Source organism: Ruegeria sp. ANG-R (assembly GCF_000813985.1).
Classification (GTDB): Bacteria; Pseudomonadota; Alphaproteobacteria; order Rhodobacterales; family Rhodobacteraceae; genus Ruegeria.
This window is the reverse complement of the sequence record NZ_JWLJ01000001.1, coordinates 927,324-982,883: the sequence shown is the minus strand read 5'-3', so window position 1 is coordinate 982,883 and position 55,560 is coordinate 927,324. Positions and strand designations below refer to the sequence as shown.

Genomic DNA, 55,560 nt, shown 5'->3' with positions numbered 1-55,560 from the left:
TACAAATGAACGCACCCGAGCGATTGAATGCGCTCAGCGACGAAATGCTGGCGGCCCTGCAGTCAGAGTTCGATGCGTTACGTGAAGACAGATCGATTCGCGTTGTCGTTCTTTCCGGCGCTGGCAAAGCCTTCTGTGCAGGGCATGATTTGAAACAGATGACACAGGGCCGACAGGCCAGCGACGGCGGACTCTCCTATTTTCAGGACCTTTTCGACCGATGCGCCAAAATGATGATGTCTATTCAGTCCCTGCCCCAGCCCGTAATCGCCCAAACACACGGCATTGCGACAGCCGCCGGGTGTCAGCTGGTAGCAACCTGTGATCTGGCTATCGCCGCCGAAGGGACACGGTTCGGAGTCAACGGCGTCAATATTGGCCTGTTTTGCTCAACTCCAATGGTGGCGCTCAGTCGGAATATTCCTCGAAAACAAGCGTTTGAGATGCTAACCACCGGCGATTTTATTTCAGCTGAGCGCGCTGCTGAGCTGGGTTTGATCAATCGCGCTGTACCGGAACACATGCTGGAAGAAGAAACAAACGCGCTGGCCGAGAAGCTCGCGACTAAGTTGAACAGCGCGGTAAAAGTTGGTAAAACTGCTTTTTATCAACAGCTTACAATGCGAACCGATCAGGCTTATGACTATACTGCCGAGGTAATGGCACAGAATATGATGGACCGGGATACCGAAGAAGGAATTAGTGCATTTATTGAAAAACGCCCGCCCGATTGGCATCAGTGACGCAATTATTTCATACATTTTTGCCTACTGTTCGCATTTTTGCACTTTTCAAAAGGGCGACACTGTGGCAAAGCTGGGTCAAGGCCAAGGCCTGAATATACTTTTGGGTCGCCGTGGGCGGAAGGTCCCTCCAAGCTGGTTTCTCTCACCGGCGCAGACATTCCCGCAGCGGCGACCCCAAGACTTTCTCTCCGAACCGATCAGAATACTGCGCATTGCGCATGTGCGCGCTCTGCCCTATTTGGCAGCACATGACTGACAAATTGCATATCGTGGGCGGCGGCATGGCCGGGTCCGAAGCCGCCTGGCAGGCAGCGGAGATGGGCGTGGATGTTGTGATCCACGAAATGCGGCCTCAGGTGGGCACCTTCGCGCATCAGACCGGTAATCTGGCCGAGATGGTCTGCTCGAATTCATTCCGCTCTGATGATGATGAGCAGAATGCAGTTGGCTTGTTGCATTGGGAGATGCGTGCGGCAAACGGGTTAATCATGACCACCGCGGACTCTCATCGCCTACCGGCTGGTGGAGCGCTTGCCGTTGACCGTGATCCATTTGCCGAGGCTGTAACGGCCAAGCTGAAATCACATCCACGTGTCTCGGTCACTGGTGAAGAGGTCACCGCCCTGCCGAAAGACGGCCACTGGGTTTTTGCAACCGGCCCGCTGACCTCGCCCGCGCTGGGTCAGGCCATCCGAACCGAAACGGGTGCCGAGGCACTTGCCTTCTTCGACGCGATCGCCCCGATCGTTTATGCCGACAGTATCGACATGAGCAAAGCCTGGATGCAGTCCCGCTACGACAAAGGCGAGACCGAGGAAGAGCGGACGGCCTACCTCAACTGCCCCATGGATCGTGATCAGTATGAGGCGTTCATTGATGCCCTGCTGGCAGCCGACAAAACAGAGTTCCACGAGGGTGAGACGGCCGGCTATTTTGATGGCTGCCTGCCGATCGAGGTCATGGCCGAGCGCGGCCGCGAAACCCTGCGCCATGGCCCGATGAAACCGGTTGGGCTGACCAACCCGCATCAGCCGGACGTGAAGCCCTATGCGGTTGTTCAATTGCGCCGCGACAATGCTCTGGGCACGTTGTTCAATATCGTTGGTTTTCAGACCAAGATGAAATATGGCGCGCAGACCCAGGTGTTTCGTATGATACCGGGGCTGGAAAACGCCAGCTTCGCGCGTTTGGGCGGCATTCACCGCAATACCTTCATCAACTCTCCGACCTTGCTGGATGCGCAGATGCGGCTGAAATCGCAGTCAAATATTCGTTTCGCCGGGCAAATCACCGGGGTTGAAGGTTATGTGGAAAGTGCTGCGATGGGGCTGTTGGCCGGACGTCTGGCCGCCGCCGAGATTTTGGGCCGCGCCCTGCCCGATGTACCGCAGGACAGTGCGATGGGCGCCTTGATCCATCACATCACCGGAGGCGCCGAGGCGAAGACGTTCCAGCCGATGAATGTGAACTTTGGTCTGTTCCGCCCCGTCGATGGGCTGAAAGGCGGTCGTCGGGGCCGCAAGGACCGATACAAAGCTTATACTGATCGGGCCAAAGCAGTCTGGAGCGACTGGCTAAAGCAGTGTTGACTGGACGCCGCGCCCGACCTGCGCCTAAAATGTAAGGTATGAGCGATAAGTTTCTGAAAGACACATACAATCTGAATTCCGCACAGGAAACGCATGACCACTATCAAAGATGGGCGGCCTCCTACGATGATGAAGTCGGAGAGCATGGGTATGTAACCCCAGATCGCGTTGCGGCGGCGCTAAGGTCGTTTGTTTCCAATGCGGATACTCCGGTGCTGGACTATGGCTGTGGTACGGGCTTGTCAGGAATTGCACTCCATAAGGCCGGATTTCGTATCATCGACGGGATGGACCCAACGCCGAAAATGCTGGAGGGCGCGGCAGCAAAAAATGTCTATCGCAAGCTGATCAGTTTTGAAGTCACTGACCCCGAACCCATTGAAACCGGGGCATATACTGCGATCACATCTATCGGCGTCATCGGCGTCGGCGCGGCGCCGCCCGAAACCTTCGATCTGCTCATGAATGCATTGCCCCGAGGGGGATATCTGGCGTTTTCCTTCAACGATCATACCTTATCCGAACGCGCTTATACCGGTCGCCTGAATGACTGGTTGGACATGGGACATGCGCGGTTGCTATTTCGCGAATACGGTCCGCACCTGCCCGGAATGGATATGAAATCTGACGTTTACGTTGTTGAAAAAGCGTGACTTTCAGGACTCGTTTTGCACCATCTCCGACCGGTCCGCTGCACCTGGGTCACGCGTACTCAGCGCTTCTGGCGTATAAGTTTGCGCAGGCCGAAGCAGGTGAATTCCTATTGCGGATTGAGGATATCGACCAGTCTCGATCCCGGCCCGATTGGGAAACCCAGATTTACGATGATTTAGGCTGGCTTGGTTTAAGCTGGCCGCAACCTGTCGTTCGTCAATCGGAGCGGTTACCGCGATATCGCCAGGCTTTGGAAACCCTGATGAATATGGGGCTTGTTTACCCCTGCAAATGCAAGCGCGCCGATATCGAGATTGCGGCCGGGGCACCGCAGGAGGGCGTGTCCCAGTTTGGACCGGACGGGCGCATCTATCCAGGTACCTGCCGCAATCGCCCGCTATCGGATGCAGGTCCCGAGGATGTTCTGCGCTTGGATATGCAAAAAGCCATAAGCGCATCCATACTCCGCACTTTCAGCGAAACCGGTGCCGCGTATTCCGGAACACACCGGCTTGATGCCGATACCCTGCTGAACGCTGTCGGCGATATCATTCTCGTCCGGCGCAATATGGGCAGTTCTTACCATTTGTCCGTCGTGGTCGATGATGCAGACCAGAACATCACGCACGTCGTCCGGGGCGAAGATCTGTTCGAGGCCACGCAGATACATGTCCTGCTTCAGGGACTGCTGGGTCTGCCGACGCCGATTTACCATCACCACAGGCTGATACGGGATTCGGCGGGCAAACGATTGGCGAAACGTGACGACGCGCGTGCCGTCTCGCTTTACCGCCAACAGGGCGCCTCACCCGCCGAGATCAGGGCGATGATCGGGCTTTGATCGATCAAAGCTCATTGCCGCGGATGGCATTCACTCCATCGGAGACATGAGCTCGACTTCGTTCCCCTCACGCACAGCCGTGTAAAAGCAACTCCGCCGATTGGTATGACAGGCGGGTCCGGTTTGGTTCACCACCACCAGCAGGCAATCCCGATCACAGTCGACGCGAAAATCCACCAGAGCCTGCACGTGGCCCGAGCTTTCGCCCTTAACCCAGAACGCCTGCCGTGACCGCGACCAATAGGTGACGCGACCGGTTTCCAACGTGCGCTCGATGGCCTGCGCATTCATCCAGGCCATCATCAGAACCTCGCCGGTGCCCTCTTCCTGCGCAATAGCGGGAATCAATCCTGCTTCGTTGAATTTCAGTGTCGACGGATCGAACAAGACTGCGTCAGCCATCGCAAAAACCTTTTGCATCCCAGAATCCCGCCATTATGTATGGGGAACAGACAACGAGGGAAAGCCATGAGCGGCGAAACCGATCTGATCAAGCTCTATTCCGGGCGTATTCTGGCCCTGGCTGCGGATATTCCGCATCTCGACCGCCTGGATAATCCCGATGCGACCGTCAAAAAACGGGCTCCTTTGTGTGGGTCGACGGTAACGGTCGACGTCAAAGTCGAAGATGGGCGGATTACGGGTTTCGGGCAGGATGTCAAAGCCTGCGCGCTTGGTCAGGCTTCGGCTTCCGTCGTGGGAAGCTCTGTGATCGGAGCGACACGGGCGCAGGTCGAAACCGCACGCGATCAGCTTTCGGCAATGTTGAAGAAGAACGGCCCCGCGCCCGAGGCTCCCTTTGACGGGCTCGAAGTTCTGATGCCCGCGCGAGACTACAAGAACCGCCATGCCTCAATCCTGTTGGCGCTTGATGCGACCGCAGAAGCGATGGAACAGGCAGAGCAAGCCAATTGCGCCTGAGCGTGGCTTTTCCCGACGAAGCCGTATAGTGTTCCCCCAACAATCTGGGGGTTAACGTGAACAATTTGCTGGAACATTTCGTGACGCTCTGGGTTGTTATCGACCCGATCGGCACCATCCCCGTCTTTATCGCCGTCACCGCCGGGATCAGCGTCGGAGCGCGCCGAAAAACCGCTTTGTTGGCCGCGCTGGTCAGTGCGGGTATCCTGTTGTTCTTTCTTGTCTTCGGTCAATTGGTGATCGAAGCACTGGATATCGGCCTGAACTCGTTTCAGGTTGCGGGCGGTATTATTCTGTTCCTCTTCGCGCTGACCATGATTTTTGGCGAAAGCAAACAAGATATCGAGCAACGCCAGGCCGAAGAAGATCTGGATGACAAAATGCACAAAACCAATCCGGCGATATTCCCGCTGGCGGTCCCCTCGCTGGCTTCTCCCGGTGCAATGCTCGCAATTGTTGTTCTGACGGATAACCATCGTTTCAGCGCCGCTGATCAGAGCATAACGGCATTGGTCATGCTGGTTGTCATCGCCATAGCGTTTGTTCTCATGCTTCTGGCCGAACCGATCATACGCCTGATCGGGCATTCTGGTGCGGCCATTATCAGCAGAGTGATGGGCATGATTTTAGCATCTGTCGCGGTGAATTCAGTTCTGTCCGCAACGATCGAAATTATCAAAACCGGTCAGCTATAAAAGAACCGCCGCACCTTCCGGGCGGAAAGGGCGGCGGCAAGTCATGCGTTTCTCATGTAGGGTCCGGATCACCGCACGGGGCCGAGGCAGGCCCCTTCAAGGGAAATGGGACAGGCAGGTCACCCTTGACTATGACGGGGAGACAAGCGCGGTGTGATCGGCACGAGATCGCAGGCAGAAAGACTTAGAACCCGGTCGGCAGGTGGAGGGCAACCACCAGCATCACAATCAGCGAGACAGCGCCCGCTGCATCCTGCAAAATCGTCGATTGCGAACGGGCAAATGCAGTCTTGATCTGGGTCAGCATGGTCTCACCTCCGGTCAGATTTAATCCTTTGTTGACCTTTTGTTCTCATATTTCGGCGAGTCGGTAAAGAACTTTTTAAGAACATTTGTGAACTTTCTGGAACTTCCTGCTCAACCTACTGAAATCAAACGGATTGCCTGATCCTGCTTCATGAGCCACAGAAGAACACGAGCAGCCTGCCCGCGGTCTGAGGTCAGTTTCGGGTCAGCAGACAGGAGGGCGCGTGCATCTGATTGCGCTACGGCCATCAGACCGGCTTGCCTTTCGAGGTCAGCAATACGGAACTTTGGCAGACCCGATTGTGCGGTTCCGATCAGGTCTCCTGCCCCACGCATTTGCAAATCGGTCTCGGCAATGCGGAATCCATCTTCGGTTTCACGCAAAACCTCTAGACGTTTGCGGCCACCTTCGCTGAGCGGGGCCTGATACATGAGCAGGCAGGTTGAGGCATCTTCCCCACGCCCGACCCGTCCCCGCAACTGGTGCAACTGAGCCAGCCCAAAGATCTCAGCCCGCTCAATCACCATGATCGTCGCGTTGGGGACATTTACGCCAACCTCGATCACCGTGGTGGCGACCAGGACCTTGGTTTGACCGGCCTGAAACGCAGCCATGGCCGCATCTTTTTCGGCGGGTGGCATCTGGCCATGTACCAAGCCAACGACATCATCCCCCAAAATCGCGCGCAGCCGTTTGAACCGTTCCTCGGCCGCAGTCAGATCAGAGACTTCGGATTCGTCGACCAACGGACAAACCCAGTAGCATTGTTTTCCCGCACCGATCGCATCGCGCAGATGGGCCACAACCTCATCCATTCGCTGAGTGCTGACGATCGCCGTCTTGACAGGTTTACGACCGGGTGGCTTTTCGTCCAGAACCGAGACATCCATGTCGCCGTATTGCGCAAGCGCCAAACTGCGTGGGATGGGGGTCGCGGTCATCACAAGAACATCCGCGCGCTGACCTTTCTCAGACAGCTCCATGCGCTGGCGGACGCCAAACCGATGCTGTTCATCGACAATGGCCAGTCTCAAGGCTTTGAATTCGACATCCTCCTGAAATACCGCATGGGTACCGACCAATATCTGAATGTCACCCTGTTTCAACGCGGCCAGCTTGGCCCGGCGTTCCGCGCCCTTGTCGCGTCCGGTCAGAATCTCCAGGACAACCCCGGATTCCTCTGCCAGCGGGCGCAACCCTTCAAGGTGCTGCCTCGCGAGAATTTCGGTAGGGGCCATCATGACGCCCTGCCCGCCTGCTTCGACCGCAATCAGCAGCGCCATGAACGCCACCAATGTCTTACCCGCCCCGACGTCGCCCTGAAGCAAACGGTTCATGCGCGTTTCCGAAGCCATATCCGCCGAGATTTCCTCGACCGCACGGGTTTGAGCCCCGGTCGGACGGTATGGCAGTTTGGACAAGACTTTAGACTGCAACACCCCAGTTCCGACGCTGATGATCCCGCGTACCTTTCGCTCTCGTTGCCGCGCCAACGCCAATGTCAGCTGATGCGCCAGCAATTCGTCATAGGCCAGACGCTCGCGTGCGGGGGCGAAAGGCGCAACGTCGTCTGCACCTTGCGGATGATGTGCGGCCTGAATGGCTGAAGCCCAGTCTGGCCAGTTTTGCTGGGCCACTTGTGCCGGATCTGCCCATTCTGCCAAGGCTGGCACCCGCGCCAGTGCGCTTTGCGCCGCCTTGTACGCGGTTTTCTGCGTCACACCCTGCGTTAGATGATAGACGGGTTCGAACTCGGGCAACTCACCCGCATTTTCAGGAGCAACCATGTGATCGGGGTGCACCATCTGGGCCATGCCATCGAACAGCTCAAGCTTCCCCGAAACCACACGACGCGCGCCTTGCGGCAGGATTTTTTTCAGGTAATCCCCGCGCGCGTGAAAGAACACCAGTTGAAAATCCGCCTGACTGTCTTCCACATGAACACGATAGGCTCCGCCCTTATTGCGCGGCGGCCGGTGGGTGCCGATCGTCACCTCAACCGTCAGAGTAGTCGGAAGGTCAGCCCCTTGTATGGTGTCGCGCCGCCGCCGGTCGATCACGGCATAGGGCAGTGAAAACAGCACATCCCGCGGCGTCTCGATGCCCAATTGCCCGAAAAGCAATGCCGTTTTCGGCCCGACACCTTCCAGTGTCTCAAGGCCCGCAAACAGCGGGAAAAGTTGTTCAGGTCTGCCGCTCATAGATCGCCAATTAGCTCAAGCCAGCCGTCTTCATCCAAGGTTTCAATGCCCAGATCAGCCGCTTTCTTTGCTTTAGAGCCCGCGCCCGGGCCCGCCACCAACAGATCGGTTTTCTGGCTGACCGAGCCAGATACCTTGGCCCCCAAAGCTTCGGCACGGGCCTTGGCCTCGGCTCGGGTCATTTTCTCGAGCGTTCCGGTGAACACGACAGTTTTCCCAGCGACCGGGCTGTCCGAAGCAGGTGCATCCGGCGGAACAATAGTCAGGCGCTTGCGCAGATCATTAAATGCGTGGCGTTCTTCAGGGTTGGCAAACGCGTCAGACAATGACAACCCGAGCGTGGCACCAATTCCGTCGATACCAATCAGATCGGCCCAGGCGCCGGCGGCGTCACTCGAAACATCCAAACGGGCAAATGCCGCATCCCGCGCCTCCTTAATCCGCGCGCGCCGCCCCTCATCCGTGGCTAACTTCCTCTCCGCGTCTTCCGCCTCATCAGCTGCACGTTGCGCAAGCGCGGCAGGACGGGCCGTAACTATGGATGCGGCCATGACATCCCAGTCTCTGTAAAACAACGCCAGATCCCGCGCGCCAACTTCGCCGACATGTCGAATCCCAAGCGCAAACAGCAACCGGGCAAAAGGTATCGTTCGTTTGTCATCAATCGCAGCAAACAGGTTGGCCGCCGACGTCTCGCCCCATCCGTCGCGGTTTTTCAGCCGGGCGAGGTTTTTTGTGTCCCGATCCCGCAAGGTGAAGATGTCGGCTGGCGTATTGATTGGCAAAACCGGATCGCCATAGAACATTTCGATCTGTTTTGCGCCGAGCCCCTCAATGTCGAACGCTTTGCGCGATACGAAGTGTTTCAACTTTTCCACCGCTTGCGCAGGACAGATCAGCCCGCCAGTGCAGCGACGCACAGCGTCGCCTTCTTCGCGGATCGCATCGCTGCCGCATTCCGGACATTTCGTCGGAAACACATAGGGCTGTGCATCATCCGGTCGCTTCGACAGATCGACGTCCGAGAGCTTCGGGATGACATCCCCTGCCCTATAGACCTGCACCCAATCGCCGATTCGTATATCTTTGCCGCCACGAATGACCCCACCTTTGGCGTCCCGTCCTGCGATGTAATCCTCGTTATGCAGAGTAGCATTTGAAACGACCACCCCGCCGACGGTCACCGGATGCAGTCGTGCAACCGGGCTGAGCGCGCCGGTGCGCCCCACTTGGATGTCGATCGCTTCAAGCCGGGTCCAGGCCAGCTCGGCCGGGAACTTATGTGCAATCGCCCAGCGGGGCGTGGTCGATCGGAAACCGAGCCGAGCTTGCAGCCCCAGGTCGTCAACCTTGTAGACGACCCCGTCGATATCATAGCCCAAGGTCGCACGCTGAGCTTCAATTTCGCGGTAATGCTCCAGCATTTGCGCCGTTGTAGCACATCGACGTGTCAGCGCATTGACCTGGAAACCCAGAGTCCTGAGGCGCTCAATCGCCCCCATCTGCGTCTCGGCGAGTGGCTCAGACAGCTCACCCCAGGCGTAGGCGAAGAATTTCAGAGGACGTGATCGCGTGATTTCAGAGTCCAACTGGCGCAATGAGCCAGCAGCGGCGTTGCGCGGGTTTGCAAAGGTCTTGCCGCCGATTTCGACCTGCCTTGTGTTCAGAGCGTCGAAATCCTCATGGGACATATACACCTCGCCCCGGACTTCGAGAACATCAGGTGCGTCTTCAATCCGGTGCGGGATGTCCGAAACCGTGCGCGCATTCGCCGTTACATTTTCGCCGACCTCACCATCACCGCGTGTCGCGGCCTGAACCAGTTCACCGTGTTCATATCGCAACGACAACGATAGACCATCGATTTTGGGTTCGGCTGTATAGGCGAGTGGCGCATCGCCACCCAGCCCGAGATACTTGCGAATCGAGCGGTCGAAATCAGCAACGTCCGCATCGTCAAAGGCATTGCCCAGTGACATCATACGTACTGCATGAGACACCTTGGAAAATCCGTCCGAGACCCGCGCACCGACCTGGTCCGAGGGGCTGTCTGCACGTTTCAGACCGGGAAACCGCGCTTCGATCTCGGAGTTTCGACGCTTGAGCGCATCGTAATCCGCATCCGATAATTCAGGAGCGTCTTCAGTATGATAAAGTTGATTTGCCCGCAGCAATTCCCTGGCAAGCCGGGCCAGTTCTTCCCGTGCTTCGTCTTCCGTCAAATCTGCTATCGCAGTATCGCTCATGGCCCCGCCCTGTCACGTCGTCTTGAACCTCAGTGATAGGGCGAGGCCATGGTCAGGTCCAGTGCTGTGCTGAGCCGCGAGTGGGATTACCGCCCCGGACCATCGACGGCAGTTAACAGTTCAACTCAGGCGCCAACGGCAATGCGGGTTTCGCCCATGCTGCTCGATTGTGGATCACGCAGTACATATCCACGCCCCCACACCGTTTCGATATAGTTCTCACCACCGGTGGCATTGCTGAGTTTCTTGCGCAGTTTGCAGATGAACACGTCGATGATCTTGAGTTCAGGCTCATCCATACCGCCATACAGGTGGTTCAGGAACATCTCTTTGGTCAGCGTGGTACCTTTTCGGAGGCTCAGAAGCTCCAGCATCTGATATTCCTTGCCGGTCAGGTGTACGGTCTTGCCGTCAACCTCAACGGTTTTGGCATCCAGATTCACGGCGACCTGACCTGTATGGATCACGGATTGAGAATGACCTTTGGAGCGGCGGATGATCGCATGGATGCGCGCCACCAATTCTTCGCGATGGAAAGGTTTGGTCAAATAATCATCCGCGCCGAATCCAAAGCCTTTGATCTTGCTTTCGGTGTCGTCCGCGCCGGACAGGATCAGGATCGGTGTCTCTACCCGCGCGATACGTAGTTGGCGCAACACCTCATGGCCGTTCATATCCGGCAGGTTCAGGTCCAGCAGAATAAGATCATAATCATAGAGCTTGGCCAGATCGATGCCTTCTTCACCCAGATCCGTCGCATACACGTTAAGATTGGCATGTGTCAGCATCAGTTCGATGCTTTTGGATGTGGTTGGATCATCCTCGACAAGAAGTATACGCATTCAACTGCTCCATTTCGGTTAAATTCCTTCAGTTCAAAAACGAGACTGGGGAAAAATGGTTAACCTGCCGTTACCGTTGATTCATTTATTCACTTTCCCCTTTAGGTTGTCGATATTTTTTTAGAGCAGTCACTTTCAGCGCGTCGATACCGTGCTCGGCAACAGCAGAGACCCAGGAGTTGAACTCTTCATCGCTGATGCCGTAGCGCTTCTTTGCTTCCGACAGCGAGATCAGCCCGTAGAGCACGCCACGCACGACAATGACCTTGCGCGAAGCCACCCAACGTCGCGTATCTGATGGGGGTAAATCGGCGCGTGTCAGTACGCTTCCATCCGGCAGGTTTACCGACCGCGGACCTTCCACTTTGTGCAAATACATCTTTCATACCTTCTTCTGTCGCGACAAAGCTGCCCTCAGCCTACTTAAAAGGGCGTGAAACCGCCCCTTGAGAGTGTGTAGAATTTTCTTATATTCTGCCGGTCTTTCTTAACCCGGACTGGAACCGCAAATGGCACTCGATACCGAGACCCCGCTGAACTCGCTTGGCTTTGCCAAACCGCCCTCGGAAACGCGGGTGGTTGTGGCCATGTCTGGCGGCGTGGACAGTTCCGTTGTGGCGGCCTATCTGGCCGATCAGGGCTATGACGTGGTGGGCGTGACGCTGCAGCTTTACGACCACGGAGCTGCACTGGCCAAGAAAGGCGCCTGCTGTGCGGGCATCGATATCCACGATGCACGCCGTGTCGCCGAGGAGCGTGGATTCCCCCACTACGTTCTGGATTATGAGAACATTTTCAAAGACGCGGTGATCGACGAATTCGCCGACAGCTATCTGGCCGGCGCAACCCCGGTGCCCTGCATCCGCTGCAATGAGCGCGTAAAGTTCAAGGACTTGCTGGAAACCGCCAAGGACCTTGAGGCCGATTGCATGGCTACAGGCCATTACATTCAGCGCAAGATGGGACCCAACGGGGCCGAACTTCATAGCGCTGAGGATGCCAATCGCGATCAGTCCTATTTCCTGTTTTCGACCACGCCCGAGCAGTTGGATTTCCTGCGCTTTCCTCTGGGCCACCTACCGTCCAAAGACGCCACGCGTGAGATGGCAGCACAATACGGACTGGCCGTTGCGGACAAGCCGGATAGTCAGGACATCTGCTTTGTGCCCAATGGCAACTATGCCAGCGTGATCGAAAAGCTGCGCCCCGGTGCGGCAGAACCGGGTGAAATCGTGCATGTGGACGGTCGCGTGCTGGCGCAGCATGACGGGGTGATCCATTATACGATCGGCCAGCGTCGTGGGCTTGGAATCGGGGGGCTCAGCGAACCGTTGTATGTGGTCAAGCTGGACGTGGACAAAAAGCAGGTCGTTGTCGGCCCCAAAGAGATGCTGGCCACCCGGACCGTACCCGTGCGTGAAATCAACTGGCTTGGCGACGAGCCCTTCACGTCGAAAGACGAATGGCATGTTTCGGTCAAGGTCCGCTCGACCCGCCCCCCGCGCGAGGCGATTGTCCGACCGCTTTCAGACACAACGGCGGAAGTCGAACTGCTGACACCCGAAGAAGGCATCTCACCCGGGCAGGCTTGCGTTTTTTACGAAACAGAGGGCAGCCGCATCTTTGGCGGTGGCTGGATCTGGCGCGGTTACTAGATCGCGTCAGTCCACGAGTTGCTGAGAATATAGATCCCGGCACAGATCATCACGTAAGGCACAAGCTTTTCCAACCGACGCGCCAACCCGCCGGTCATGATCGGAGAGCGAGCGCCCAGCAATCCGAGAGTGGTAAGGGCCAGTGCCGCCGCTATCGCGCCCAGGACCCCTGCAATCCGATAGCTTGGCGCAGAATCAGCCAGCAACGGTGCCAAGACCGCGAATGTGTCCATCGACAAGCTTATGAACAGCATCATGGTGACCAGCGTAGGCGCGCCGGAAGATACGCGTGGGGCCTCCTCAGCCTCGGTACCCCGGAATTGCCGGATGACTCCGATCAGTCCCAGCCCAAGCGGGATTACCCCCAGATACCCTGCCCAATGGGGCACGACATCGTCGACACCCAAAGCCAGTAAAAGCGCGGCGGCAATTATCATGATCTGCGCCAGCAGAAATCCCGCTACGGTACGGCGCGGGCCGGAAACCATCATCAGCGCAACAAGCGCTGCCAGGTTATCCAGATTCGTCAGCACCTGCGCCATAAAGGCCGATGCGGCAAAAACCACATGATCCAGCATCAGCGGGGCATCCGATCCAGTACCGCCTTCGCAGCCCTCAAGCCGGGTGCCTCACCACCCTGTCCAAGCCGCTCCATCGTTATCGCCATCGCCTGATGCTGGGCGTCCGGCGTAGCGGCCACCCGCTCCAGCACAGCCGCGATCTTTTGGGGCTGACACTCATCCAGCAGGCATTCGGGAACTGCGCGGGTATCTGAAACCAGATTTACCAGCGTCACGGTATCGAGCTGAACCATACGCTTCGCGATCAGGGTGGTCAGCCAGTTCAGATTATAGGCTATCACCATCGGCGTTGCCTGCGCGGCCAGTTCCAAAGAGACCGTGCCGGATGCCGCCAATGCCAGATCGGCGGCGGCAAATGCCGCTCTCTTCTGCAACTGGGCTTCGTCCGAAGCCAATTCCCGTGGATCGACAACAACCGATCGTCCCGGCCAGTCCCGGACATGTTCAGCGACCGCATCCACCATATGCGCGACTGCCGGAACCACCACGCGCGTCTCGGGGCGGTCCTCAAGAAACTCTTGCAGCGCCGCACCAAAAACAGGCGCCAGCCGTTCGACCTCACCCCGGCGCGAACCGGGTAGTGCAAGGATAATGGGGGCGTCACCCAGATCATGATCCGCGCGGAATTTCCTGATGTCCTGATCGGACGCAATCGGTTCATTCACCACCGGATGGCCGACAAAGTCGCACTCCATCCCTGCCCGCTCCATGTAAGGAGGCTCAAACGGCAACAGCGCAAGTACGTGGTCAATCACTTTCGCCATCTTGTCGGCGCGCCCCGGCCTCCAGGCCCAGACGCTGGGCGCGACGTAGTGAACGGTGCGAATATTGCTGGATGCCTTCACCAGTTTGGCCACGCGGAGCGAGAAATCCGGGCTGTCGATGGTGATCAGCACGTCGGGCTGGGTGTCAAGAACGGCCTCAGCCGTCTCGGCAATGCGGCGCTTCAGCTGAAAGAACTTGGGCAGAACCTCAACCAGCCCCATGACGCTGAGTTCGGACATGGGAAACCGGCTGGTCAATCCCTGCGCCTGCATCAGTGGCCCGCCGACCCCATCGAACTGCACCTCTGGCACGAGGGCTTTGAGGCCCTCCATCAACGCGGCCCCCAATCGGTCGCCCGAGGGTTCGCCGGCGACCAGAAATACACGCATCAGACCGTGCGCTCGCGGACGTATAGGAACAGACCGAGGCGATTGCACTCTTCAATCACACGGTCGCGCTCAAGAACGATGACCCCGCCTTTTTCGATAACAATGCCTGACAGGCCCGCTGCAACGGCGCCTGATACAGTATCCGGCCCGATTACAGGCATGTCTGCACGTCGATCCTGATCCGGCTTGGGGCCTTTGAACAGGACGCCGCCCCCCGCATCCGGGCGTTGCGTCAATGATTGAAGCATCCAGGCGGTGCCATAGATGCCTTCAATTGCCAGCGCCTGACCTTTCAGAATCACACAAGCCTGACCGATATCAGCCGCCCCCATGGTGCGCAGGATACCAGCCGCACGGTCGGCATCCACGTGATCGGATTCTGAGGGCTGTGCGTCAGTCAATGTGCCCAGTGGCGGTAGCAAATCGGGTGCAATTTCATGCGCCGCACGGACAGAGAGCCCCGCCTCTTCGAAGATGCCAATGACCGCGCGCAATGCGCTGTCATCACCGGACATAATGGCCTTTTGCAGTATTGGAACCAACGGCATTGTGGCGGCATCAATACGCGCGGGATTGACATTGGGCCGGCGTACGGCCCCGGCCATGCATAGTTCGGTCACCCCGCGCGCCTTGAGGTCAGCGATAAAGCTGCCCAACTGCTCAAGCGGGAAAACCACTTCTGGAGTCAGCGTATCCGGTTCGAATCCCTCCAGCGCGCAGATCAGAGGTCGCGTTGGCAAATACGCGACCACCTCGTCCGGTAAGGTTCCAGTTCCCGCGATCAGCGCCAGCATGGTCTTACTTCCTCGGGGTCAGGAAGGAACGGTCTGTTTGCCCCGTCACAAATTCAACGATCTGGCGCACATATTCATTGTCGGCGTCCTCGCCCAAGCGATTGGCGCGATCCATGAATGTGCCATCGCCTTCGGACAACTCCCTGAATGCTGCGCGCAGCGCCGAGATATCCTCGCGCGTTACGCCGCGCCGTTTCAGCCCGACCAGATTGAGGCCATCCAACTCGCCGCGCGGGGCCTGTACCAGACCGTATGGGATCACGTCGTTCGGAACCATTGTCAGCGCACCGATTATTGCACCGCGCCCGACGCGCACAAACTGATGCAGGCCCGAGATACCGCCGACGATGACGTCATCCTCGATGATGCAGTGGCCTGCCGCACCCGCGTGATTGACCAGTATGACCCGGTTGCCGATCTGCACATCATGAGCCACGTGGACACCCGCCATCAGCAGACAGTCGTCGCCGATGCGGGTTACACCGCCGCCGCCATCCGTGCCGGTATTGATGGTTACATGCTCGCGAATGCGGTTGCGCTCACCGATCTCAAGGCGCGTGTTTTCGCCTCCGAACTTCTTGTCCTGCGGTATTTCTCCGACTACGGCGAAACTGAAAACAACCGTATCGTCGCCAATCGAGGTATCCCCGGTGACAACGACATGAGACTTCAACTCGACCCGGTCGCCCAATCGAACCTGAGGGCCAACATGGCAGAAGGGTCCGATGGTACAATCCTGACCGATCTGCGCACCGTCTTCGATGATCGCGCTGGGGTGAATACCGCTCATGTCGTTTTTTCCATGTCCCAGTCTACATAGGCCGAAAACTCAGCCTCGGCGGCAACCTCACCCTCAACTGTCGCGCGTCCGCTGAACTTGAATATCTTGCCGCCTTTCTTGCCGCGTACGGTTTCGACATGCATCTCCAGCACGTCGCCGGGCACCACTTTGCGGCGGAATTTGCATTTGTCGATGTTCATGAAATAGATCAGCAATTCACTGTCGATCACGTCCATGCCGACACCCAGCATGACACCTGCAGTCTGCGCCATCGCCTCGACAATGGTCACTCCCGGCATGATCGGCGTGCCGGGAAAATGACCCTGAAAATGCGGCTCGTTCATAGTGACATTCTTGATGCCAACTGCAGATTGATAGCCGTCAATATCCACGACCTTGTCGACCAGCAAAAACGGATAGCGATGCGGCAATATACGCTGAATCAGCTGAATGTCGGCGCTCTGGGTTTCCGTGGTCATGGTGCGGATGTCCTGTTTTGGATGTCTCTTTCAAGCGTGGTTAGCAATACCCGTACCCGAGGGCAAGCCAGCCTAGTCGTCGTTACTGTTTTCAAGCGTCGAGCCGTCGCCGATCGCAGTGTCGATCCGGGCAATTGCGGCATCGGTGATATCTGAGGCGTCCGTGCTCAGCACCACATTCGCCCGTTCGATCACGATGGACGCCCCGAAATCGCGCAGCAACTCGATCAAGACCGGTTGCGCCATCTCGAAAAACTGGTCACGTGACTCTTCACCACGCCGCGCCAACGCGTCCAGTTTGGCGCGCTGACCCTCGCGGTGTGATTGAACTTTCTTATCGAAAGCCTCGGCTAAGGGGCGGAATTCTTCGGCGGACAAAGCCGCCCGCCTTTCAGTCAGATCTTTCTCTTCTTTGCTAAGCTGCGCCACGATCCGTTCGTTTTCTTCGGCCAAAAGTGCGCTTTCGGCCTCGATCTCGCGAAAGACCCGTTGGCCAAACGCAGAATCGGCAAACAATCGTTCACTGGAGATGGTCAAAACGTCGGTTTGCGGCACGCCCAACTGTTGCGCGGCGACGGGCATCGCCGTCGCCAGCAAAGCCAAAACACACAGGGCCCTGAACGGGCCCTGCAGAATTTTCGTAACTGCGATGATCATCCGCAATCAGAACCGAGCCTGAATGGTCAGGTCAAAACTCTGTTCCTTGTCGAATTCCTCTTTCTTGAGGGCGTTCGAGAAGTTGAAGCGAAGCGGACCAAACGGTGTTTCCCACAGCACGGAGACCCCGATCACATGACGGATCGAACCGCTGGCGCCAACGATGTCGGCCCCGGAGGTGTCAACGTTGTTGACGTTGTAAAGGTTGCCAACATCATAGAACACACCACCGCGCAGGCCCAGTTCCTCGGGCAGCCCCAGGGGGAAGTCCGATTCGAAACGCGCGACCCAGTAATAGTTACCCCCGATGGCATCATCCTGTCCGTTCGATAGGTCACGCGGACCGATACCGGCGGGTTCAAATCCGCGGAACGTGCTGGGACCCAGAACAAAACGGTCGAGCGTCCGGCTGAAATCGTCTCCGGTCCAGTTCAGCGCTCCGAGTTCCAGAGTGGCGCGCAGCACGACTTCTTCGTTAAGAACACGTTGCTGAGCGATCGCGCGGGCAGTGGTCTTGAAGTATTCGTTGTCGCCCCCGAGACCGGCCGCGTCCACGCCCACTTCGAACAGTACACCCGCAGTCGGGTTCAGGCCACCCAAGCGGCTGTCATAGACATAGGACACACCCATCGAACTGGTTGTCCGCTTTCCTTGTGCGATTTCCGAGGCGATGACCGCACCGTTCGTCTCGTTGCTCTGCTGGGTCATTTCGCTGCGGTTCCAGCCATAGCGAAGCCGCAACGATGACAATTCACCGATCGCATAGCTGAGCTGCGGCCTGAAGAACACGGTTTTTGTGTCATAGCTGGCAAAGCTCGAGTTGGTGCTGGAAAGCCCCAGACCCAGATCAAAGCGCAGCTTTCGACCCAGCAGGTAGGGCTCGGTGAAGTTGATTGTGTATTGCTCTGCATCCTGCGCGGTCGCCAGCGTAAGTCCGAGGTTCTGACCTCGACCAAGAAAGTTCGCTTCGTTCAATCCAATCGCGATCCCGAAACCATCGGAAACCGAGTAGCTACCGCCGAGGCTCAGCGAACCCGTGGGCTGCTCTTCAACATCCACGTCCACAATGACCTGGCTGGGTGACGATCCTTCACGGGTTTCCACATCGGCAACTGCGAAGAAACCAAGCGCGCGGATACGCTCTGCACTCTGACGGATTTCACGAGGGTTGAAGGGATCACCTTCGACTGTATCGAACTGGCGGCGGATCACACGGTCCAGTGTGGTGGTGTTGCCTTCGATGTCGATGCGTTCAACGAAGATACGCGGTCCACGGGTCAGAACGAACTGAACATCCAGCGTCAGGTCACGCGGATTTCGCGTGACGCGCGGCTCGACCCGCAAAAAGTCAACACCCTGCTTCAGCCCGAGGCGTTCCAGCCGCGCAATCGAATTCTCGATCACGGTTGGCGAATAGATAACGCCGGGTTTGACTTTCAGCGCGGCCTGATAAGCGGCCGCGTCGACGCCGGGGATCTCACTGACTGTCGAGATTTTACCGAATGAGAACCGCTGCCCTTCGGTGACGTTCATCACCAGAAAGAACGCATCGCGTTCGCGGGTGAATTCGACATTGGCGCTGTTGACGCGAAAATCGATATAGCCACGTGACAGGTAGAAATCGCGGATCACCTGTTTGTCGAACTCGATCCGGTCTGCGATGAACGTGTCGCCGCGCAGGAAGGTCCGCAGGATGTTGGCCTGCTTGGTTTCAAGCACGCGGCGCAGACGGCGGTCCGAAAAGGCGCGGTTGCCGACAAAGCTGACACGCTCGACTTCAATCGTTGTGCCCTCGGCGACTTCGAATACCAGATCGACACGGTTCTCGCTGCGGCGAATGATGCGCGGGATCACGGTGGCGGACACCCTGCCCTGCGCCGAATACACTTCGGCAATCAAATCCGCGTCTGTTTCTGCCAGTTGAGGTGTAAAAACACGGCGGGGCTGGGATGAGATCACCTGGAGCAGGACTTCATCCTTGACGCGGCGGTTCCCCTCAATGCTGATCTGGTTGATGGTCGGATATTCCTCGACGTCGATGACCAGGGTACTGCCCCGCGGAGTCAGTTCGACTGTCTCAAAAACACCACTGTCAAGCAAACGCTGAAAGGCATCATTCAACTGTCCGGCAGTCACTGTCTGCCCAGGTTCGATTCCCGTCCGCGCAATAATCGTCGAGGTTTCGATCCGCCGATTACCCTCAACTTCGAAGCTGTTGATCGTGTAAGATTGCGCCTGCGCGGGCTGCGGCAAAACCAGCAAACCCGGTGTAGCAAAGAGGAAAAAGAACGTTAGTGCCTGCCACAAAATGTTGCCTTGCCGCCCCTGTGAGCCGCAGTATGTGCCCGTGCCCCTGCTGTCAGTCATTTTTATCACTACCCAGAATTTTCAGACTTTAGCTGCTGAGTAGCCCGATTGCGGAGCCATGTCAAAAGACGAAATAGCAAAAACGGCCCACCGGGCCGTTGCAAATCAGTCAGACATGTTCGGAAGAATCACAGACCGACGAGATAACCGCCAACTGCCAACGCCAACGCGGTCACGCCAAAGCTCAACAATACATCCCAGTTCAGCAGGAACAGTACACTGACACTCTGATAGGATTTTTGAAACGTCTTGGTCATCGCCCTCAAGCCCACTCATATGGCACACCCAAAGATCGTAATCCTGAATTGCGGCAATTTTGCGTCCGAATGGTGCCGCGACTGCCTCAATCAGCAGAACAGATCATTGCTGACGGAAAAGATCATCAACGACAGGATCAGTGTCACGCCGATCCCCATCAGCAACCGGAAGGCTTTGTCGCTGGGCGGTTTGCCGGACACCGCCTCGTACGCATAGAACAGCAGATGCCCGCCATCCAGCGCCGGGATCGGAAACAGGTTCAGCAGCCCCACCGCCGTGGACAGAACAGCAATGAAGAAGATAAAGTTCTGCGCCCCCTGGCTGGCCATCGCACCTGACGTTTCGGCAATTCCAATCGGCCCCGAGATATTGCAGGTGCTGATCGCGCCGGTGATCATATGCCACATCCCCGACAGAGACCCTTCGATGATGCGCCCGGTTTGAATCATGCCGCCTCGCGCAGACTCCCAGATGCCGGCCGGAACGGTTTCAGGCTCGATCATCATGCCGCCCACGATGCCGATGCGCCAATGCGTGACAAACCCACCATCTGCCTGAGGTTCATCTGTGCGTCGGGGCGCGAGTGCAAACTCCAGATCCGCCCCGTCGCGCCATACATTCAAAAGCAATGCGCGCCCGTCAGAGCCCTCGACATGCTCCTTGAGCTGCTCGAAGGCAAAGACCGGGTCGCCATCGACGGCGGTGATCACGTCGCCCTGCTGCAACTGAATATCCATGGCTGCGCTGCGCGGTGTGACTTGTTGGATCAGCGGCGGAAACAGCCATGGCGCAACGACGTCGATAGTGTCCCCATCACGGACGACCGTATAATCCAACTCCGGCTCTACCGGTAGCGCACCGATAAAATCCGACCAGTTGGCCGCGTCATCGAAGTCCGGGGTCGGCAGGCCCGCGATGGCAATGATCTCATCCCCCTCCTGCAGGCCCTGAACTGTACCCGGCAACGGCTGCAACGCCGCGACGGTCAGTGGTTCGCGCGAAACACCCTGCGACCAGAACACGAGGCCGAATACCAGTATCGACATTACAAAATTGAAGGCCGGTCCCGCTGCGACGGTGGCGGCGCGTGCCCACAATGGTGCGCCATGCATTGTCCGGCGCAGTTCCTCAGGGCTTTGCTCGGCGATTTCATTCATCGTGTCTTCGTCTTTGCCCGAGGCAGCGTTGGAATCGCCAAGAAACTTGACGTAGCCGCCAAACGGCAGCAGCGCGACCTGCCAGCGGGTTCCGCGTTTGTCGACGCGGCTCCACAAAACCGGCCCGAACCCGATCGAGAACACCTCGGCATGGATGCCAGACCAGCGGCCCACGATGTAATGGCCGTACTCATGCACCGCGACAATCACTGAAAGCGCAACGACAAAGGCAATGACCGTATAGAGCAGATTGCCGAATTGCGGGATCAAAGAGAGTATGTCCAAAGGTTTTATCCTGCTCGTTCAAGTACGGTTTCATCGACCCACTGCCGTGCGAGATGGTCCGTTTGCTGTACATTATCAAGGGTCAATGGTGCATCAATCAGGCCATCCGCGGCCTCAAATCGCTCCAACACCGCCGAGACCGCGTCGGCCATATCCAGAAACCGGATTCGGCGGGCTATAAAGTGGTCCAACGCCCGCTCTTTGGCGCCGTTGAAGATCGCCCCCGACAGGCCGCCGCGTTGCATCACTTCGCGCGCCAGACGCAAGGCGGGATAACGGGCCTCGTCCGGTGCGTGAAAGCGCAATTGCCCCATCCGGGCCAGATCCAGTCGGGCGACCGGCAGATCACGTCGGTCGGGCCAATGCAACGCATAACCGATAGCATGGCGCATATCCGGCGCCCCCAGATGTGCCATCAATGCACCGTCTCGAAATCCGACAAGTGCATGAACGATGGATTCGGGGTGCACCAGAACTTCGATATCCGACGGTCTTACGCCAAAGTATTCTTTGGTTTCTATAACTTCGAGGGCTTTATTGAACATGGATGCGCTGTCGATCGTGATCCGTTGCCCCATGTCCCAGTTTGGATGACTCGAAGCCTGTTCAACCGTCGCCGTCGCCAGATCGCTCAGCGGCCAATCGCGGAAGGCCCCGCCGCTTGCGGTGATGATGATCCGCTCGACGCTTGTCATATCTTCGCCCACCAGGGCCTGAAACACAGCCGAATGTTCGCTGTCAACGGGAAGCAGTCTGGCGTTATGAGCCCGCGCCGTGTTCAACACCAGGGGCCCCGCGCATACCAGCGTTTCCTTGTTGGCCAGCGCCAGCGTTACACCCTGTTTCAGAGCTTCGATGCCTGGCGCAAGTCCGGCGGCGCCGACAATCGCCGACATGACCCAATCGGCGGGGCGCGCGGCAGCCTCGATCAAAGCCGCCTGCCCCGCAGCCGCCTGAACACCACTGCCCGCCAACGCGGTACGCAGATCATCCAGTTTGTCATCAAACGCCGTCACCGCCACGTCTGCGCCAACGCGCACGGCGTCTTGCGCGAGTTGCGCAATATTACCGCCGCCGGTCAGTGCGACGACGTCGTAGGCATCGGGGCTCCGCGAGATCAGGTCGAGCGTATTCTGACCAATTGATCCGGTCGCACCGAAAATGGACACCTTTCGCATCACATACCTCCGGGCGCGTAAATCAGACCTGCGATCAGAACAAAGACTGATGCGCCCATCATTCCGTCGAACCGGTCCAGAAACCCGCCATGGCCCGGTATGAGGTTCGAACTGTCTTTCACGCCGAAACCGCGCTTGGTAGCGCTCTCGACGATATCGCCGGCCTGGCTGGCCATTGAGGCCAGCACCGAGACAACAACGAACGCCACACCAAACCCTGCATGGACCGCAAAAACGGTGCCGACCAGAGCAGCGGCGACCCACCCCCCAACAGTACCGGACCACGTCTTCTTTGGGCTGACCTTGGGCCAGAACTTAGGCCCGCCCAGCGTCTTGCCCACAAAATACCCGGCAACATCGGTTGCGATGACGACCATGATCAACCAGACCATCCAGCCAAAACCCAAATTCTCTCGAATCGAGATGAACCCCAGCCCTGAGGTTGCGATCCAGATCGCAAACAAGACGTATGTAACGCGGGCCCGGCGAATCTGCCCGGCCCCCACCAGCGCGGGCGCCAAAAGAAACGGCAGCTTATAGAGCGGTGGCAGGTGATAACTCAGAACGACCGCGATGCCGGTCAGGATCGCTAGTTGAATAGCGACTCCACGCCGCTGAGGATCGATCATCCGAACCAGTTCCCAGGTCATCAGACCGCAGGCCGTTGCGATAAACGACTCGAACCAAAGACCGCCCAGCCAAACTTCGATGGCGGCAATGATCACCAGAACCGCCGCCGACAAAACCCGGGCAGTCAGATCAGACCATCGGCCGTCACTCATGCCGGAACCGCTCCAAACCGCCGTTCGCGAGAGCCATAGCTGCGGCACAAACGCTCCAGTTCGGCAGCGGTAAAGTCAGGCCAAAGCGTATCAATGAACTCGTACTCGGAATAGGCCGACTGCCAAAGCAAGAAATTCGAAATACGCGCTTCCCCACTGGTGCGGATCACCAGATCCGGATCGGGCAGAACGCGGGTGTCCAGGTATTTGGGCAGCGTTTCTTCGTCGACGTCCTCGGGGCGCAACGCGCCATCGGCCACATCACGCGCCAGTCGCTTGGTCGCCCGCGCCACCTCGTCACGACCACCATAGTTCAGAGCGACGGTCAGGTGGACCAGATCATTGTCCTGCGTCTCGCGTTCGAGCGTATCCATCAACTCGGTCAACTTGGCATCCAGCCGCACACGATCACCTATGAACCGCACCCGAATACCGTTGTTTTTAAGCGTTTTGGTTTCTTTGACAATGTAGCGGCGAAACAGGCTCATCAAGCCGGCCACTTCAACCTGAGTGCGCTTCCAGTTTTCGGTAGAGAACGCGAATATTGTCAGATACTTGACCCCCAACCCCGGACAGGCCTCAACCACTTCACGGACGCGGCGCGCACCCGCGTGATGGCCAAACAGCCGGGGTCGCCCGCGTGCCTGCGCCCAGCGACCGTTTCCGTCCATGATGATCGCCACATGGCGTGGTCCGGCAAGCGACGCGTTATCGGGATCTTTTGGCATAACCGAAACTCAGACCTGCATGATCTCGGTTTGCTTGGTGTCGAGCGCCTCGTCAACGGATTTGATCATTGCATCCGTCAATTCCTGCACCTCGGTTTCCCAGAACTTCTGATCATCCTCGGACATGCCGTCAGCTTTGGCCTTCTTGATCTGATCCATGCCATCGCGCCGCACATTGCGGATCGAAACACGCGCGCTCTCTGCATATTGGCCCGCGACCTTGCCCAGCTCGCGGCGGCGTTCCTCGTTCAGTTCGGGAATTGGCAGCATGATGATCGTGCCGTTCAACTGCGGATTGATCCCAAGACCGCTTTCGCGGATCGCCTTTTCCACCTTGCCCACAAGACCCTTGTCCCAGACATTCACGGTCACCATACGCGGCTCGGGGACGTTGACGGTGCCGACCTGATTGATCGGAGTCATCGCGCCATAGGCATCGACCATTACCGGTTCAAGCATCGAGGCCGAAGCACGTCCGGTCCGCAGCGAGGCGAATTCGGTTCTGAGGTTGGCCATCGCGCCGTCCATACGGCGTTTGAGATCATCGGTATCGAGTTCGAAATCATCAGACATGCTGCTCACTCCCCGTCTTCAGGTGATGTTCGGATGGGTCTTAAGCCATCACAATTGGGATGTATAGCAATCATGGTCACGAATTGTACCAATGACCAGAACTGTTTCCGGCAAAGAGGCCGGCCGGATACATAATCCGACCGGTTTTTCATGTGAGGTCCCGGATCAGGCGTTCACATCGACCACGACACGGCCCTTGACCTGGCCCTGCAGGATATCCGCGCCAAGTTGCGGCAGGTCCGACAGGGTTGCGGGGTGAACCATCGCCTCGAGCTTGTCCATGGGCAGATCGGTTGCGACACGCTGCCAGGCGCGGACCCGGTTTTCATAAGGTTGCATGACACTGTCGATGCCCAACAGGTTCACTCCGCGCAGCAGGAATGGGATCACCGTTGCAGGCAAGGCTGCACCTCCGGCCAGACCAACCGCAGCCACGGATGCCCCATATTTCATCTGACCCAGCACACGGGCGAGCATGGCTCCTCCCACGGCATCGACACAACCCGCCCAGGTTTCGCTTTCCAGTGGTCGCTTGGTCGTTTCGTTCAACTCGTCACGCGGAACAATTGTGTCTGCTCCCAGAGATTTAAGGTAATCAGCGGTTTCCGGACGTCCTGTTACTGCCGCAACTTCATAGCCCAGATGAGCCAGAATGGCGGTCGCAACCGAGCCAACCCCGCCGGCTGCGCCGGTCACCAGTACCGGACCATGCCCCGGCTTCAAGCCGTGATCCTCCAGCGCCATAACGGCCAGCATGGCGGTGAACCCGGCGGTCCCGACAGCCATTGCCTGCCGCGTGTCCAACCCATCCGGCAAGGGCACCAGCCAATCAGCACGCGCATTGGCCTTCTGGGAATATCCGCCCCAATGTGCCTCACCCACGCGCCAGCCGGTCAAAACCACCTTGTCCCCGGGCTGGTAGCGGTCGTCCGATGATTGCTCGATCGTGCCCGCATAGTCGACGCCCGGGATATGAGGGTAACTGCGGACCAGACCGCCGCCTTTTGGAGACATGCACAGCCCGTCCTTGTAGTTCACGGTCGAATACTCAACAGCAACCGTCACTTCTCCGTCCGGCAACGCATCCTGCGATATTTGCTTCACCGCAGCGCTGGCGAGGCCACTTCCTTCATCTTTTTCAACAACAAGTGCGTTAAACATAAACTTACTCCTTTTGCCGCCTCAAAGGGCTATGTTCCTGAACTCAGGGCTCAGCGCCAAAATTTCTCCTGCACCACAGCCCATCGCATTCCGTGTTCGGTCATCAGCTCGATCCGCGTTCCCGGTGCCCAATGCGATCGGTTCACCATCCCGATGGCGACGTTCACGCCGAATTCGGGCGAATACACGGCCGAGGCCACTCGCCCGACCTGCTTGCCTTCGGCCAACAACGGCCAGGACCCCGTGCACGGGCCAATCTCTCCTTCGATAACAAGCGGTCGGATTTGTCGGGACGGACCATTTTCCGCCTGATCCGCCAACGCGGCCTTGCCGATGTAGTCGAGCCGAGAGTTACAAAAACGCGCCAGCCCGCATTCATAGGGCGTATTCTCGCGCCTCATATCCGAGCCAAAGCTCAGCAAACCGCTCTCAACCCGTTCGATGCTATTGGGGCAGCCGGCCCGAACATTCAGGTCTCGCCCGTTTGCAAACAGGGCGTCCCATAGCGGCATTCCATAATCCGCACCTTCGACATAAATCTCGAACCCGCCCTGTTTCGACCAGCCTGACCGGGCGATGATGAAAGAGGTATCTTCGAACGCCAACCGTTTGTACCGGAAGAATTTTATTTCTCTGACATCGTCGCCGAAAACACGCGACATCAGTGCGTCGGCTTTGGGTCCCTGCACCGCCAATGGCGAGACGTCCGGCTCGGATACATCTACATCCAACCCCAGAGCGATCACGACGCCCAAGGCGAATTGCCACAAATCGCCGTCAGCGACCGATAACCAATAATGATCATCCGCCAGTTTGATCGCGACCGGGTCGTTCAGCATACCGCCATTATGATCCACGATCGGAACATAGTAGCACTGATCGGCCTGCATCCGGTCCATATCCCGCGGACTGAGCATCTTCATAAGCCGCAGAGCATCGGGCCCTTTGATCTGAACCTGCCTCTCACACGAGACATCCCAGACCTGTACATGTTCTTTCAGATGAGCCGCATCCGCCTCCACGCTTTCAAAGACAGTCGGCAACAGCATGTGGTTGTAGACCGTATAGGCTTTGACCCCTTCGGCCTCGACCCCCGGGGTGAAAGGCGTTTTGCGTACGCGTCGGTTTGGCGTGATGACTGCCATGTCAGAAATCCTCTGGCAGAAAGACAAGATCACTGACGGGGGCCTGCGATCCGGCTTCGGTCAGCATTTGGTGCAATTGTCCACGATGATGCGTCTGATGGTTGAACATGTGGATCACACATTGCGCATAAGGTTTCGTCACATCGGCCTCTTTGGCCGCCGAATACCAGGTGAACGGGCCGTTGAGTTCTTGGTCGCCAAGCGTTTCGGCCCATCTGGTGATCCGGGCATCTATCGTATCGCGCAAAGGCAGCCAGTCCGACATCCCTGCGCAGACCGAGACACTGTCGGGGATGCCGCCGCCCGGCCCCGGTCCTTTGTCAAACCGGGAAATCCAGATCCAGTCTCCCCAAAGCAGATGATTGGCCGTCCCCATGATCGATCCGAAGAAGGCACCGCGATCCCGTGTGAGCTCTTGATCTGGCAGCGCCTGAAGAAACCCATTCAACTGATTGTTTTGCCAACAGTTGTAGCGCGCCATTTCACGGACATAGGCACCAGTAATCATTACTTTGGACCGTGCCAGTTGATGGGACATATCTCGGCGGACTTGCCGCCAAAGTCCCAGACGCGGCCATAATCGCGAACCCTGGACTTTGTGCCTCTGGCGACGATGACATCCGGGCCCATCCAGTATTTCGAATTCGATACCATCACCGGATGCTCAGGGTCCTTACCCGCCAGCATCTCGATCTCACCCTGAATCTTACGCCCGATCATGATACGGCGCTTGGTGCCATCTCTTTCGATCTGAACCGGCGCACGCTCGGCCCCGATGATTTCGCTGACCAACATGGTGAACAGCCCGGTTGTGCCCCCGGCCTGGCCGCTGAAAATCTGCAGCAGACCGTTATAGGCCTTGCCGCTGGCACGTTCGTCCACATACGCCGCGACTTTCCATTGCCCCTCGCCCATACGACCGGGGATATCGACCAGCAGGCCGACGTTCAGACCGGACAGGTCTTCACCCTCATAGTGACCCTCATCGATGATGATCCCCATCCAGGCATGGCAATGCCCTTCGGTCGGAGGGTGCGCGCCCAAAGAAACCACGCAAGGACAAAATACGTCGCATGAACAGTTCAGGATCAACTCACCCTTGACCGCCCAGTCCGTCGGGCTCATCTCGCGCCGTTTGGGGTTCGGCATCCGGCTGTCAATCCTCTGACTGACCGGCAGCTTATCCGCATCCGGTTTTCTGTTTTTAGCCATCCACTTATCCTCCGTAAGCAATGTGATGTGCGAGCAAAGCTAAACCACCCGCTATCAAAACGAATCCCATGGGACGGGTGATCGCGTGCCCGATCTGGGGCAGCTTCTCCAAAACCATGAACAGGGTCGCGAGACCCATCCACAACAGGCTCATGACGCCACCAACAAAGCCCAGTGCCATGAAGCCCCAGCAACATCCGACGCAAAACGCACCGAGACCCAGCCCCATGCGCAGGCCGCCGGAAAACCCTGTTCTCCAATGGCCCAGGAAATAGGTCATCGGCGCGTGGCAAACGCCGTGGCAGACCTCTTTCGCGCGAGAAAACTGAAACGCGCCAACCGCGATCAACAGGCCAGCCGCCAGATAGGGAGACTTGGCAATTCCCAGCATATCAACCGCGCCGCCAAACAACAGAGCCAGTTGCAGGCCAGTGATGAGCGCCGCGAAACCGACCCATACGATAAAGTAACCGGACAGAACGCCCAGCCACCCTGCCCGTGTGCCATTGGCGCTGCGGATCAGATCATCGTAGCTGCGCAACGTCGGCACCAAGGTCGGTAACATCATCGCAGCCATCATGATCGCCCACATCCAGAACAAGGGGCCGAACTCGGCCATTGGCATGTACATGTCCATGCGCGGGTCCATGGCCGCCATGGCCTGCCCCATCGGGCCAGGGCGCCCGATCCAGTCCAGATCCATATCGCGGCTCATCGAGACCATCATCCACCACGACCAGAGGATCGCGATGTAGAAGCCCAACCAAAGCGCACTGCGGAAAATCGAGCGACTCACTTGCCCCCCCCGACTCAACTCTCTTGCTTTTCAAATGTCAGACTTTTAAATGTCAGACAAATAAAAATTCACGAAAGCGGACAAAGACCATGAAAATCGACCCGCGAAGCCCCGCTGATCTGTCAGCCCAAATTGCCCAGGCGATCCGGGATGCGATTGTATCGGGCCGGTTGATCGTGGATGAGAGGCTGCCTTCGGAAGCGGAGCTTGCCGATCAGTTTCAGGTCTCGCGCCCGACGGTGCGCGAAGCGCTGAAACGGCTTGCGGCGCAATCCCTGATCCGAACACAACGCGGCGCGTCCGGCGGGGCTTTTGTGAACCGGTTGAACTTTGAGGACGCCTATTCCCAGCAGATTACGACCTCAACCCTGCTGCTGTCGATGAACGCGGTCAGCTTTGATACAGCCTGCGAGGCCCGCTATGCGCTGGAACGCGCCTGTGCATCGCTCTCGGCGCAGCGTCGCACCCCAGATCAGCTGGCCACGATGCGGGCCGAGATCTTTCGGCAGGCACAGCCCGGCTTGACCGACGAAGCATTCTGCGCCTCGGATGTGGCCTTTCACCGTGCGCTGGTCGACGGCGCAGGCAACCCTGTGCTTTCCTACCAACTTGCAGGTGCGGTCGAAGCGATGCAGCCGCTGATGAACATGATCACCTTTACGGCGCGCTCTCGTGAAGAGATCATCGCCCTTCACACCGATATCGCCGACGCGCTCGAGGCAGGCGATGCATCGAGCGTGGACGCGGCGCTGGTCAAACTGGAACTCTATACCCGCAAACTGGCGCAAGATGTCGCTGAGCAGCGACGCAAACCCGCATAAGAAAGAAGACTGGAATCAAGAAGGACCCCGAGCAGGCAGCATGACATCCGGCGACAAGACCGGAACTCTCACTATGAATTGAAGATCAATGACTTACGGGAGGACGTTATGAACCAAAGACCGGACCCAACCTTTTACCCTTCGGCCAGACTGGCGATGGAAGGACCAGCCGAGACGCTGGCCTTCACGTTGATGCTCAGCCCCGATTTTTCGCAACCCGATGGATTGGCGGTCGTGAATGTCGATCCGACATCGGAAGACTACGGCAAGATCGTTCATCAGGTGATCATGCCGGAAAAAGGCGATGAGTTTCATCACTTTGGCTGGAACGCTTGTTCCTCGTCGCTGTCGCCTCTTAGCGGTCATGCTTTTCTGGAGCGACGCTACCTGATCGTTCCGGGTATCCGGTCCAGCCGGATCTACATCATCGATGTCAAAAACCCGCTGGAAGCCAAGATTCACAAGATCATTGAACCCGAAGAAGTCTTTGCCAAGACAGGATATTCCCGTCCGCATACCATTCATTGCGGCCCCGAAGGAATATACGTCAGCACCCTGGGCGGCGCAGGTGAGGACGGGACGGATGGCCCTCCCGGCATCTTCATCATGGATTGCGAGAGCTTCGAGATCATCGGTCGATACGAGATCGAACGCGGTGTGCAGGACAAACACTATGATTTCTGGTGGAACCTGCCGCGCGATTACATGGTCAGCTCGGAATGGGGCCTGCCCCCGCAATTCGAAAACGGGATCGTGGCCGAGGATCTGCTGTCCAACAAGTATGGGCACAGAATCCATTTCTGGAACCTTCGCAGCCGGACCAATATCCAGACCATTGACCTGGGCGAAAATCACCAGATGGCGCTGGAAATCCGGCCTGCGCATGATCCTGTCAAGCAATATGGCTTCTGTGGCGTTGTGGTCGACACAACCAATCTGCAGGGTGCGATCTTTACCTGGTGGCGCAACGATGACGGCACTTTCGAGGCGAAGAAAACCATCACGATTGATCCGCAGCCGGCTGACCCGGACGACCTGCCCGACTTGCTGAAGGGGTTTTCCGCCGTTCCGCCGCTGGTCACGGATATCGACCTCAGCCTTGATGACAAATACCTCTATGTGGCCTGCTGGGGCACGGGTGAAATGCATCAATACGATGTCTCTGATCCGATGAACCCGACCCTTGCCGGCAAGGTCGAGATCGGAGGGATCGTAAAGAAAACCAAACACCCCAATGGGCAGGCTTTTGGTTACGGCCCTCAGATGGTCGAGATAAGCCGGGATGGGAAACGGGTCTACTGGACCAATTCTCTCTATTCCACGTGGGATGATCAGTTCTATCCCGGAGAACGCGGCGCGGCGATGGTCAAAGCGGATGTCGGAGAGACCGGAGGTCTGACGCTGGACCCGAAATTCTGGGTAGATTTCCCTGACGGGTACCGCGCCCATCAGATCCGCCTGGAAGGTGGCGACTGTTCGACAGACAGCTTCTGCTATCCATCGGTCTGAGTTGGACGCCTTGCTGACATCGACGGCCGGCCTCTGGCTGGCCGTTCTTCTAAGCGGTGCATACCATGGCCTGAACCCGGGCATGGGCTGGCCGCTTGCCGTGTCGTCTGCGCTTATGGAACAGCGCCAATCCGCCCTCTGGCGCGCTCTGGCAGCGCTGGCAAGCGGACATTTCGTGGCAATGCTTGGTGTCTTGCTGCCTTTCGCCCTGATGGCAGCTCTGATCGAGTATCAGCGCGAGATACGTATCGGTGCGGCCCTGATCGTGATCGTGATGGGTATTTACATCGCGATAACGCGTCGCCACCCTCGAGTGCTTTCGCGGATACCTCCGGGTAGACTGGCTCTGTGGTCATTCCTCGTGGCATTGGCCCATGGCGCTGCGTTGATGCTGGTCCCGATCTATCTGGGCCTGTGCGGGCTGGATGAACTGGACGCCGGGCACCGGGCGGTGTCGGAAATCATGGCGACCAACGGTATTCTGGTCCTGGCCGTCGCCGCACTTCATAGTGCCGCAATGATCCTCGGAGGGGGCATCCTTGCATTCGCGGTCTACCGCTGGCTAGGACTGCAATTTCTGTCTCGCAGCTGGTTTAATCTTGAACTTGTCTGGGCCCTGAGCCTGATTTTGGTCGGCGTTTTGGGCCTTTGGTCAGCGCTTTAGGTGCTTTTCATTGCATGACAATGGGCTAGTTTGAACATGCAGATCAAAAGGGACCGGGATAGATGACAACAGCCCTCAACGTGATAGCCGCTTTGCTTACGATTGGCTTCGGTCTCTTCGGTTTTCTGGCCCCCGCGTTTACGGCCAACGCGTTGGATCTGGCCCCGACCAAGAGCACCATGGGCCTCAGTGAGATGCGCGCCTCGGTGGGTGGACTGTTTGTGGTGACTGGTGCAGCGGTGCTTTGGCTGAACACTCCGATGGCCTATGCGATGCTGGGCGTTGTTTATGCCGGGACGGCGCTGGGGCGGCTCATTTCTGTTGCGCTGGACAGTCCTCCGCTGCTCAAGGCACTGACTTTTGGAGGAATCGAGCTGGCTCTGGCCCTGTGGTTGATCCTTGTTAACATCAACAAGGCACCGTAAGGCACTGGTTTTATTACAGGCGGTGATTTTCAATCTGAGTTTGCATCGCCCCCGATCCTCACCTATATAAGGGATGTCCTTCGGGACTATGGACATAAACGCGCTCGTAATAAGCGGATCGGACCCGGGGGCGGTACCCGGCGGCTCCACCAACCATCCTTCGTTTGAGGATCATGGGGCCGAAACAGGATCGACGAACGTCTAAAGGGGTTAGCTTTGTCTCGGCTGTCTGCCACCGTTATCGGCGAAAATAGTACAATTGCAAACGACAATCGTGCTCCGGTTGCAGTTGCTGCGTAAGCAGTAGCAAGACCGAAACTTAAGCCCTTGCGCCTAGCCGCGTAAGGCGGGGTTCGCAGGTACCTGGCAACAGAAACCTGCATTTCCCGTTTCATGTCTGCGTTAAACCCATAACTTACCTGAGATTTAGGGTTTATTCACTTCTTTCGACCATTTTCCCGGTTATGCGACAGGAGGGTTGAGATGACGAACTCTGACAGATTAAGGGCGTGGTATTCGGAAGTCTGGGAAAAGGGCAATACCGATGCGATCGATCAGTTTTTCGCCCCGGATACCATGGCCGAAGGGTTGATTCCCGAAATGCAGGTCGGCGCTGAGGACTTTCGTGATCTGGTCATGGCATTCCGTCATGTGCTGGGCGACATCACAGTCGAGTTACCCAAGATCATCGAGAATGGGGATTGGGTGTCCGGTATTCTTCACGTCCGCACGTTTCGAGCGGACAACGGCGCCCCGCTGGAGGTGACCGGACAGGTCATGGCCCGGTTCAAGGGTGACAAGATGGTAGAAGCCTATAATCAGTTCGACTTCATTTCATTCTTCGAACAGCTGGGGCAGTTTCCGCAGGACACCCTGCCCGTTTGCATGACCGGCCAGAGGTTGGACTGGGCCGGATAATCGTCACCGCAAGCTTGACCCATGCCGCGTTTGCACGCTAGCAGAGGAACAAGGGGTAGGCTTGCGAACACCCCGTGAGGCGGCAGCCCAAGTTCGCATGTATCCAAAGCAACAAGGAAACATGCTATGGCTGCCCCCAATGCTATTACGACCCGGCAACTCTTACGCCTGATTGGTACGCCTCAGGCGCCCGTGCTTGTCGACGTGCGCACGGACGCCGATTTCAACGATGATCCCTGTCTCATCCCGGCTGCGGTTCGTCATTCCTATGACGATATCGACGGCATCCGAAAACTGATCGCTGATCGGCCATGCGTGGTGATTTGCCAGAAGGGCAAGAAACTGAGTCAGGGCGTCGTTTCCTGGCTGCAGACAGGTGGAGCGCGGGCCGAGTATCTGGAAGGCGGAACTCTCGCTTGGCGCGCCACGCCGGGTGCGCCAAGCGTTCCGGTTTCGGCCCTGCCCGCGATCATCGACGGCGGTACGCTCTGGGTTACCCGGCACCGCCCCAAGATCGACCGTATCGCGTGCCCCTGGCTGATCCGCAGGTTTGTCGACGCCCGCGCACAGTTTCTTTTTGTCGCACCAACCGAAGTTCCGGGTGTTGCCGGGCACTTTGGTGCCACAGCTTTTGATGTCGAAGGCACTGACTGGAGCCATCGCGGCGACAGATGCACCTTTGATACGATGCTGGACGAATTCAACCTGCATTCCGAGCCGCTGGATCGCGTGGCCACCATCGTTCGTGCGGCGGATACAAATCGACATGACCTGTCACCGGAAGCCGCTGGGTTGCTGGCCCTGTCGGTTGGGTTGTCACGCCAGTATCGGGATGATCAGCAACAATTGAAGGCCGGTCTGCACCTTTACGACGCGCTCTATCGCTGGGCACGGGATGGGGCGGGTGAAACGCATGACTGGCCGGCAGGTCACGGTCAATGACGCCTTCTTTCCGCGAGCTTATCAGGGTCTTTGGGCGCATTGGCCTGCTGTCATTCGGCGGGCCCGCCGCACAGATTTCACTGATGCATCAGGAACTGGTCGAAAAGCGCCCCTGGCTGGACGAGCAAACCTATCTGCGTGCGCTTTCATTGTGCATGTTGCTGCCAGGTCCCGAGGCCATGCAACTCGCCACCTACGCGGGTTGGAGGTTGCGCGGCGTGACCGGCGGGCTGATTGCCGGAGCCCTGTTTGTTCTGCCGGGCGCGCTGGTGATCGCCCTTCTTGTCGCGCTTTATGCCGCGTACGGCGAACTGCCTCTGGTTCAGGCGGGATTTCTAGGCATCAAGGCAACCGTTATCATCATCGTCCTGCAAGCTCTGCGGAACCTGTCGCGGAAAGCGTTGACGGATGTCGAACATCGGGTGATCGCCGGCCTCGCCTTTTTGGGCATCTTTGTATTCAACCTGCCCTTCCCGCTGATCATCCTCTGCGCCGCACTCTGGGGATATGCAACGTCGAAAAACCTCACGCCGACAGCCGTCCAACCAAGCCCAACTCTCAGCAAGCCTATCCGAACCGCGGCCTTCTGGTTGGTCCTTTGGCTGGGGCCGCTGGTTCTTTTGCATGTCACGGGTCAGGAACTGCTAAGCGATCTGGGGTGGTTCTTCGCCCGTCTGGCCGTCGTCACCTTCGGTGGTGCATACGCGGTGCTGGCCTATATGACACAAACCGTCGTCGATACCTATCAATGGATCAGCACGCACCAGATGATTGATGCGCTGGGGCTTGCCGAAACCACACCCGGGCCCCTTATTCTGGTGACTCAGTTTGTTGCCATGCTCAGCGGACAGATTGCCGGAGGTCCCTCGCTTGCGCTGGCGGCAGGGCTGGTTGCGCTATGGGCGACGTTCGTGCCCTGTTTCCTGTGGATTTTTCTTGCCGCCCCCCATTTGGACAGAATCGCCGCTCGTCCGCGTCTGGGCGCCGCAATGCATGGAATCACTGCGGCTGTGGTCGGGGTGATTCTCAACCTGTCCGTGTGGTTCGGCCTGAATGTCCTGTTCGGTAGCCTTCCGGGATGGCGCTGGGGCCCTGTGTCCTTGCCCCTGCCCGACCTGATGACTCTGGATATCAGGGCTTTGAGCCTTACCCTTGTTGCAGGCCTGTTGATTTTCCGTATGAAATCCGGTTTAGCGACCACATTAGCTGTCATGGTTCTGGCCGGAATCGGGTTACAGGTTTTGTAATCAATACAGCTCAGCACGGCCTTTCGTTTCCGTTCGAATGCCTTATGCTGGGCTTAACCACTTTCGAGGATCAATCATGTCGCAAGACATCGACTACGGGAATCTGATGCACACGGCCATGCGTGGCCTGATTAAGACCGTCCTGACCGGCGTGTCTGAAACCGGTCTGCCCGGTGCGCATCATTTCTTCATTACTTTTGATACGCGACATGAGGGTGTCGAACTGGCCGATTGGCTGAGGCAGCGATATCCCGGCGAGATGACGATTGTCATGCAGCATTGGTTCGAAAACCTCGAAGTCGGAGATGAGGGATTTTCGATTACCCTGAACTTCGGCGACGCACCCGAGCCGCTCTATATCCCTTATCTGGCGATCAAAACCTTCGTAGACCCCTCGGTCGAGTTCGGATTGCGGTTTGAAAGCCCCGAGGATGAGGAGGATGAAGATCAACTGGCCGAAGAAGCCCCGATTGAGCTCGAAGTCGAAGAACCAGAACCCCATCATGATGCGGACGTTGTTTCGCTGGATAGCTTCCGCAAATAACAGGTTCCAACCCCGCGCAACGCGGGGTTTACTTCTTCTTCAGGAAGGTCTCGACTGATCTGGATTTGTCGCCGTTGCGGAATCGAGAGAAGGACAGTTCCAACCCGCCCTTGGCCAGCGTCCGGTCGAACTGCTGTAACTCATATCCCCCGTTTTCCGCGATAAACAGCGAAAAGACCGTTAACGTCTTTCCCTCGATCCGTCCCCAGACGAACGGTTCGCCTTTCATCGGATCAAGTTGCACTTCGTGGCCGAACACATTGCGTTTCATCGCGGCCGAATAAACATCGGGTCGATCCGATTGCTGGAAATCGACCGAGTATTTTTCATCCTTGACGCGCCCGTCACCCTTGTAAGTTGTTGTTGTCCAGCTGACATTGAAACCGCCTTTGATTTCGTGGATCGAAACACTCATATCCCGGGGGGTCGCGGTTCCGTCCACGTCAACAACGTCAGCCGATCCGGTATAGTCCCCAACAAAGGGCTGAATACCGGACGCCGTTGCATTCCCTGCAAACGTTGCCAACCAAATGCTTGCGGCGAACGCAAACGCGATCGCACACAAGGGTCTTTTCAGAATCGTCATGCGCATGGCTGCCTCCGTCACCGTTGTTCCTTCATCTTAACTTTAGCCCGCCGACGTACAATGGCACTGTTTTCGCTAACGGAAATTATTTACGGCGGCGCATCGTCTATACCTTTGACTGGCCCCCGTTTAAGGTGCGCGCAACTGGCCGATTGCGCCACAGCCTTGCTGCGGGTAAACGGCATACGACTGCATACCAGACGGAGTGACCGATGTCCCGAACCCGCACCGAATCCGACAGCTTTGGCCCGCTTGAGGTGCCCGCCGACAAGTATTGGGGCGCACAAACGCAACGCTCGATCATGAACTTTCCCATCGGCTGGGAAAAACAGCCAGTCGCCATCGTACGTGCGCTGGGCGTGATCAAGAAAGCCTGTGCGATGGAAAACAAGGCGGTCGGCAAGTTGGACGCCAAGATCGCGGATGCCATCATTCAGGCGGCTGGTGAAGTCATTGAGGGTAAGTTCGATGACAACTTCCCTCTGGTCGTCTGGCAGACCGGATCTGGTACCCAGTCGAACATGAACTCGAACGAAGTGATCGCGAACCGCGCCATCGAGATTCTGGGTGGTGTGATCGGCTCGAAAGACCCGGTGCATCCGAACGATCATTGTAACATGGGCCAGTCGTCAAACGATACATTCCCCACCGCGATGCACATTGCCACTGCGATCAGTGTTCGCGACGTGCTGCTGCCCGGCTTGAACAAGCTGGCCGACGCGTTAGAACAGAAAGCGGCAGAATTTGCTGGCATCATCAAGATCGGCCGCACCCATACGCAGGATGCAACACCCCTGACGCTGGAACAGGAATTCGGGGCCTACGCGCACCAAATCCGTCAGGGTATCGCACGGGTCGAAGCCTCGATGCCCGGTATTTATGAACTGGCTCAGGGCGGCACCGCCGTCGGCACCGGGCTGAACACGCATCACGGCTGGGATAAGGCCGTCGCCGCCAACATGGCCGAGATCACTGGCCTTCCGTTTGTCACGGCCCCCAATAAGTTCGAGGCGCTGGCTGCCCATGACGCAATGGTCTTCCTGTCCGGCGCGCTCGCTACGATTGCCGGATCATGTTACAAAATTGCCAACGATATCCGCCTGCTAGGCTCTGGTCCACGCTCTGGCCTTGGTGAGCTTATTCTTCCTGAGAACGAACCTGGTTCGTCGATCATGCCCGGCAAGGTGAACCCGACACAGGCCGAAGCTTTGACTCAGGTTGCGGCTCATGTGATGGGCAACGATGCGGCAATCAAGTTTGCTGGGTCTCAGGGGCATTTTCAGTTGAACGTCTACAACCCGATGATGTCCTACAATCTGCTGCAGTCGATACAGTTGCTGGGCGATGCGACCGACAGCTTTACCGAACGTATGCTTCTGGGAATCAAGGCCAACGAGCCGCGTATCGAAAAGCTGATGATGGAATCGCTGATGCTTGTGACCGCACTGGCGCCGACCATCGGGTATGACAATGCTACCACTGTCGCCAAAACAGCGCATAAGAACGGCACGACCCTGAAAGAAGAAGCGATCGCGCTCGGTTTCGTGGATGAAGAAACGTTCGACGCCGTCGTGCGGCCGGACCATATGATCGGGCCAAAGGCGCGATAATGGGTAAACCGGTCAATCTGAACCGGTTCCGAAAGGACAAAGCGCGGGCTGAGAAAAAAGCCCGCGCTGATGCTAACGCTGCTAAATTTGGGCAGTCGAAGGCTCACAAAACAGTTGTTAAGCTAAAACAAGACAAACAGAGCCGCGATCTTGACGGTCACAAGGTCGAAGAATGACGGGTCGGCCGATCAAACGCTCTTTGACTTTGCAGGGACATCGGACTTCCGTTTCTCTGGAAGATGAATTCTGGCAGGCCTTCCGCGAAATCGCGCGACTAAAAAGCCTTCCGATCAATGTGTTGGCGGCGCAGATTGATGCAGATCGTGATCCGGAAACCGGGCTGGCTTCGGCCATTCGTGTGTTTATTCTGGATTGGTATCGTCACGCAGATTGATCCCTTGATTCAAGCTGATCGCGTCGCTTATGCTAAACTGGAACAAAAGGTGTACATTTATGAGCGATACTGTATCAGGCCCGGATGGGCAGCCGCGCTGCGCATGGTGTAAAGCGGCTCCGGAATTCTTTGAATATCATGACAATGAATGGGGATATCCTGTTGCAGATGATCGCCGTCTTTTTGAGAAACTGTGCCTCGAAAGCTTTCAGTCAGGTCTGAGTTGGCGAACCATCTTATCCAAACGCGAGAATTTCAGGAGTGCGTTTTGTGATTTTGATTTCAACAAGGTGGCAGAGTTTTCTGATGTCGATATAGAACGGCTTATGGGAGACCAGGGGATCGTCCGCCACCGCGGCAAAATCGAGGCTGTAGTCAACAACGCGCGTCGTATGCAGGAATTGGTCGCCGCCGAAGGATCTCTGGCCGCCTATGTCTGGAGATATGAGGCAGAACCGCCTGCAGCCCCTCAAACCGCATCCACCTCAGCACAATCCATAGCGATGTCAAAGGACCTGAAGAAACGGGGCTGGAAATTTGTTGGCCCCACGACGGTCTTTGCGTTCATGCAGGCCATGGGTCTGATCAATGATCACGCCAAAGGATGTGTCATGCGCGAAAAAGCGGCGCAGTTGCGCCGCGATTTCATCAAACCCGAATAAGGTCGCTGCGATCAGATCGAGGCGCGGTAAATATTGTCGATATTGCTGCCGAGCGCCGCGTTGAAGTCCGCATCGGATTGCTGCTTGGACAGCCCCTCGGTCAAAGCGCGTGAGAAAGACGCGATCATCTTGCCGTTCTGACCCAGCAGATCACAAGCCTGCTCGGTCGAGTACCCGCCGGACAGCGCGACCACGCGAAGTACACGCGGATGATCAGCCAGTTCGTCATACAGGTTGGCCTGGCTCGGGATCGTCAGCTTCAGCATGATTTCCTGACCCTCGGAGAGTTGATCGAGGTTTTTCAGGATTTCTGTTTTCAGAATATCTTCGGCTTCGGCTTTGGTTTCCGAATGGATATTCACCTCGGGCTCAACGATCGGCACCATGCCCGCATCGGTGACCACACGCGCGACGTCAAACTGTTGCGCGACAACGTCAGCGATACCCTGCGCGTTGGCTTCGTGAATGACCGAACGCTCCTTAGTTCCGAAAACGCCATCTGCTTTGGACAGCGTTTCAGCCAATCCCGGGATCGGTTTCATCATCTGAACGCCGTTAGACTGATCCTCAAGCCCTTTGTCGATCTTCAGAAACGGAACGATCCCTTTGACGGACCAGAGGTAATCCGCAACCTTCTTGCCGTCGATGTCCTCACCAAGTGTCCGTTCAAACAGGATCGCGCCAATCACCTTCTCCTTGGTGAAATCATCGGCCAGAATAATCCGGGCACGCATCTTCTGGATTTCGCCGAACATCTCTTCGTCGGAAGCGTAATCCGAAGCTTCAACGCCATACAAAGCCAGCGCTTTAGGGGTTGAACCGCCGCTTTGGTCCAGTGCTGCGATAAATCCTGCGCCTTCGGACATCTGCGCGCGCTGTTCTGTTTTCGACATAACTCAGTCCCGTTCAATATGATTCCGCATTTTCCAACCGCATACAGCAAGCCGCCGAGCGATGGTAGTTTGTTAGCGCTCAACCAAGCGCAACCATATTCCGTCTTTTGATCTGACCGTCAGATGTGCGACCGGTACCGGGGTTTTTCCCTCGATTGTTTCGAAACGATATCGGCACAGCAACATCGACAGGATCAGAGGCCCCTCAACCATCGCGAACCCCGCACCCGTGCAGACCCGAGGGCCCGCCGAGAATGGAATATAAGCCTCGCGCTGGCATTTCTTACCGTTCTCGGTAGACCACCGCGTGGGATCGAAATCGTCCGGATTGTCCCAAAGCCGTTCGTGGCGATGCAAGTGCCATGGACTGACAACGATTTGAGAGCCCTGAGAAACATTTCTGTCGCGGAACCGTTCGGGGCACGTCGCTTCACGCACCATCATCGGAACCGGAGGATACAGGCGCAGCGCTTCACGAAAAACGTCGCGGCTGAGCTTCAATCGGGGCATGGACGAGAAATCGGAAACGTCCAGAGGCCGAGCCTCTTCCGCCAGTTTCTCCTGCCAGTCCGGATACAAAGCCATCAGGTACAGTGTCCAAGCCAGGGCTGATGCGCTGGTCTCGTGCCCTGCCAGAAAGAAAATAGCGACCTGATCCACCATTTCCTGTGTATCGAAGCATTCTCCGGTTTCCGGGTCCGGCGTGGTCATGATCTTGGTGGCCAGATCATCGGGTGCTGTCCCGGTTTTGATTGCCGCGGCGCGCTCTGCTGTCAGTCGGCCGATCAGGCGTCTGATCTGGCGGGCGGTTTGGCGTGTTTTGCGGGAATGAAAGCGCGGCACCCAGTTTGGAACCGGCACAAAGGCGGCCAAGTTCAGCAACGGCTGTTCACGTTGATAGGCGCGGAATTTATCGAATACCTGCGCCGCGACCTCATGTTCAATCGGGACCGAAAACAAGGTCCTGAAGATAACATCTGCCGCGGCGTGACTGGTGACTTCTTCACATTCCAGCTCTTGTCCGACCCGCGCCCCAAGCCGATCCACACAGGCCTGAGCTGCGTCAACCATCGCCGGGAATGTATCCCTCAGCCGTCCGCCTTCAAAGGCCGGGTCGATGATCCGCCGCTGCCGTTTCCAGACCGCACCATTGGTCAGAAACACCGACTGGCCAAGCAATGGCCGTAGGCCTTCGCTGATGCGGCCCGATTTGGGGAATGCATCGGGGCGCTCTTTCAGAACCGTGCGGATCAAATCGGGTTGGTTGATCAGATACGACCGAAAGAACGGTGTTCGGAATTCGGCCATCCACGCCCGGTACAGGCGCTGCGGTTGTGCCGATAACAGATCCTGCCGAAACAGACGTAAATACCGCCTCAGAGAAACCTTGTCGGGGCGTGCCACTGGTTTCGGCGGTCTCATGCGGCCACCGTAATGTATTTCGATACAGCCCGTTCAATACGTGAACGCGAAGGCGTGCGATCCCCAAATCGTTGCATCAACGTTTCGGGGCCCGCTGTGATGCGAAAATAATCGTATTCGCCGGGTTGATCGAAAGCGCAAAGATACTGGAAATGCAGACGAAAGAACCGCCACCTCAATTGCTTCCATCGTTCGGATGAGAGGGTCTGGGTAAAAGCCGCAGAAAGAACCAGAGGCCAGCGTTTTTCGGGGCTTGCAACACCACTGACCGCGACCGGGTCGCACAGCGCAAACGCGCAGCCATCGCCCGGCGCCGAGACATCGACCCAGGTAATGTCCGCGCACTCCGATAGATACTTGAGATCCGCGCGTAAACCATGCGCCTGCGGCAGGAACGACACCATGGGAACCACCTGCCCCAGTGTCAGAAAAGACAGGACAGGCCGTTGCATGTCGCCCTGCCTGCGTCGCAGCAGCTCTGCCAGAACGGACACACCCAGATGGGCACCAGAGCTGTGGCCGACGACCAGCACCTCATCGGCATCTGGTTCCAGTGCTTCGTCAATCAGGTTGGCAAACTGCTTCAGCCTGGCTTTCAGGTCAGGCGAGTACTCACCCTTCAGCCGTGCAGAATGGGCATAATCGTGCATCAGGTAATAAGCGAACAACCGGTTATCCAGCTTTCGGAAGCAGTGCATCAGTGCATAAGCCAGCCCCGCTGCGGGTAGCAGCACCCACCACCCGGCAAACGGTTGCAACAAGGCGACCAAACCCCAGGCGAACAGCAGTGATACCGCAAGTTGCAACAGCAACATGCCAACCGGGTACAGCGCCGCAATCACCGGCCCTTTGCGCAACTGCGTCAGCCGCCAGAGCGTACCTGTAGCGACATAGGTCCAGGCCGTTCGGGCCAGTTGCAGATACGTCGCTGGAATCGATTGAGCCATACTGTCGCGCACGATGTCGGACCAGACCAGTACCTCGATATCCGTCTCAACATCCGCACCATCCTGCTGAGAGGCCACGTGCCAGCCATACGGCCCCTCGCCTGACTTGGCACTGATATCAATCTTATACCCTGAGATCGCCGACTGAACACGCCCTTCCTTGCGGTAGAGTTCACGATAACGGCGTGGATGAATCGGGTCATAGCCGGGGATATAGAACACCCGGCGCCTGCGCACCTGCGGATGAGATTGCTGACTGCTCATTGTCCGACCCTCTGCCCCACAGATTAGCGTAGCGAAACGGCCAAGGTAAGACCCGCCGTTCGCTCATCCATGTTTAATGCCAGAGGGTTAACCCAGGTTTGCCAGAGCCGGGAACGTCTCGAGCAGCCACCAGCTGAATTCGGTGAACAACCCGGTGACGAGCATGATACCGACAAATAACAGCAGCCCGCCCATCACCTTTTCGATCATGCCCATATGTGGCTTGATCCGGTTCATCACCGCCATCGACCGGTTCAGGAACATCGCGGCCAGCAAGAATGGGATACCCAGCCCTGCAGCATAGACGCCCAACAGCAAGGTCCCCCGTGCGACCGAAGCCTCGGACGCTGCCAGCGACAGGATCGCCCCCAGTTGCGGCCCGATACACGGGGTCCAGCCGAAGGCAAATGCCAGTCCAAGTATATAGGCCCCGAATACAGATCCACTGGATTCGCCCGCATCAACACGCGCCTCTCGGTCCAGCAGAGGGATGCGGAATACGTTCAGGAAATGCAGACCAAATACGATAACGACAGCGCCAGACAGTTTGGCGAAAAGTTCCTGATTCTTCAGGACAAAAGCCCCAAACGCCGATGCTGTGAAACCCAGCAGCAGGAACACGGTCGACAGCCCCAGAACGAAGAACAGAGCGGACAGGGTCGCCTTGCGCCGTGCTTGCGCTTCGTCCTGCATCTCGTTGATGGTCACACCGCTCATATACGCGAGATATGGTGGCACAATTGGCAACACGCAGGGTGACAGAAAGCTGATCAGCCCCCCAAGCATGGCGACAAACATGGCGGGCAGCAGCCCTGCGTCGATGATCTCAATTCCGAACATGAGACAGCACATATGATATCGCGTGGCCTTCGTCACGGGGCCATTCGGTCACATCCTCGTGGTTGCACGCTGGACAGCATCGCTTGTTGGAAATATCTCAACCGGATGACAGACGACACAGAAACACTGGACGCGCTGGGATTGCTGTGCCCCCTGCCAGTCCTGAAAGCGCGCAAACGGCTGAAATCCATACCCGCGGGTGGTTTGCTGCGCGTATTGGCCGACGATCCGGCCGCGATTATCGACGTGCCACATTTCTGTACCGAAGCCGGTCACACGCTGGTGTCGCAGGGCAGCGTCGATGATTATCAGGTGTATCTGATCCGCAAATCCGGTTAGCGATACTGCTGATCCAAGCAAAAAAAGGCGGACCAGATGGCCCGCCTCTTTATCACTGTCCCAATGACCACCAACCTCGCCGCTTTGGCTTGGCGGGTGCCGGCTCCGGTTCTTCCGCGACGGCTTCCAGAACGGGTTCAGGCGCTTCAACCGCCTCCGGTTCGGGTTTTGCGTCCTCCGGCGGCTCCTCCACGATCGGCGCTTCTGCTTCCACGACCACAGCCTCTTCCGCAGCTTCCGCTGTCTCAGGCTCTGGCGTCGCTTCAGGCGCCTGAGGCTCAGCGGCCTGCTCAGATTCATCTGTCACGGTGTCGGCATCGACCGACTCGGCATTGACCGTTTCTTCGGCAGGCTTTTCGTCTTCCGCAGGTGTCTCGGCCTCGACATCTTTCTTACGACGACGCGGTGCCCGACGTTTCTTAGGTTTGGCCGCTTTCTCGGCCTCCTCGGCGTCAGGTTCGGCTTCTGTTTGCTCGGCTTCGCCAGTATCGGCTTCGGCAGCCTCGACGGCGGTCGGAGCATCTGCCTCGTCCACATTCGCATCAGGCGCATCACCGTTGCCCGAACCCTTCTTACGCCGGCGCCGACGCCGCTTGCGCTTGGGCTTGGTCTCTTCCTCGGCCTGAACCGGAGCGTCTTCTTCGCTCTCATCCTCATCCGTGGCGTCAATCATATCCATCAAGGATGCATCCACCGACACCACCGGTGCGGTTGCCTCGGGAACAACACGGCTGGCGGTCTTGAACTTCTCCATCGAGAAATCGGGGCTGACCAGATGCACATCGCCTTCGATGCGGACCGAAAGGCCATACCGCGCCTCGATCTGGGCAATATGTTCGCGCTTCTGGTTCATCAGGAAGTTGGCAATACTGACCGGGCAGCGCACCAGAACCTCGCGCGAACGGCGGCGGGTGCCTTCCTCTTCGATCTGGCGCAGGATCGACAGCGCCATGTTGTCATCCGATCGTATCAGACCGGTGCCATGACAGGCCGGACATGGCTGGGTCGTCGCTTCGATCATGCCTGGGCGCAGGCGCTGGCGACTCATCTCCAACAGGCCAAAACCCGAAATACGACCCACCTGAATACGGGCGCGATCCGTTTTCAACTTATCTTTCAGTCGTTTTTCAACAGCCGAATTGTTCTTGCGCTCGTCCATATCGATGAAGTCGATCACGATCAGACCAGCCAAATCGCGCAATCGCAACTGACGTGCCACCTCTTCGGCGGCCTCCAAGTTGGTCTTCAGAGCCGTTTCTTCGATCGAGCCTTCTTTGGTCGCCCGACCTGAGTTCACGTCGATCGCCACAAGGGCTTCGGTCACACCGATCACGATGTACCCGCCAGACTTCAACTGCACCGTCGGGTTGAACATCCCCGCCAGATAGCTCTCGACCTGATAACGCGCGAACAGTGGCAGCGCGTCTTCATACCGTTTCACGTTTTTGGCGTGGGACGGCATGATCATCTTCATGAAATCCTTGGCGATGCGGTATCCGCCTTCGCCTTCAACCAGAACCTCGTCGATATCGCGATTGTACAAGTCACGGATCGAGCGTTTGATCAGGTCGCCTTCTTCATAGATCTTGGCGGGTGCGATGGATTGCAGAGTTAGCTCGCGAATTTGCTCCCACAGGCGTTGCAGGTATTCGTAGTCTCGCTTGATCTCGGATTTGGTGCGTTTGGCCCCCGCCGTGCGCACGATTAGTCCAGCGCCAGTCGGCACATCGATTTCAGAGGCGATGTCTTTCAGCTTTTTCCGATCTGCCGCATTGGTGATCTTACGGCTGATACCACCGCCACGCGCTGTGTTGGGCATTAGTACACAATAGCGACCGGCCAGCGACAGATAGGTTGTCAGAGCAGCGCCCTTGTTGCCACGCTCTTCCTTGACGACTTGGACCAGCAGAACCTGGCGAACCTTGATGACTTCCTGAATTTTGTACCGGCGCGGACGCGGCTTGCGTGGCGGGCGAATATCTTCGCTGTCGTCTTCATCCGCCACAGATTCGATGGAATCATCTTTTGCGGTTGCATCGGCTTTCTCGTCACCGTTTTCGGTGTCGTCGCCATCAACCTCTGCATCTGGTTCAGCCTCAACCTCGGGGTTTTCCTGCTCTGGGCTGTCCTCTGCTGCTTCAGCGGGTGCATCTGCAGGGCTTTGCTCGGCCGCTTCTTCGGTGCTTGCGCTTTCTTCCGATTCTACGGTTTCAACAACCGGCTCTTCAGCTTGATCGGTTGCGCTTACCTCGTCCGGCTCTACGGCCTCCTCAGAAGCGTTCTTGTCTTCCGGTTCTTCAACGGGTGTATCCGCCACCGTCTCCATCGGAGAGGTGCCTTCAGGCACCGACATATCGACGGCTTCATCGCCATCATCCAAGTCGATGGTTTCCATGCCGGTAGGTTCGGATGAGACATCCAGTGTTTCAACCGGATCATCCGTTTTTACATCTGCAGCTTTACTGCGCGACCGTGAACGCCGTTTCTTCGGTTTTGCTTCATCCGCTTCATCGCGCGCGCGCATAGCTTCGGCATAGGCGCGCTCCTCTTCCATCAGCGCCTCGCGGTCGGCGACGGGGATCTGATAATAGTCGGGATGAATCTCAGAAAACGCCAGAAACCCGTGCCGGTTTCCGCCATAGTCCACAAACGCCGCCTGCAGCGAGGGCTCGACCCGTGTTACTTTTGCCAGATAGATGTTGCCAGCAAGCTGGCGTTTGTTTTCGGATTCAAAGTCAAATTCCTCAACCTTGTTTCCGTCGACCACCACAACGCGGGTTTCCTCCGCGTGGGTGGCATCGATAAGCATTTTCTTAGCCATGTGTCCTTGGTGCACCGCGCCAAACGCGTTGTCCTGACCCGTCCGGGCGGACAGGCGCTTTTGGGATGGTGTCTTGTCAGGGCGATATCTGACGGCGCGCGGCAGGGTCCGGCGCTGTGGCCCCCTGCCCGTTCACTCAATCGTTGCGCGCGCGTCATCGCGGTTCTTCTCCGACAGGCGCGGGATAGGGCCGCCACCTGCCCATTTATTCCTTTCACCCGTCAGAACGGGTTCAGGTGCTCAGTTGCCCCAGTCGAGGCATAATCGGTCTGCTGAACCGCATGGGGATGATCCTCAGCATCAGATCAGCAGCGAAACTCAAAGATTCGGGACTTCTGGGCTTGAAAATGCCCGGCCCGTTCGAACACAATAAAAGCAGTCCTGTGGAAAAGACAATGGGCAAACTGCATTCCGGTCCCCGAGATGGGCCAATCAGCTTCTTCTGTTCAAAAATACCTCGGGGGTGAATTGAGCCAACGGCTCAAGAGGGGGCTGACCCCCTCACGCTCCTCATAAATAGTCCGACCGCTGCAGGCCATATTTCGCCATCTTCTCATTCAGCGTCCGGCGCGGCAGGCACAGCTCGTCCATCACCGAGGCGATTGATCCCTTGTGACGGCGCATCGTGTTGTCGATCAGCATCCGTTCGAACGCCTCGACATATTCTTTCAACGGCTTGCCCTCGGTGGTCATGACAGGCTGCATCTCTTCGTGGTCCGACATGAGCAGCGACGCAATCGTCCCCGAGCCCCGCCGCGATTGCAGCACTGCACGCTCGGCGATATTGATCAGTTGCCGCACGTTGCCGGGCCAAGGCGCTTGCAACAGTTGTGCTGCTTCTTGCGCGCTGACCTGAGGCGCATCGCAGCCGTATTCCTCGGCAAACTGCTCGCTGAGGCGTGTGAACAGCGTCAAAATGTCTTCGCCTCTCTGACGCAGCGGCGGCATGGTGATACGCAACGCCGCCAATCGATAGAACAGATCGGGCCGCAGAACGTCTTCCGAGGTCTTCCCCGCCTCCTGCAGGTTCGAAATCGCGACGATCCGCGTTTCCGCCGGAGTGCCCTGTTCATTCATCACGCTCAGAAGGCGGGCCTGTAGCGTGTCGCTCAGAGCTTCGACATCCTCCAAAACCAGCGTCCCGCCGCGCGCCTCTTCAATCGCGGGCAGTTGTGTATCTTCCGGCAGCATTGGTCCAAACAACCGCTTGGACAGTGTTTCTTCCTCGAGCGCGGCGCAGGAGACCAAAACAAATTTCTTGCCCGCCCGACTGCCAACAGCGTGCAATGCATGAGCGACGAGTGTCTTGCCGGTGCCGGTCTCACCATCGATCAGTACATGGCCATCCGCCTGCCCCAGATCCAGAATATCCTCACGCAAACGCTCCATAACGGGGCTTGCACCGATCAGTTTGTTCATGATCTGGGTGCCACCCGAAAGCTCGCGGCGCAAAGCACGGTTGTCCAACGTCAGCCGACGCGCATTGCTTGCGCGCTTGGCGAGTTCGGACATCCGATCCGGATTGAAAGGCTTTTCGAGGAAATCAAACGCACCAACCCGCATGGCCTCAACCGCCATGGGCACATCTCCATGTCCGGTGATCATGATCACGGGCAACGTGCTGTCGGCCCCCATCAGCTTTTTCAACAACTGAATTCCGTCCATACCCGGCATTTTGATGTCAGAGATAACAATGCCCGGATAATCCGGCCCAAGCACCTTGAGCGCATCCTCGGCGCTCGAAAAGGTCTCGGTATCGTAGCCGGACAGCGCAAGCCATTGGCTGATCGACTGGCGCATATCCTGTTCGTCGTCCACGATGGCGATCTTCATGGCCTGTGCCATAGTCTTCCCTTTTACTCTGCGGCCTCAAGGCCGTCGCTTCCCAAAATGGGCAATTGCATCTCGAACACCGCACCACCTTGCTGGCCGTTGCGCGCGGTAAGCCGTCCGCCATGGTCGTTCACGATCCCGGACGAGATGGCAAGCCCCAGACCAACACCATCCCCCGGGCGCTTGGTCGTGTAGAACGGCTCAAACAGGTTTTCGATATCCTCAATCCCATGGCCATTGTCCCGCACGGTAAGAACTGCCGTATCGCCGGCGGCCAGGATGATTTCGACATCGGGCTCGTCCACAGATTTGGTGGCATCCAGCGCATTGCGCAAGAGATTGACCATAACCTGTTCAATTCGCATCCGATCTCCCATCACTATAACAGGTTCTTCGGGCAGAATCTGCGTAATTTTGACATGACGTTGACGAAGCTGAGGTTCCATCATCGACAAGGATGAGGCCAACGCTTCGCCAAGATTTACAGGGGAAAACGCGTCTGCGCCCTTGCGGGCATACGATTTCAGCTGACGCGTGATCGCGCCCATACGCTCGATCAGGCCATCGATACGACCAAAGCTCGCCAAAGCTTCTTCCGGCCGGTTGCGGCGCAGCAGAAGACGTGCACCGGCGAGGTAGGTTTTCATCGCCGCCAGCGGCTGGTTCAACTCGTGACTGACGGCGGCAGACATCTCTCCGAGCGCCGCCAGTTTCGAGCTTTGCGCAAGGGTCTGCTCGGCAACTTCCAGCGTCTTTTCAACCCGTTCCCGCTCAGCAATTTCCCGCTGCAGCCTTGCGTTCAATGCGCGAAGCTCCGCCGACTCGCGCTGGAACAATGTCATGCGCGACGTGGCCCTGCGGCTGAGCGCATAGAACGCCAGCGCCAGAAGAATCGCAAACGCCATGATCTCAAGCGCAAGTACGCTGTTCACTTTCTCCCGGATCGAAGAATAGGTGGTAAACGACGTCATTTGCCAGCCGCGGAAAGGTATGCGCGTTTCCATCCGCATCACCGCCTCGCCCTGCAGGTAGGCATCGGGGGGAAGCGCGTTCCAGTCCGTTGTAGCGCGGATGGCACGCTGGATCGCGCCCTGAGGCGGCTGGCGCAGGATCGCACTGCTTTCGTCCAGTCCAAGCCATCGCGGCTCGGTCGAAAGGATTATCGTACCTGTGCTGTCCGTCACCATCACCGCGTCCGAGATTCCGGCCCAGGCGCGTTCAAACTTCTGCAGATCGACCTCGACCACAATAACCCCGAGAATCTCGGCATTGGCCTCGATCCGTCGCGAGTAAACAAAGCTGTAACCGCCCGATTCTCGTGGAATCACGGAAAAAATCGTCGCGTTCGAACGCATCGCGTCGATGAAGTAGGGCGTGCTTCGATGGCCCTCGCCCAGCCGGTTACGATCAGTTGCAGCAACTGTTCGTCCGTCACGATCCAAAAGGACCAGTGAGGCGGCGCCGATCTCTTCGACAAACGAGATCAACCGCTGAGTTGAAAGCGTGTAATCGCTGGATTGCAATGCCGAAATCAGCGTGGGATCGCGCGCGAGCAACTGCGGGACAATGGCATTCCGACGCAACTCACTCAGTAGGTTGCCTGAATACAGAGCTAAGCGCAGCTCGGCCCGGTTTCTCGTGGACTCGGTAAACCGGCTGGTCAGCAGGCTGTTGGTTATCCAAACCGTCGCGACGGTCGCAATCAGCAGCAGAAATATAGCCAGACGCAGGCGCCAACCCATCGGCGCCCCGCGCAATCGGCTCAGAAACCCGTTGCTGTCTGATTGATCTTCCGCACTCATGCCCCGACGCTACGCGTCCGGGCTGATGACCTCAAGTCACGCTGGCGCCAGCACCCCGGCCAATGCGCGGAAGAGCGCCGTCCCATCAGTGCCTCCGTGGCCTGAATCCGCCGCCCGCTCGGGGTGGGGCATCATGCCTAACACGCGGCGGTTGTGTGATAAAATGCCAGCGATATCGTCGCGCGAACCGTTGGGATTCTCGGCGTAGGTGAAGGCAACGCGATCCTGATCCTTCAACTCGGCCAAGGTCTCATCATCAGCGAAATAATTGCCATCGTGATGTGCAATCGGGATATCGATCACATCCCCGGCATTGTACCCTTCAGTAAAGGCGCTGTCGCTGGTTTCGACCTTCAGGCCGATCGTTTTGCAGATGTATTTCAGACCGGCATTACGCAACAGCGCGCCGGGCAGAATTCCGGTTTCGGTCAGAACCTGAAATCCGTTGCAGATACCAACGGCGTAACCACCACGCTCGGTATGCGCAGCAAGTGCTTTGCAGATTGGGGATTGGGCAGCAATCGCGCCGCAGCGGAGATAATCACCGTAGGAGAACCCACCCGGAACACCGACGATATCGATACCCTCAGGCAGCGTGGCATCCTTGTGCCAGACCATATCGACGGAAAAACCGGCCTGCTCGAAGGCGACGGCAAGGTCCCGATCACAGTTGGAACCGGGGAAAACGATGACGGCTGCGCGCATGGCGGACCCTCCTAGGTCGGAAAAACTCAGAGCAGTTCGATCTCAAAGCGTTCGATGACCGTGTTGGCCAACAGCTTTTCGCACATCTTGGTTACATCCGCTTCGGTCGCGCCGTCCGCCAGTTCCAGATCGATCACCTTGCCTTGGCGCACGCCTTCGACCTGATCAAAGCCCATCGCACCCAATGCGTGACGCACAGCCTCGCCCTGAGGGTCAAGAACCCCATTCTTGAGCATCACATGCACACGTGCCTTCATTTCTCGAAAACTCCACTGGTGGACCGTTCTGCGATCCGTTTCATTGCGCGCGGGATATCCCGCTTGGGCTTATCGGACAACCCTGTCGATATAGGACAAGATCAGTTGATCAGCGTTGGCTTGGTTACATTGCTTTTGGGCAGGACGCCAAGACGACGCGCGACCTCCGAATAGGCATCCGTCAGGCTACCCAGATCGCGACGGAACACATCCTTGTCCAGCTTCTGACCGGTTTCGATATCCCACAGACGGCAACTATCGGGGCTGATTTCATCGGCCACGATCAGACGCTGGAAATCGCCTTCGAATACGCGCCCAATCTCAATCTTGAAATCGACGAGACGGATACCGACGGCCAGCATCACGCCGCTCATGAAATCGTTCACACGCAGCGCCAGGCTGAGGATATCGTCCATATCCTGCTGACTTGCCCAGCCAAAGGCTGCAATGTGCTCTTCCGTCACCAGCGGATCACCCAGCGCATCGTCCTTGTAGCAATATTCAACGATCGGACGCGGCAGCTGAGTCCCCTCCGCGATACCAAGGCGCTTGGACATCGATCCGGCGGCATAGTTGCGAACGATCACTTCCAGCGGAATGATTTCACAATTCCGAACCAACTGCTCGCGCATGTTGAGACGGCGGATGAAGTGCGTTGGCACCCCGATCTGGGCCAGACCAGTCATGAAGAATTCACTCAGACGGTTGTTAAGAACGCCCTTTCCGTCGATCACATCTTTTTTCTCGGCGTTGAACGCGGTGGCGTCGTCCTTGAAATACTGCACGATGGTGCCTGGCTCGGGGCCTTCATACAGGATCTTGGCTTTACCTTCGTAAATCTTCTTGCGACGCGCCATGAGCGACCTTTCCAGTCTGGGGAAAGGGAATGAGTCCCTTCACGTTGGCGCCCTCATAGTGCAAGCCCCGCTTTCCCGCAAGTTCGCAACCCCGAGAGGCTTTGACGCAGCGCAAATACCTTGCGTACAGGGCATCGTATGGTCATATCATCAGGAAAGAACGTTTAACCCAAGGGGTCCCCAACCAATGACCACATTCGACGAACGTGAAGCCGCGTTTGAAAACAAATTCGCTCATGACGAAAAGATGCAGTTCATCGCTCGGATGCGCCGCAACCGGTTTATGGCCGTCTGGGCCTCGACGCTGAAAGGCGAGACCGTAGAACAAGCACGGAAATACGGACAAGAGCTGGTTCATACGGATCTTCAAAACGTCAGCGAAGATGATGTTGTCGAGGCGGTCAAAGGTTATCTCGGAGACTTGGCGGATGAAGCCAAGATCCGTGAAAAGATGGTCGAATTGCTTGTCGAAGCCAAAGAACAAGTGATGGCAGAGACAGAAGTCTAATATCGACAAGACAAAACTCATGATCTTCATGAGTTTTATGAATTTGATTTGACGCCCCGGTCATGAGACACGGGGCGTCTCATATTTTTACGGGCTGTGGCCCAAATGTTGGAATACTCCAATGACAAATGCGCTCAGCACCCTTCTGGAAACCGTAGACGTCATTCTTGCGGATGGTGCGACCGGGACCAACCTGTTCAACATGGGCCTGCAATCCGGTGACGCGCCGGAATTGTGGAATGTCGATGCGCCCGACAAGATTCGCGCGTTGTATCAGGGGTCGGTCGATGCCGGCAGCGATCTGTTTCTGACCAACACGTTTGGCGGAACTTCTGCACGTCTGAAACTGCACGACGCCCAGAACCGCGTGAGCGAACTGAACCGCATTGGTGCCGAGCTTGGTCGCGAGGTCGCTGACAAGGCTGGTCGTCCGGTTATCGTCGCGGGCTCGGTTGGCCCAACCGGCGAGATCATGGAACCCGTCGGCAGCCTGTCACACACAGAAGCCGTCGAGATGTTTCATGAACAGGCTGAGGCATTGAAAGCCGGAGGCGCAGATGTGCTGTGGCTTGAAACCATTAGTGCCCCGGAAGAATTCCGGGCTGCTGCCGAGGCGTTCGCCCTGGCCGATATGCCATGGTGTGGCACCATGAGCTTTGACACGGCTGGCCGGACCATGATGGGGGTTACATCCTCCGATCTGGCAATAATCGTGGAAACTCTGCCAAATCCACCTGTCGCCTTTGGCGCCAATTGTGGCACAGGCGCATCCGACATCCTGCGTACCGTTCTTGGTTTCGCCGCTCAGGGCAGTGAACGACCTCTGATTTCCAAGGGCAACGCAGGTATCCCAAAATATGTGGATGGGCATATCCATTATGACGGCACACCCGAGTTGATGGGACAATACGCCTCCATGGCCCGGGACGCGGGTGCAACAATCATCGGCGGGTGCTGCGGCACCATGCCTGCGCATCTACGTAAGATGCGCGAGGCCCTGGACGCTGCCCCCCGCGGAGAACGCCCGACTCTGGATCAGATCACATCCGCACTTGGCCCGTTTACCTCGGCCTCGGACGGCACTGGCGACGAGGCCATGCCCGAACGGCGCACACGCCGTCGCCGCCGGGCCTGATCGAACGTCTAGCGCCCTTCGAATTTCGCAGGGCGCTTTTCGAGGAAGGCCACCACACCCTCTGCAAAATCTCTGGTGCGTCCGCATTCGCCCTGCAAATGCGCCTCGGCTGCAAGCTGCTGAGGCAGCGTTTTGTCATAGGACCCGCGGATCGCCTGTTTGATCGCCCGGAACCCGGCGGTTGGCCCTTTAGCCAGATAGGCGGCCCGCTTGCGCCAATGCGCGTCAAACTGATCGTCAGAGATTGCTTCCCAGATCAACCCCCACTCGTCCGCCTGACGCGCGCTGATCTTGTCCGCAAACAACGCTGCCCCCATCGCCTTGGCGAATCCCATCTGACGCGGCATGAACCAGGTGCCACCGGCATCGGGCAGCAATCCAATCCGGGCAAAGGCCTGCAGGAAATAGGCGCTCTCGGTTGCGATCACCACATCGGCACAGAGCGCGAGGTTGGCCCCTGCCCCCGCTGCCGGCCCGTTAACCGCCGCGATGGTCGGCACGGGGCAATCATAGACAGCCTCGAGCATCGGTTCATATTCGTCCCGCAGCGCGCGTTCGAGATCGATTTTTCCGGTACTCGACGCATCACCCAGATCCTGCCCGGAACAGAAGGCAGGTCCAGCCCCTGTCAGGACAATCGCGCGTGCATGTTGCGCGGCGTCTTTCATCGCATAGGTGATCTCGGCCCGCATCTGCGTCGTCAGCGCATTCATCTTGTCTGGCCGGTTCAACGTCAGAACCGCCAAATCATCGGTTATATCCAGAAGGACCGCTTCGTATTCCATTTAAAACCTCACCTGCGCAGCGTTCTGCAAAACCCTGACGCAAATGTGGAAAAAGGAAAAGCAGAACCGCGCGTCAGTCTTTCAGGATTTGGCGCAAGCGTTCCTGTTCTTCCTCGGTCAGCGCATCAGTATGCGCCGCTTGTTGATGCTGTGAGCGCTTTCGCAAAAAGCTCCAGCCCATGCCCGCCGCGATCAGCAACATGATCGGCCCCGCCAGCCACAGCATCAGATTGGTGCCGGTTGTGGTTGGTTTAAGCAGGACATATTCGCCATATCGATCAACGATGAACTCTACAGCTTCCTGATCGGTATCGCCTGCCACAAGACGTTCTCGCAGCAGGATACGCAGATCTCGCGCAAGCTCGGCATTGCTTTCATCAATACTCTCGTTGCGGCAGACAAGGCAGCGCAGGCCGGTGCTGATTTCGCGCGCCCGCGCCTCAAGCGCCGGGTCATCCAGCACTTCATCCGGTTGAACAGCCACGACCGGCGATGCGATCAACAGCAAAATCATAATCAGGCGCTTCATTCGGCCGGTACTCCGCTAGTGGGTGTTTTCCGCGCCCCGGCGGCCACACGGAAGCGGCGATCCGACAGGCTGAGCACACCTCCCAAAGCCATCAGGATACACCCACCCCAAATCCAGTTGGCCAGAGGCTTGATGTAGGTCCGCATCACCCAACCGCCATCCGCCTGCTGATCTCCGATCACGACATACAGGTCGCGCAGGAACCGATAATCAATCGCCGCTTCGGTCGTGGGCATCCGCGCCACTGGGTAGTCGCGTTTTTCGGGGTGGAGCGTCGTGATCTGCCGGCCATTCTTTTCAACGATCACGTCTGCCATGGTCGAGAAATAGTTTGGCCCCTGAACCCGGCGCACGTCCTGAAGGGTTAACGTAAACTGCCCGACCTCAAAGGGCTGACCGGGTTGCGCGACCCGGATATCTTCGACCTCCCACGCGGTCAGCCCGGCGATGGCGAACATCGTGACACCCAAACCGGTATGCGCCACGGCCTTGCCCCAGTCCGCCCCCGGCAGACGG

Annotated in this window: 59 protein-coding genes, 1 other RNA gene and 1 pseudogene (2 of these 61 running past the window's edge); 23 read left to right on the top strand and 38 right to left on the bottom strand. The window is 57.5% G+C overall.

What is annotated here, in order from left to right; genetic code table 11:
- The 4 genes and pseudogenes from RA27_RS04895 to gluQRS all read left to right on the top strand — a co-directional run.
- Nucleotides 1-743 (top strand): annotated as a pseudogene (locus RA27_RS04895) (enoyl-CoA hydratase); its annotated part reaches 52 nt to the left of the window's first position; the annotation flags it as partial.
- 251 nt (nt 744-994) lie between these two features.
- Complete coding sequence (trmFO, locus tag RA27_RS04890) at nt 995-2,335, top strand: methylenetetrahydrofolate--tRNA-(uracil(54)-C(5))-methyltransferase (FADH(2)-oxidizing) TrmFO (protein ID WP_039535467.1); 1,341 nt, start codon at nt 995-997, stop codon at nt 2,333-2,335.
- A 38-nt stretch (nt 2,336-2,373) separates the two neighbouring features.
- Nucleotides 2,374-2,988, top strand: a complete 615-nt coding sequence (locus RA27_RS04885) for a class I SAM-dependent methyltransferase (protein WP_039535466.1) — start codon at nt 2,374-2,376, stop codon at nt 2,986-2,988.
- Nucleotides 2,985-3,830, top strand: coding sequence for a tRNA glutamyl-Q(34) synthetase GluQRS (gluQRS, locus tag RA27_RS04880; RefSeq protein WP_039535465.1), 846 nt, complete (start codon nt 2,985-2,987; stop codon nt 3,828-3,830). The genes RA27_RS04885 and gluQRS overlap by 4 nt, the downstream gene beginning before the upstream one ends.
- A gap of 30 nt (nt 3,831-3,860) precedes the next feature.
- On the opposite strand, the gene hisI is transcribed toward gluQRS, so the two are convergent.
- Nucleotides 3,861-4,250, bottom strand: coding sequence for a phosphoribosyl-AMP cyclohydrolase (gene hisI, locus RA27_RS04875; protein ID WP_039535464.1), 390 nt, complete (start codon nt 4,248-4,250; stop codon nt 3,861-3,863).
- A gap of 48 nt (nt 4,251-4,298) precedes the next feature.
- On the opposite strand from hisI, the gene RA27_RS04870 reads away from it, so the two are divergent.
- Together RA27_RS04870 and RA27_RS04865 are read left to right on the top strand one after the other, a co-directional pair.
- Nucleotides 4,299-4,751, top strand: a complete 453-nt coding sequence (locus RA27_RS04870) for an iron-sulfur cluster assembly scaffold protein (protein ID WP_039535463.1) — start codon at nt 4,299-4,301, stop codon at nt 4,749-4,751.
- A 56-nt stretch (nt 4,752-4,807) separates the two neighbouring features.
- Nucleotides 4,808-5,446 (top strand): MarC family protein, encoded by a 639-nt coding sequence (locus RA27_RS04865; protein WP_039535459.1) that lies wholly within the window; start codon nt 4,808-4,810, stop codon nt 5,444-5,446.
- Between the two features lie 184 nt (nt 5,447-5,630).
- Here the strand turns inward: RA27_RS04865 and RA27_RS24885 are convergent, their stop codons facing one another.
- The 5 genes from RA27_RS24885 to RA27_RS04845 all read right to left on the bottom strand — a co-directional run bounded on the left by RA27_RS24885 (nt 5,631) and on the right by RA27_RS04845 (nt 11,421).
- On the bottom strand, nt 5,631-5,753 hold the full coding sequence (locus tag RA27_RS24885; protein ID WP_255353509.1) for a hypothetical protein: 123 nt from the start codon (nt 5,751-5,753) through the stop codon (nt 5,631-5,633).
- Nucleotides 5,754-5,863: 110 nt separating this feature from the next.
- Nucleotides 5,864-7,954, bottom strand: coding sequence for an ATP-dependent DNA helicase RecG (recG, locus tag RA27_RS04860; RefSeq protein ID WP_039535458.1), 2,091 nt, complete (start codon nt 7,952-7,954; stop codon nt 5,864-5,866).
- Entirely contained in the window at nt 7,951-10,200 is a 2,250-nt protein-coding gene (gene ligA, locus RA27_RS04855; RefSeq protein WP_039535457.1) for an NAD-dependent DNA ligase LigA, read from the bottom strand. The genes recG and ligA overlap by 4 nt, the downstream gene beginning before the upstream one ends.
- 125 nt (nt 10,201-10,325) lie before the next feature.
- On the bottom strand, nt 10,326-11,042 hold the full coding sequence (locus RA27_RS04850) for a response regulator transcription factor (RefSeq protein ID WP_039535454.1): 717 nt from the start codon (nt 11,040-11,042) through the stop codon (nt 10,326-10,328).
- An 85-nt stretch (nt 11,043-11,127) separates the two neighbouring features.
- Entirely contained in the window at nt 11,128-11,421 is a 294-nt protein-coding gene (locus RA27_RS04845) for a DUF1153 domain-containing protein (RefSeq protein ID WP_039535453.1), read from the bottom strand.
- Between the two features lie 130 nt (nt 11,422-11,551).
- Here RA27_RS04845 and mnmA point away from each other — a divergent pair, with 130 nt between their 5' ends.
- Nucleotides 11,552-12,697 (top strand): tRNA 2-thiouridine(34) synthase MnmA, encoded by a 1,146-nt coding sequence (gene mnmA, locus RA27_RS04840; protein ID WP_039535451.1) that lies wholly within the window; start codon nt 11,552-11,554, stop codon nt 12,695-12,697.
- Here the strand turns inward: mnmA and RA27_RS04835 are convergent.
- The 18 genes from RA27_RS04835 to RA27_RS04755 form a co-directional block, all read right to left on the bottom strand.
- On the bottom strand, nt 12,694-13,275 hold the full coding sequence (locus tag RA27_RS04835) for a membrane protein (RefSeq protein ID WP_039535449.1): 582 nt from the start codon (nt 13,273-13,275) through the stop codon (nt 12,694-12,696). The two genes, mnmA and RA27_RS04835, sit on opposite strands and share 4 nt — an antisense overlap.
- On the bottom strand, nt 13,275-14,432 hold the full coding sequence (gene lpxB, locus RA27_RS04830) for a lipid-A-disaccharide synthase (protein ID WP_039535448.1): 1,158 nt from the start codon (nt 14,430-14,432) through the stop codon (nt 13,275-13,277). Before lpxB ends, RA27_RS04835 begins: the two co-directional genes overlap by 1 nt.
- Nucleotides 14,432-15,226, bottom strand: a complete 795-nt coding sequence (gene lpxI, locus RA27_RS04825; protein ID WP_039535446.1) for a UDP-2,3-diacylglucosamine diphosphatase LpxI — start codon at nt 15,224-15,226, stop codon at nt 14,432-14,434. The genes lpxB and lpxI overlap by 1 nt, the downstream gene beginning before the upstream one ends.
- A gap of 4 nt (nt 15,227-15,230) precedes the next feature.
- Entirely contained in the window at nt 15,231-16,016 is a 786-nt protein-coding gene (gene lpxA, locus RA27_RS04820) for an acyl-ACP--UDP-N-acetylglucosamine O-acyltransferase (protein WP_039535444.1), read from the bottom strand.
- A complete protein-coding gene (gene fabZ, locus RA27_RS04815; protein WP_010439978.1) occupies nt 16,013-16,486 on the bottom strand; it encodes a 3-hydroxyacyl-ACP dehydratase FabZ in 474 nt (157 codons plus the stop codon). Before fabZ ends, lpxA begins: the two co-directional genes overlap by 4 nt.
- A 72-nt stretch (nt 16,487-16,558) precedes the next feature.
- Complete coding sequence (locus RA27_RS04810; RefSeq protein ID WP_039535441.1) at nt 16,559-17,143, bottom strand: OmpH family outer membrane protein; 585 nt, start codon at nt 17,141-17,143, stop codon at nt 16,559-16,561.
- Nucleotides 17,144-17,149: 6 nt separating this feature from the next.
- Nucleotides 17,150-19,510, bottom strand: coding sequence for an outer membrane protein assembly factor BamA (gene bamA, locus RA27_RS04805; RefSeq protein ID WP_039535439.1), 2,361 nt, complete (start codon nt 19,508-19,510; stop codon nt 17,150-17,152).
- Between the two features lie 128 nt (nt 19,511-19,638).
- The gene (locus tag RA27_RS24880; RefSeq protein ID WP_255353508.1) at nt 19,639-19,767 is read right to left on the bottom strand and encodes a hypothetical protein; all 129 of its coding nucleotides are present in this window, start codon (nt 19,765-19,767) and stop codon (nt 19,639-19,641) included.
- Between the two features lie 90 nt (nt 19,768-19,857).
- Nucleotides 19,858-21,210 carry an RIP metalloprotease RseP gene (gene rseP, locus RA27_RS04800; protein ID WP_039535437.1) on the bottom strand — a complete coding sequence of 451 codons (1,353 nt, stop codon included), beginning with the start codon at nt 21,208-21,210 and terminating at the stop codon, nt 19,858-19,860.
- Between the two features lie 5 nt (nt 21,211-21,215).
- On the bottom strand, nt 21,216-22,388 hold the full coding sequence (dxr, locus tag RA27_RS04795; RefSeq protein ID WP_039535435.1) for a 1-deoxy-D-xylulose-5-phosphate reductoisomerase: 1,173 nt from the start codon (nt 22,386-22,388) through the stop codon (nt 21,216-21,218).
- Nucleotides 22,388-23,170, bottom strand: a complete 783-nt coding sequence (locus tag RA27_RS04790) for a phosphatidate cytidylyltransferase (RefSeq protein ID WP_039535433.1) — start codon at nt 23,168-23,170, stop codon at nt 22,388-22,390. Before RA27_RS04790 ends, dxr begins: the two co-directional genes overlap by 1 nt.
- The gene (locus RA27_RS04785) at nt 23,167-23,898 is read right to left on the bottom strand and encodes an isoprenyl transferase (protein WP_039535432.1); all 732 of its coding nucleotides are present in this window, start codon (nt 23,896-23,898) and stop codon (nt 23,167-23,169) included. The genes RA27_RS04790 and RA27_RS04785 overlap by 4 nt, the downstream gene beginning before the upstream one ends.
- Nucleotides 23,899-23,907: 9 nt before the next feature.
- Complete coding sequence (frr, locus tag RA27_RS04780; protein ID WP_039535431.1) at nt 23,908-24,471, bottom strand: ribosome recycling factor; 564 nt, start codon at nt 24,469-24,471, stop codon at nt 23,908-23,910.
- Between the two features lie 165 nt (nt 24,472-24,636).
- The gene (gene acuI, locus RA27_RS04775; RefSeq protein ID WP_039535430.1) at nt 24,637-25,632 is read right to left on the bottom strand and encodes an acryloyl-CoA reductase; all 996 of its coding nucleotides are present in this window, start codon (nt 25,630-25,632) and stop codon (nt 24,637-24,639) included.
- A 50-nt stretch (nt 25,633-25,682) separates the two neighbouring features.
- Nucleotides 25,683-26,777 (bottom strand): dimethylsulfoniopropionate demethylase, encoded by a 1,095-nt coding sequence (locus RA27_RS04770; RefSeq protein ID WP_039535428.1) that lies wholly within the window; start codon nt 26,775-26,777, stop codon nt 25,683-25,685.
- Between the two features lies 1 nt (nt 26,778).
- Nucleotides 26,779-27,285, bottom strand: a complete 507-nt coding sequence (locus RA27_RS04765) for a DinB family protein (protein ID WP_039535426.1) — start codon at nt 27,283-27,285, stop codon at nt 26,779-26,781.
- Nucleotides 27,285-27,989, bottom strand: a complete 705-nt coding sequence (locus RA27_RS04760; RefSeq protein WP_039535424.1) for a DUF1326 domain-containing protein — start codon at nt 27,987-27,989, stop codon at nt 27,285-27,287. The genes RA27_RS04765 and RA27_RS04760 overlap by 1 nt, the downstream gene beginning before the upstream one ends.
- A 4-nt stretch (nt 27,990-27,993) precedes the next feature.
- Nucleotides 27,994-28,785 (bottom strand): DUF2182 domain-containing protein, encoded by a 792-nt coding sequence (locus tag RA27_RS04755; protein WP_039535422.1) that lies wholly within the window; start codon nt 28,783-28,785, stop codon nt 27,994-27,996.
- A gap of 89 nt (nt 28,786-28,874) precedes the next feature.
- Here RA27_RS04755 and RA27_RS04750 point away from each other — a divergent pair, with 89 nt between their 5' ends.
- The 9 genes from RA27_RS04750 (at nt 28,875) to RA27_RS04715 (ending at nt 35,855) form a co-directional block, all read left to right on the top strand.
- Nucleotides 28,875-29,606 (top strand): FadR/GntR family transcriptional regulator, encoded by a 732-nt coding sequence (locus RA27_RS04750; protein ID WP_039535421.1) that lies wholly within the window; start codon nt 28,875-28,877, stop codon nt 29,604-29,606.
- Between the two features lie 108 nt (nt 29,607-29,714).
- Nucleotides 29,715-31,115, top strand: a complete 1,401-nt coding sequence (locus tag RA27_RS04745; RefSeq protein ID WP_039535420.1) for a selenium-binding protein SBP56-related protein — start codon at nt 29,715-29,717, stop codon at nt 31,113-31,115.
- A 1-nt stretch (nt 31,116) separates the two neighbouring features.
- Nucleotides 31,117-31,779, top strand: a complete 663-nt coding sequence (locus RA27_RS04740) for a hypothetical protein (protein ID WP_039535418.1) — start codon at nt 31,117-31,119, stop codon at nt 31,777-31,779.
- Nucleotides 31,780-31,841: 62 nt separating this feature from the next.
- Nucleotides 31,842-32,204 carry a DUF4345 family protein gene (locus RA27_RS04735; protein ID WP_039535416.1) on the top strand — a complete coding sequence of 121 codons (363 nt, stop codon included), beginning with the start codon at nt 31,842-31,844 and terminating at the stop codon, nt 32,202-32,204.
- A gap of 36 nt (nt 32,205-32,240) precedes the next feature.
- Nucleotides 32,241-32,588: a transfer-messenger RNA gene (gene ssrA, locus RA27_RS23505) on the top strand.
- 99 nt (nt 32,589-32,687) lie between these two features.
- Complete coding sequence (locus tag RA27_RS04730; RefSeq protein ID WP_039535415.1) at nt 32,688-33,122, top strand: nuclear transport factor 2 family protein; 435 nt, start codon at nt 32,688-32,690, stop codon at nt 33,120-33,122.
- 126 nt (nt 33,123-33,248) lie between these two features.
- Nucleotides 33,249-34,064, top strand: a complete 816-nt coding sequence (locus tag RA27_RS04725; protein ID WP_039535413.1) for a sulfurtransferase/chromate resistance protein — start codon at nt 33,249-33,251, stop codon at nt 34,062-34,064.
- Nucleotides 34,061-35,311 (top strand): chromate efflux transporter, encoded by a 1,251-nt coding sequence (gene chrA, locus RA27_RS04720; protein ID WP_039535412.1) that lies wholly within the window; start codon nt 34,061-34,063, stop codon nt 35,309-35,311. The genes RA27_RS04725 and chrA overlap by 4 nt, the downstream gene beginning before the upstream one ends.
- A 76-nt stretch (nt 35,312-35,387) precedes the next feature.
- Entirely contained in the window at nt 35,388-35,855 is a 468-nt protein-coding gene (locus tag RA27_RS04715) for a ClpXP protease specificity-enhancing factor SspB (protein ID WP_039535410.1), read from the top strand.
- A 28-nt stretch (nt 35,856-35,883) separates the two neighbouring features.
- On the opposite strand, the gene RA27_RS04710 is transcribed toward RA27_RS04715, so the two are convergent.
- A complete protein-coding gene (locus RA27_RS04710) occupies nt 35,884-36,447 on the bottom strand; it encodes a hypothetical protein (protein ID WP_039535408.1) in 564 nt (187 codons plus the stop codon).
- A gap of 206 nt (nt 36,448-36,653) precedes the next feature.
- Between RA27_RS04710 and fumC the strand changes: the two genes are divergently transcribed.
- Genes fumC through RA27_RS04690 form a run of 4 tightly spaced genes read left to right on the top strand, consistent with a single transcriptional unit; the run spans nt 36,654 to nt 39,107 of the window.
- Nucleotides 36,654-38,051 carry a class II fumarate hydratase gene (gene fumC, locus RA27_RS04705; protein ID WP_039535407.1) on the top strand — a complete coding sequence of 466 codons (1,398 nt, stop codon included), beginning with the start codon at nt 36,654-36,656 and terminating at the stop codon, nt 38,049-38,051.
- Nucleotides 38,051-38,227, top strand: coding sequence for a DUF4169 family protein (locus RA27_RS04700; RefSeq protein WP_039535406.1), 177 nt, complete (start codon nt 38,051-38,053; stop codon nt 38,225-38,227). The genes fumC and RA27_RS04700 overlap by 1 nt, the downstream gene beginning before the upstream one ends.
- Nucleotides 38,224-38,445: a ribbon-helix-helix domain-containing protein gene (locus RA27_RS04695; RefSeq protein WP_039535405.1), complete on the top strand. Its 222-nt coding sequence runs from the start codon at nt 38,224-38,226 to the stop codon at nt 38,443-38,445. The genes RA27_RS04700 and RA27_RS04695 overlap by 4 nt, the downstream gene beginning before the upstream one ends.
- Nucleotides 38,446-38,504: 59 nt before the next feature.
- Nucleotides 38,505-39,107, top strand: coding sequence for a DNA-3-methyladenine glycosylase I (locus tag RA27_RS04690; protein ID WP_039535403.1), 603 nt, complete (start codon nt 38,505-38,507; stop codon nt 39,105-39,107).
- Between the two features lie 11 nt (nt 39,108-39,118).
- Here RA27_RS04690 and RA27_RS04685 read toward each other — a convergent pair whose 3' ends face one another.
- The 4 genes from RA27_RS04685 to RA27_RS04670 form a co-directional block, all read right to left on the bottom strand.
- Nucleotides 39,119-40,000, bottom strand: a complete 882-nt coding sequence (locus RA27_RS04685) for a fructose bisphosphate aldolase (protein ID WP_039535401.1) — start codon at nt 39,998-40,000, stop codon at nt 39,119-39,121.
- A gap of 72 nt (nt 40,001-40,072) precedes the next feature.
- Complete coding sequence (locus RA27_RS04680; RefSeq protein WP_039535399.1) at nt 40,073-41,422, bottom strand: cytochrome P450; 1,350 nt, start codon at nt 41,420-41,422, stop codon at nt 40,073-40,075.
- Nucleotides 41,419-42,633 carry a hypothetical protein gene (locus tag RA27_RS04675; protein WP_039535397.1) on the bottom strand — a complete coding sequence of 405 codons (1,215 nt, stop codon included), beginning with the start codon at nt 42,631-42,633 and terminating at the stop codon, nt 41,419-41,421. Before RA27_RS04675 ends, RA27_RS04680 begins: the two co-directional genes overlap by 4 nt.
- Nucleotides 42,634-42,720: 87 nt before the next feature.
- Complete coding sequence (locus RA27_RS04670) at nt 42,721-43,473, bottom strand: cytochrome c biogenesis protein CcdA (protein WP_039535395.1); 753 nt, start codon at nt 43,471-43,473, stop codon at nt 42,721-42,723.
- Between the two features lie 105 nt (nt 43,474-43,578).
- On the opposite strand from RA27_RS04670, the gene RA27_RS04665 reads away from it, so the two are divergent.
- Complete coding sequence (locus RA27_RS04665) at nt 43,579-43,812, top strand: sulfurtransferase TusA family protein (RefSeq protein WP_039535392.1); 234 nt, start codon at nt 43,579-43,581, stop codon at nt 43,810-43,812.
- Nucleotides 43,813-43,864: 52 nt separating this feature from the next.
- Here the strand turns inward: RA27_RS04665 and RA27_RS04660 are convergent, their stop codons facing one another.
- The 6 genes from RA27_RS04660 to purC all read right to left on the bottom strand — a co-directional run bounded on the left by RA27_RS04660 (nt 43,865) and on the right by purC (nt 52,087).
- Nucleotides 43,865-46,633, bottom strand: a complete 2,769-nt coding sequence (locus tag RA27_RS04660) for a ribonuclease E/G (RefSeq protein ID WP_039535390.1) — start codon at nt 46,631-46,633, stop codon at nt 43,865-43,867.
- A gap of 510 nt (nt 46,634-47,143) precedes the next feature.
- Nucleotides 47,144-48,478: a sigma-54 dependent transcriptional regulator gene (locus tag RA27_RS04655; protein ID WP_039535388.1), complete on the bottom strand. Its 1,335-nt coding sequence runs from the start codon at nt 48,476-48,478 to the stop codon at nt 47,144-47,146.
- 11 nt (nt 48,479-48,489) lie between these two features.
- Nucleotides 48,490-50,208, bottom strand: a complete 1,719-nt coding sequence (locus RA27_RS04650) for an ATP-binding protein (RefSeq protein WP_152610667.1) — start codon at nt 50,206-50,208, stop codon at nt 48,490-48,492.
- Between the two features lie 96 nt (nt 50,209-50,304).
- Nucleotides 50,305-50,973 (bottom strand): phosphoribosylformylglycinamidine synthase subunit PurQ, encoded by a 669-nt coding sequence (purQ, locus tag RA27_RS04645; protein WP_039535384.1) that lies wholly within the window; start codon nt 50,971-50,973, stop codon nt 50,305-50,307.
- Between the two features lie 26 nt (nt 50,974-50,999).
- Nucleotides 51,000-51,230, bottom strand: a complete 231-nt coding sequence (gene purS / locus RA27_RS04640) for a phosphoribosylformylglycinamidine synthase subunit PurS (protein WP_010439914.1) — start codon at nt 51,228-51,230, stop codon at nt 51,000-51,002.
- A gap of 101 nt (nt 51,231-51,331) precedes the next feature.
- Complete coding sequence (purC, locus tag RA27_RS04635; protein ID WP_039535382.1) at nt 51,332-52,087, bottom strand: phosphoribosylaminoimidazolesuccinocarboxamide synthase; 756 nt, start codon at nt 52,085-52,087, stop codon at nt 51,332-51,334.
- Between the two features lie 187 nt (nt 52,088-52,274).
- Here purC and RA27_RS04630 point away from each other — a divergent pair, with 187 nt between their 5' ends.
- Both RA27_RS04630 and bmt read left to right on the top strand, forming a co-directional pair.
- The gene (locus RA27_RS04630) at nt 52,275-52,595 is read left to right on the top strand and encodes a DUF1476 domain-containing protein (RefSeq protein ID WP_039535380.1); all 321 of its coding nucleotides are present in this window, start codon (nt 52,275-52,277) and stop codon (nt 52,593-52,595) included.
- Nucleotides 52,596-52,716: 121 nt separating this feature from the next.
- The gene (gene bmt, locus RA27_RS04625) at nt 52,717-53,730 is read left to right on the top strand and encodes a betaine--homocysteine S-methyltransferase (protein ID WP_039535378.1); all 1,014 of its coding nucleotides are present in this window, start codon (nt 52,717-52,719) and stop codon (nt 53,728-53,730) included.
- A gap of 8 nt (nt 53,731-53,738) precedes the next feature.
- Here the strand turns inward: bmt and RA27_RS04620 are convergent, their stop codons facing one another.
- The 3 genes from RA27_RS04620 to RA27_RS04610 all read right to left on the bottom strand — a co-directional run.
- Entirely contained in the window at nt 53,739-54,515 is a 777-nt protein-coding gene (locus tag RA27_RS04620; protein ID WP_039535377.1) for an enoyl-CoA hydratase-related protein, read from the bottom strand.
- A gap of 73 nt (nt 54,516-54,588) precedes the next feature.
- Nucleotides 54,589-55,044: a cytochrome c-type biogenesis protein gene (locus RA27_RS04615; RefSeq protein WP_039535375.1), complete on the bottom strand. Its 456-nt coding sequence runs from the start codon at nt 55,042-55,044 to the stop codon at nt 54,589-54,591.
- Nucleotides 55,041-55,560: the end of a heme lyase CcmF/NrfE family subunit gene (locus RA27_RS04610; protein WP_039536978.1), read on the bottom strand. The gene runs 1,445 nt beyond the window's last position; 520 of the gene's 1,965 nt are visible here — the last part of the coding sequence; its start codon lies beyond the right edge, outside the window; the stop codon is at nt 55,041-55,043. Before RA27_RS04610 ends, RA27_RS04615 begins: the two co-directional genes overlap by 4 nt.

What these genes read in the sequence shown, in the direction of transcription:
- trmFO (WP_039535467.1), top strand. Translation starts at nt 995, where the DNA reads ATGACTGACAAATTGCATATCGTGGGCGGCGGCATGGCCGGGTCCGAA.
- RA27_RS04885 (WP_039535466.1), top strand. Translation starts at nt 2,374, where the DNA reads ATGAGCGATAAGTTTCTGAAAGACACATACAATCTGAATTCCGCACAG.
- hisI (WP_039535464.1), bottom strand. Translation starts at nt 4,250, where the DNA reads ATGCAAAAGGTTTTTGCGATGGCTGACGCAGTCTTGTTCGATCCGTCG.
- RA27_RS04870 (WP_039535463.1), top strand. Translation starts at nt 4,299, where the DNA reads ATGAGCGGCGAAACCGATCTGATCAAGCTCTATTCCGGGCGTATTCTG.
- RA27_RS24885 (WP_255353509.1), bottom strand. Translation starts at nt 5,753, where the DNA reads ATGCTGACCCAGATCAAGACTGCATTTGCCCGTTCGCAATCGACGATT.
- recG (WP_039535458.1), bottom strand. Translation starts at nt 7,954, where the DNA reads ATGAGCGGCAGACCTGAACAACTTTTCCCGCTGTTTGCGGGCCTTGAG.
- ligA (WP_039535457.1), bottom strand. Translation starts at nt 10,200, where the DNA reads ATGAGCGATACTGCGATAGCAGATTTGACGGAAGACGAAGCACGGGAA.
- RA27_RS04850 (WP_039535454.1), bottom strand. Translation starts at nt 11,042, where the DNA reads ATGCGTATACTTCTTGTCGAGGATGATCCAACCACATCCAAAAGCATC.
- RA27_RS04845 (WP_039535453.1), bottom strand. Translation starts at nt 11,421, where the DNA reads ATGTATTTGCACAAAGTGGAAGGTCCGCGGTCGGTAAACCTGCCGGAT.
- mnmA (WP_039535451.1), top strand. Translation starts at nt 11,552, where the DNA reads ATGGCACTCGATACCGAGACCCCGCTGAACTCGCTTGGCTTTGCCAAA.
- RA27_RS04835 (WP_039535449.1), bottom strand. Translation starts at nt 13,275, where the DNA reads ATGCTGGATCATGTGGTTTTTGCCGCATCGGCCTTTATGGCGCAGGTG.
- lpxB (WP_039535448.1), bottom strand. Translation starts at nt 14,432, where the DNA reads ATGCGTGTATTTCTGGTCGCCGGCGAACCCTCGGGCGACCGATTGGGG.
- lpxI (WP_039535446.1), bottom strand. Translation starts at nt 15,226, where the DNA reads ATGCTGGCGCTGATCGCGGGAACTGGAACCTTACCGGACGAGGTGGTC.
- lpxA (WP_039535444.1), bottom strand. Translation starts at nt 16,016, where the DNA reads ATGAGCGGTATTCACCCCAGCGCGATCATCGAAGACGGTGCGCAGATC.
- fabZ (WP_010439978.1), bottom strand. Translation starts at nt 16,486, where the DNA reads ATGACCACGGAAACCCAGAGCGCCGACATTCAGCTGATTCAGCGTATA.
- RA27_RS04810 (WP_039535441.1), bottom strand. Translation starts at nt 17,143, where the DNA reads ATGATCATCGCAGTTACGAAAATTCTGCAGGGCCCGTTCAGGGCCCTG.
- bamA (WP_039535439.1), bottom strand. Translation starts at nt 19,510, where the DNA reads ATGACTGACAGCAGGGGCACGGGCACATACTGCGGCTCACAGGGGCGG.
- RA27_RS24880 (WP_255353508.1), bottom strand. Translation starts at nt 19,767, where the DNA reads ATGACCAAGACGTTTCAAAAATCCTATCAGAGTGTCAGTGTACTGTTC.
- dxr (WP_039535435.1), bottom strand. Translation starts at nt 22,388, where the DNA reads ATGCGAAAGGTGTCCATTTTCGGTGCGACCGGATCAATTGGTCAGAAT.
- RA27_RS04790 (WP_039535433.1), bottom strand. Translation starts at nt 23,170, where the DNA reads ATGAGTGACGGCCGATGGTCTGATCTGACTGCCCGGGTTTTGTCGGCG.
- RA27_RS04785 (WP_039535432.1), bottom strand. Translation starts at nt 23,898, where the DNA reads ATGCCAAAAGATCCCGATAACGCGTCGCTTGCCGGACCACGCCATGTG.
- frr (WP_039535431.1), bottom strand. Translation starts at nt 24,471, where the DNA reads ATGTCTGATGATTTCGAACTCGATACCGATGATCTCAAACGCCGTATG.
- acuI (WP_039535430.1), bottom strand. Translation starts at nt 25,632, where the DNA reads ATGTTTAACGCACTTGTTGTTGAAAAAGATGAAGGAAGTGGCCTCGCC.
- RA27_RS04770 (WP_039535428.1), bottom strand. Translation starts at nt 26,777, where the DNA reads ATGGCAGTCATCACGCCAAACCGACGCGTACGCAAAACGCCTTTCACC.
- RA27_RS04765 (WP_039535426.1), bottom strand. Translation starts at nt 27,285, where the DNA reads ATGATTACTGGTGCCTATGTCCGTGAAATGGCGCGCTACAACTGTTGG.
- RA27_RS04760 (WP_039535424.1), bottom strand. Translation starts at nt 27,989, where the DNA reads ATGGCTAAAAACAGAAAACCGGATGCGGATAAGCTGCCGGTCAGTCAG.
- RA27_RS04750 (WP_039535421.1), top strand. Translation starts at nt 28,875, where the DNA reads ATGAAAATCGACCCGCGAAGCCCCGCTGATCTGTCAGCCCAAATTGCC.
- RA27_RS04745 (WP_039535420.1), top strand. Translation starts at nt 29,715, where the DNA reads ATGAACCAAAGACCGGACCCAACCTTTTACCCTTCGGCCAGACTGGCG.
- RA27_RS04735 (WP_039535416.1), top strand. Translation starts at nt 31,842, where the DNA reads ATGACAACAGCCCTCAACGTGATAGCCGCTTTGCTTACGATTGGCTTC.
- RA27_RS04730 (WP_039535415.1), top strand. Translation starts at nt 32,688, where the DNA reads ATGACGAACTCTGACAGATTAAGGGCGTGGTATTCGGAAGTCTGGGAA.
- RA27_RS04725 (WP_039535413.1), top strand. Translation starts at nt 33,249, where the DNA reads ATGGCTGCCCCCAATGCTATTACGACCCGGCAACTCTTACGCCTGATT.
- chrA (WP_039535412.1), top strand. Translation starts at nt 34,061, where the DNA reads ATGACGCCTTCTTTCCGCGAGCTTATCAGGGTCTTTGGGCGCATTGGC.
- RA27_RS04715 (WP_039535410.1), top strand. Translation starts at nt 35,388, where the DNA reads ATGTCGCAAGACATCGACTACGGGAATCTGATGCACACGGCCATGCGT.
- RA27_RS04710 (WP_039535408.1), bottom strand. Translation starts at nt 36,447, where the DNA reads ATGCGCATGACGATTCTGAAAAGACCCTTGTGTGCGATCGCGTTTGCG.
- fumC (WP_039535407.1), top strand. Translation starts at nt 36,654, where the DNA reads ATGTCCCGAACCCGCACCGAATCCGACAGCTTTGGCCCGCTTGAGGTG.
- RA27_RS04700 (WP_039535406.1), top strand. Translation starts at nt 38,051, where the DNA reads ATGGGTAAACCGGTCAATCTGAACCGGTTCCGAAAGGACAAAGCGCGG.
- RA27_RS04695 (WP_039535405.1), top strand. Translation starts at nt 38,224, where the DNA reads ATGACGGGTCGGCCGATCAAACGCTCTTTGACTTTGCAGGGACATCGG.
- RA27_RS04690 (WP_039535403.1), top strand. Translation starts at nt 38,505, where the DNA reads ATGAGCGATACTGTATCAGGCCCGGATGGGCAGCCGCGCTGCGCATGG.
- RA27_RS04685 (WP_039535401.1), bottom strand. Translation starts at nt 40,000, where the DNA reads ATGTCGAAAACAGAACAGCGCGCGCAGATGTCCGAAGGCGCAGGATTT.
- RA27_RS04680 (WP_039535399.1), bottom strand. Translation starts at nt 41,422, where the DNA reads ATGAGACCGCCGAAACCAGTGGCACGCCCCGACAAGGTTTCTCTGAGG.
- RA27_RS04675 (WP_039535397.1), bottom strand. Translation starts at nt 42,633, where the DNA reads ATGAGCAGTCAGCAATCTCATCCGCAGGTGCGCAGGCGCCGGGTGTTC.
- RA27_RS04670 (WP_039535395.1), bottom strand. Translation starts at nt 43,473, where the DNA reads ATGTTCGGAATTGAGATCATCGACGCAGGGCTGCTGCCCGCCATGTTT.
- RA27_RS04665 (WP_039535392.1), top strand. Translation starts at nt 43,579, where the DNA reads ATGACAGACGACACAGAAACACTGGACGCGCTGGGATTGCTGTGCCCC.
- RA27_RS04660 (WP_039535390.1), bottom strand. Translation starts at nt 46,633, where the DNA reads ATGGCTAAGAAAATGCTTATCGATGCCACCCACGCGGAGGAAACCCGC.
- RA27_RS04655 (WP_039535388.1), bottom strand. Translation starts at nt 48,478, where the DNA reads ATGGCACAGGCCATGAAGATCGCCATCGTGGACGACGAACAGGATATG.
- RA27_RS04650 (WP_152610667.1), bottom strand. Translation starts at nt 50,208, where the DNA reads ATGGGTTGGCGCCTGCGTCTGGCTATATTTCTGCTGCTGATTGCGACC.
- purQ (WP_039535384.1), bottom strand. Translation starts at nt 50,973, where the DNA reads ATGCGCGCAGCCGTCATCGTTTTCCCCGGTTCCAACTGTGATCGGGAC.
- purS (WP_010439914.1), bottom strand. Translation starts at nt 51,230, where the DNA reads ATGAAGGCACGTGTGCATGTGATGCTCAAGAATGGGGTTCTTGACCCT.
- purC (WP_039535382.1), bottom strand. Translation starts at nt 52,087, where the DNA reads ATGGCGCGTCGCAAGAAGATTTACGAAGGTAAAGCCAAGATCCTGTAT.
- RA27_RS04630 (WP_039535380.1), top strand. Translation starts at nt 52,275, where the DNA reads ATGACCACATTCGACGAACGTGAAGCCGCGTTTGAAAACAAATTCGCT.
- bmt (WP_039535378.1), top strand. Translation starts at nt 52,717, where the DNA reads ATGACAAATGCGCTCAGCACCCTTCTGGAAACCGTAGACGTCATTCTT.
- RA27_RS04620 (WP_039535377.1), bottom strand. Translation starts at nt 54,515, where the DNA reads ATGGAATACGAAGCGGTCCTTCTGGATATAACCGATGATTTGGCGGTT.
- RA27_RS04615 (WP_039535375.1), bottom strand. Translation starts at nt 55,044, where the DNA reads ATGAAGCGCCTGATTATGATTTTGCTGTTGATCGCATCGCCGGTCGTG.